This is a genomic window from Paenibacillus sp. FSL H8-0168, from assembly GCF_038592955.1.
GTDB lineage: Bacteria > Bacillota > Bacilli > Paenibacillales > Paenibacillaceae > Paenibacillus > Paenibacillus polymyxa_B.
On the sequence record NZ_CP151948.1, the window covers coordinates 4,147,207 to 4,204,877 of the forward strand.

General features: G+C 44.2%; 54 protein-coding genes and 1 pseudogene (2 of these 55 only partly in view). 25 read left to right on the forward strand and 30 right to left on the reverse strand.

All coding sequences use genetic code 11. From position 1 onward, the window contains the following. From MHI21_RS18295 to MHI21_RS18305, 3 genes are all read right to left on the reverse strand, one after another. Nucleotides 1-63: the 5' end (the start) of a TldD/PmbA family protein gene (locus MHI21_RS18295; RefSeq protein WP_342418685.1), read on the reverse strand. Its footprint begins 1,332 nt before the window's first position; 63 of the gene's 1,395 nt are visible here — the first part of the coding sequence; it begins with the start codon at nucleotides 61-63; the stop codon falls past the left edge of the window. Nucleotides 64-465: 402 nt separating this feature from the next. Beyond that, the gene (locus tag MHI21_RS18300) at nucleotides 466-771 is read right to left on the reverse strand and encodes a hypothetical protein (protein ID WP_238808089.1); all 306 of its coding nucleotides are present in this window, start codon (nucleotides 769-771) and stop codon (nucleotides 466-468) included. 432 nt (nucleotides 772-1,203) lie between these two features. Further along, the gene (locus MHI21_RS18305; RefSeq protein ID WP_165178619.1) at nucleotides 1,204-2,082 is read right to left on the reverse strand and encodes an AraC family transcriptional regulator; all 879 of its coding nucleotides are present in this window, start codon (nucleotides 2,080-2,082) and stop codon (nucleotides 1,204-1,206) included. Nucleotides 2,083-2,551: 469 nt separating this feature from the next. Here MHI21_RS18305 and MHI21_RS18310 point away from each other — a divergent pair, with 469 nt between their 5' ends. Both MHI21_RS18310 and MHI21_RS18315 read left to right on the forward strand, forming a co-directional pair. Next, entirely contained in the window at nucleotides 2,552-5,644 is a 3,093-nt protein-coding gene (locus MHI21_RS18310; protein ID WP_342418686.1) for a restriction endonuclease fold toxin, read from the forward strand. Between the two features lie 14 nt (nucleotides 5,645-5,658). Continuing rightward, nucleotides 5,659-6,063: an Imm7 family immunity protein gene (locus MHI21_RS18315; RefSeq protein ID WP_165178620.1), complete on the forward strand. Its 405-nt coding sequence runs from the start codon at nucleotides 5,659-5,661 to the stop codon at nucleotides 6,061-6,063. Nucleotides 6,064-6,383: 320 nt separating this feature from the next. Here MHI21_RS18315 and MHI21_RS18320 read toward each other — a convergent pair whose 3' ends face one another. Beyond that, entirely contained in the window at nucleotides 6,384-6,641 is a 258-nt protein-coding gene (locus MHI21_RS18320) for a copper amine oxidase N-terminal domain-containing protein (protein ID WP_341163465.1), read from the reverse strand. Between the two features lie 248 nt (nucleotides 6,642-6,889). On the opposite strand from MHI21_RS18320, the gene MHI21_RS18325 reads away from it, so the two are divergent. The 4 genes from MHI21_RS18325 to MHI21_RS18340 all read left to right on the forward strand — a co-directional run bounded on the left by MHI21_RS18325 (nucleotide 6,890) and on the right by MHI21_RS18340 (nucleotide 9,180). Beyond that, the gene (locus tag MHI21_RS18325) at nucleotides 6,890-7,411 is read left to right on the forward strand and encodes a hypothetical protein (protein ID WP_342418687.1); all 522 of its coding nucleotides are present in this window, start codon (nucleotides 6,890-6,892) and stop codon (nucleotides 7,409-7,411) included. A gap of 355 nt (nucleotides 7,412-7,766) precedes the next feature. After that, complete coding sequence (locus MHI21_RS18330) at nucleotides 7,767-8,012, forward strand: hypothetical protein (RefSeq protein ID WP_238808093.1); 246 nt, start codon at nucleotides 7,767-7,769, stop codon at nucleotides 8,010-8,012. Between the two features lie 11 nt (nucleotides 8,013-8,023). Beyond that, entirely contained in the window at nucleotides 8,024-8,542 is a 519-nt protein-coding gene (locus MHI21_RS18335) for a hypothetical protein (RefSeq protein WP_238808114.1), read from the forward strand. 278 nt (nucleotides 8,543-8,820) lie between these two features. Then, nucleotides 8,821-9,180: a putative zinc-binding protein gene (locus MHI21_RS18340; RefSeq protein ID WP_029515604.1), complete on the forward strand. Its 360-nt coding sequence runs from the start codon at nucleotides 8,821-8,823 to the stop codon at nucleotides 9,178-9,180. A gap of 232 nt (nucleotides 9,181-9,412) precedes the next feature. Here MHI21_RS18340 and MHI21_RS18345 read toward each other — a convergent pair whose 3' ends face one another. The 3 genes from MHI21_RS18345 to MHI21_RS18355 all read right to left on the reverse strand — a co-directional run bounded on the left by MHI21_RS18345 (nucleotide 9,413) and on the right by MHI21_RS18355 (nucleotide 11,687). After that, entirely contained in the window at nucleotides 9,413-9,937 is a 525-nt protein-coding gene (locus MHI21_RS18345) for a VOC family protein (RefSeq protein WP_342418688.1), read from the reverse strand. 51 nt (nucleotides 9,938-9,988) lie between these two features. After that, the gene (locus MHI21_RS18350) at nucleotides 9,989-10,615 is read right to left on the reverse strand and encodes a type 1 glutamine amidotransferase family protein (protein ID WP_342418689.1); all 627 of its coding nucleotides are present in this window, start codon (nucleotides 10,613-10,615) and stop codon (nucleotides 9,989-9,991) included. Nucleotides 10,616-10,724: 109 nt separating this feature from the next. After that, nucleotides 10,725-11,687, reverse strand: coding sequence for a YafY family protein (locus MHI21_RS18355; RefSeq protein WP_342418690.1), 963 nt, complete (start codon nucleotides 11,685-11,687; stop codon nucleotides 10,725-10,727). A 279-nt stretch (nucleotides 11,688-11,966) separates the two neighbouring features. Between MHI21_RS18355 and MHI21_RS18360 the strand changes: the two genes are divergently transcribed. The 11 genes from MHI21_RS18360 to MHI21_RS18410 all read left to right on the forward strand — a co-directional run bounded on the left by MHI21_RS18360 (nucleotide 11,967) and on the right by MHI21_RS18410 (nucleotide 22,189). Continuing rightward, on the forward strand, nucleotides 11,967-13,469 hold the full coding sequence (locus tag MHI21_RS18360) for a hypothetical protein (protein ID WP_342418691.1): 1,503 nt from the start codon (nucleotides 11,967-11,969) through the stop codon (nucleotides 13,467-13,469). Nucleotides 13,470-13,489: 20 nt separating this feature from the next. Next, nucleotides 13,490-14,593 carry a pentapeptide repeat-containing protein gene (locus MHI21_RS18365; RefSeq protein WP_342418692.1) on the forward strand — a complete coding sequence of 368 codons (1,104 nt, stop codon included), beginning with the start codon at nucleotides 13,490-13,492 and terminating at the stop codon, nucleotides 14,591-14,593. 12 nt (nucleotides 14,594-14,605) lie between these two features. Further along, nucleotides 14,606-15,118, forward strand: coding sequence for a hypothetical protein (locus MHI21_RS18370; protein WP_023989775.1), 513 nt, complete (start codon nucleotides 14,606-14,608; stop codon nucleotides 15,116-15,118). A 12-nt stretch (nucleotides 15,119-15,130) separates the two neighbouring features. Further along, on the forward strand, nucleotides 15,131-15,760 hold the full coding sequence (locus MHI21_RS18375) for a hypothetical protein (protein ID WP_165178626.1): 630 nt from the start codon (nucleotides 15,131-15,133) through the stop codon (nucleotides 15,758-15,760). A gap of 31 nt (nucleotides 15,761-15,791) precedes the next feature. Next, nucleotides 15,792-16,247 carry a DUF4280 domain-containing protein gene (locus tag MHI21_RS18380; RefSeq protein ID WP_023989777.1) on the forward strand — a complete coding sequence of 152 codons (456 nt, stop codon included), beginning with the start codon at nucleotides 15,792-15,794 and terminating at the stop codon, nucleotides 16,245-16,247. 24 nt (nucleotides 16,248-16,271) lie between these two features. After that, complete coding sequence (locus tag MHI21_RS18385) at nucleotides 16,272-19,229, forward strand: deaminase domain-containing protein (protein WP_342418693.1); 2,958 nt, start codon at nucleotides 16,272-16,274, stop codon at nucleotides 19,227-19,229. 23 nt (nucleotides 19,230-19,252) lie between these two features. Further along, complete coding sequence (locus tag MHI21_RS18390; protein ID WP_235308981.1) at nucleotides 19,253-19,942, forward strand: Imm3 family immunity protein; 690 nt, start codon at nucleotides 19,253-19,255, stop codon at nucleotides 19,940-19,942. 670 nt (nucleotides 19,943-20,612) lie between these two features. After that, nucleotides 20,613-20,915: a hypothetical protein gene (locus MHI21_RS18395; protein ID WP_342418694.1), complete on the forward strand. Its 303-nt coding sequence runs from the start codon at nucleotides 20,613-20,615 to the stop codon at nucleotides 20,913-20,915. A 51-nt stretch (nucleotides 20,916-20,966) separates the two neighbouring features. Beyond that, nucleotides 20,967-21,305 carry a hypothetical protein gene (locus MHI21_RS18400; RefSeq protein ID WP_342418695.1) on the forward strand — a complete coding sequence of 113 codons (339 nt, stop codon included), beginning with the start codon at nucleotides 20,967-20,969 and terminating at the stop codon, nucleotides 21,303-21,305. Nucleotides 21,306-21,624: 319 nt separating this feature from the next. Then, nucleotides 21,625-21,948, forward strand: coding sequence for a hypothetical protein (locus tag MHI21_RS18405; RefSeq protein WP_342418696.1), 324 nt, complete (start codon nucleotides 21,625-21,627; stop codon nucleotides 21,946-21,948). After that, nucleotides 21,944-22,189 carry a hypothetical protein gene (locus MHI21_RS18410; protein WP_342420225.1) on the forward strand — a complete coding sequence of 82 codons (246 nt, stop codon included), beginning with the start codon at nucleotides 21,944-21,946 and terminating at the stop codon, nucleotides 22,187-22,189. The genes MHI21_RS18405 and MHI21_RS18410 overlap by 5 nt, the downstream gene beginning before the upstream one ends. A gap of 539 nt (nucleotides 22,190-22,728) precedes the next feature. Here MHI21_RS18410 and MHI21_RS18415 read toward each other — a convergent pair. From MHI21_RS18415 to MHI21_RS18460, 10 genes are all read right to left on the reverse strand, one after another. Beyond that, nucleotides 22,729-23,610: a carbohydrate ABC transporter permease gene (locus tag MHI21_RS18415; protein WP_013311404.1), complete on the reverse strand. Its 882-nt coding sequence runs from the start codon at nucleotides 23,608-23,610 to the stop codon at nucleotides 22,729-22,731. Between the two features lie 55 nt (nucleotides 23,611-23,665). Continuing rightward, complete coding sequence (locus MHI21_RS18420) at nucleotides 23,666-24,547, reverse strand: sugar ABC transporter permease (RefSeq protein WP_039273005.1); 882 nt, start codon at nucleotides 24,545-24,547, stop codon at nucleotides 23,666-23,668. A 26-nt stretch (nucleotides 24,548-24,573) separates the two neighbouring features. Beyond that, entirely contained in the window at nucleotides 24,574-25,917 is a 1,344-nt protein-coding gene (locus MHI21_RS18425) for an extracellular solute-binding protein (protein WP_342418697.1), read from the reverse strand. 137 nt (nucleotides 25,918-26,054) lie between these two features. Then, nucleotides 26,055-26,855, reverse strand: a complete 801-nt coding sequence (locus MHI21_RS18430) for a response regulator (protein ID WP_342418698.1) — start codon at nucleotides 26,853-26,855, stop codon at nucleotides 26,055-26,057. Nucleotides 26,856-26,857: 2 nt separating this feature from the next. Continuing rightward, nucleotides 26,858-28,624 (reverse strand): sensor histidine kinase, encoded by a 1,767-nt coding sequence (locus MHI21_RS18435; protein WP_160789120.1) that lies wholly within the window; start codon nucleotides 28,622-28,624, stop codon nucleotides 26,858-26,860. 278 nt (nucleotides 28,625-28,902) lie between these two features. Continuing rightward, a complete protein-coding gene (locus MHI21_RS18440) occupies nucleotides 28,903-29,895 on the reverse strand; it encodes a Gfo/Idh/MocA family oxidoreductase (RefSeq protein ID WP_165178633.1) in 993 nt (330 codons plus the stop codon). Nucleotides 29,896-30,064: 169 nt separating this feature from the next. Next, complete coding sequence (locus tag MHI21_RS18445; protein WP_029515623.1) at nucleotides 30,065-30,508, reverse strand: HEAT repeat domain-containing protein; 444 nt, start codon at nucleotides 30,506-30,508, stop codon at nucleotides 30,065-30,067. A gap of 118 nt (nucleotides 30,509-30,626) precedes the next feature. Continuing rightward, nucleotides 30,627-30,968: a cupin domain-containing protein gene (locus MHI21_RS18450; protein ID WP_023989787.1), complete on the reverse strand. Its 342-nt coding sequence runs from the start codon at nucleotides 30,966-30,968 to the stop codon at nucleotides 30,627-30,629. Between the two features lie 90 nt (nucleotides 30,969-31,058). Beyond that, nucleotides 31,059-32,309 carry a PTS ascorbate transporter subunit IIC gene (locus tag MHI21_RS18455; protein WP_165178635.1) on the reverse strand — a complete coding sequence of 417 codons (1,251 nt, stop codon included), beginning with the start codon at nucleotides 32,307-32,309 and terminating at the stop codon, nucleotides 31,059-31,061. Nucleotides 32,310-32,629: 320 nt separating this feature from the next. Then, nucleotides 32,630-33,652, reverse strand: a complete 1,023-nt coding sequence (locus MHI21_RS18460) for a substrate-binding domain-containing protein (protein ID WP_341163453.1) — start codon at nucleotides 33,650-33,652, stop codon at nucleotides 32,630-32,632. 335 nt (nucleotides 33,653-33,987) lie between these two features. On the opposite strand from MHI21_RS18460, the gene MHI21_RS18465 reads away from it, so the two are divergent. Together MHI21_RS18465 and MHI21_RS18470 are read left to right on the forward strand one after the other, a co-directional pair. Continuing rightward, a complete protein-coding gene (locus MHI21_RS18465; protein ID WP_342418699.1) occupies nucleotides 33,988-35,181 on the forward strand; it encodes a glycoside hydrolase family 5 protein in 1,194 nt (397 codons plus the stop codon). Nucleotides 35,182-35,483: 302 nt separating this feature from the next. Then, the gene (locus MHI21_RS18470; protein ID WP_071642325.1) at nucleotides 35,484-36,119 is read left to right on the forward strand and encodes a LysE family translocator; all 636 of its coding nucleotides are present in this window, start codon (nucleotides 35,484-35,486) and stop codon (nucleotides 36,117-36,119) included. 431 nt (nucleotides 36,120-36,550) lie between these two features. Here MHI21_RS18470 and MHI21_RS18475 read toward each other — a convergent pair whose 3' ends face one another. Further along, the gene (locus MHI21_RS18475) at nucleotides 36,551-37,132 is read right to left on the reverse strand and encodes an NAD(P)H-dependent oxidoreductase (RefSeq protein WP_328800547.1); all 582 of its coding nucleotides are present in this window, start codon (nucleotides 37,130-37,132) and stop codon (nucleotides 36,551-36,553) included. Nucleotides 37,133-37,206: 74 nt separating this feature from the next. Next, nucleotides 37,207-37,791, reverse strand: coding sequence for a TetR/AcrR family transcriptional regulator (locus MHI21_RS18480; RefSeq protein WP_134902645.1), 585 nt, complete (start codon nucleotides 37,789-37,791; stop codon nucleotides 37,207-37,209). A gap of 193 nt (nucleotides 37,792-37,984) precedes the next feature. On the opposite strand from MHI21_RS18480, the pseudogene MHI21_RS18485 reads away from it, so the two are divergent. Continuing rightward, nucleotides 37,985-38,182: pseudogene (locus MHI21_RS18485) on the forward strand (hypothetical protein); the annotation flags it as partial. Nucleotides 38,183-38,232: 50 nt separating this feature from the next. On the opposite strand, the gene MHI21_RS18490 reads toward MHI21_RS18485, so the two are convergent. After that, nucleotides 38,233-38,883, reverse strand: coding sequence for a DUF4183 domain-containing protein (locus MHI21_RS18490; protein WP_342418700.1), 651 nt, complete (start codon nucleotides 38,881-38,883; stop codon nucleotides 38,233-38,235). Between the two features lie 446 nt (nucleotides 38,884-39,329). On the opposite strand from MHI21_RS18490, the gene MHI21_RS18495 reads away from it, so the two are divergent. Continuing rightward, nucleotides 39,330-39,743 (forward strand): DUF4183 domain-containing protein, encoded by a 414-nt coding sequence (locus tag MHI21_RS18495; protein WP_165178642.1) that lies wholly within the window; start codon nucleotides 39,330-39,332, stop codon nucleotides 39,741-39,743. 160 nt (nucleotides 39,744-39,903) lie between these two features. Here MHI21_RS18495 and MHI21_RS18500 read toward each other — a convergent pair whose 3' ends face one another. Next, entirely contained in the window at nucleotides 39,904-40,641 is a 738-nt protein-coding gene (locus MHI21_RS18500) for a cyclase family protein (protein ID WP_342418701.1), read from the reverse strand. Between the two features lie 362 nt (nucleotides 40,642-41,003). Between MHI21_RS18500 and MHI21_RS18505 the strand changes: the two genes are divergently transcribed. Then, nucleotides 41,004-42,287 carry a pectate lyase gene (locus MHI21_RS18505; protein WP_341163448.1) on the forward strand — a complete coding sequence of 428 codons (1,284 nt, stop codon included), beginning with the start codon at nucleotides 41,004-41,006 and terminating at the stop codon, nucleotides 42,285-42,287. 147 nt (nucleotides 42,288-42,434) lie between these two features. Here the strand turns inward: MHI21_RS18505 and MHI21_RS18510 are convergent, their stop codons facing one another. The 5 genes from MHI21_RS18510 to MHI21_RS18530 form a co-directional block, all read right to left on the reverse strand. Beyond that, on the reverse strand, nucleotides 42,435-43,502 hold the full coding sequence (locus MHI21_RS18510; protein ID WP_013311421.1) for an ABC transporter ATP-binding protein: 1,068 nt from the start codon (nucleotides 43,500-43,502) through the stop codon (nucleotides 42,435-42,437). 214 nt (nucleotides 43,503-43,716) lie between these two features. Next, entirely contained in the window at nucleotides 43,717-45,096 is a 1,380-nt protein-coding gene (locus MHI21_RS18515) for a HAMP domain-containing sensor histidine kinase (protein ID WP_341163447.1), read from the reverse strand. Nucleotides 45,097-45,098: 2 nt separating this feature from the next. Next, nucleotides 45,099-45,809: a response regulator transcription factor gene (locus MHI21_RS18520; RefSeq protein WP_103049395.1), complete on the reverse strand. Its 711-nt coding sequence runs from the start codon at nucleotides 45,807-45,809 to the stop codon at nucleotides 45,099-45,101. 168 nt (nucleotides 45,810-45,977) lie between these two features. Continuing rightward, entirely contained in the window at nucleotides 45,978-46,484 is a 507-nt protein-coding gene (locus MHI21_RS18525) for a hypothetical protein (RefSeq protein ID WP_165178647.1), read from the reverse strand. Nucleotides 46,485-46,643: 159 nt separating this feature from the next. After that, entirely contained in the window at nucleotides 46,644-52,886 is a 6,243-nt protein-coding gene (locus MHI21_RS18530; RefSeq protein WP_342418702.1) for a WIAG-tail domain, read from the reverse strand. A 189-nt stretch (nucleotides 52,887-53,075) separates the two neighbouring features. Here MHI21_RS18530 and fabV point away from each other — a divergent pair, with 189 nt between their 5' ends. Together fabV and MHI21_RS18540 are read left to right on the forward strand one after the other, a co-directional pair. Then, complete coding sequence (gene fabV, locus MHI21_RS18535; protein ID WP_322173655.1) at nucleotides 53,076-54,263, forward strand: enoyl-ACP reductase FabV; 1,188 nt, start codon at nucleotides 53,076-53,078, stop codon at nucleotides 54,261-54,263. Nucleotides 54,264-54,560: 297 nt separating this feature from the next. Next, entirely contained in the window at nucleotides 54,561-54,713 is a 153-nt protein-coding gene (locus MHI21_RS18540; RefSeq protein ID WP_013311427.1) for a DUF1540 domain-containing protein, read from the forward strand. A gap of 155 nt (nucleotides 54,714-54,868) precedes the next feature. Here MHI21_RS18540 and MHI21_RS18545 read toward each other — a convergent pair whose 3' ends face one another. Together MHI21_RS18545 and MHI21_RS18550 are read right to left on the reverse strand one after the other, a co-directional pair. Next, the gene (locus MHI21_RS18545; protein ID WP_165178650.1) at nucleotides 54,869-55,108 is read right to left on the reverse strand and encodes a hypothetical protein; all 240 of its coding nucleotides are present in this window, start codon (nucleotides 55,106-55,108) and stop codon (nucleotides 54,869-54,871) included. Nucleotides 55,109-55,201: 93 nt separating this feature from the next. Continuing rightward, nucleotides 55,202-55,573 carry a DUF4190 domain-containing protein gene (locus MHI21_RS18550; RefSeq protein ID WP_165178651.1) on the reverse strand — a complete coding sequence of 124 codons (372 nt, stop codon included), beginning with the start codon at nucleotides 55,571-55,573 and terminating at the stop codon, nucleotides 55,202-55,204. Nucleotides 55,574-55,796: 223 nt separating this feature from the next. Here MHI21_RS18550 and MHI21_RS18555 point away from each other — a divergent pair, with 223 nt between their 5' ends. After that, nucleotides 55,797-56,384 (forward strand): hypothetical protein, encoded by a 588-nt coding sequence (locus MHI21_RS18555; protein WP_342418703.1) that lies wholly within the window; start codon nucleotides 55,797-55,799, stop codon nucleotides 56,382-56,384. Between the two features lie 11 nt (nucleotides 56,385-56,395). On the opposite strand, the gene MHI21_RS18560 is transcribed toward MHI21_RS18555, so the two are convergent. Both MHI21_RS18560 and MHI21_RS18565 read right to left on the reverse strand, forming a co-directional pair. Next, entirely contained in the window at nucleotides 56,396-56,743 is a 348-nt protein-coding gene (locus MHI21_RS18560) for a hypothetical protein (RefSeq protein WP_341163444.1), read from the reverse strand. A gap of 179 nt (nucleotides 56,744-56,922) precedes the next feature. Continuing rightward, on the reverse strand, nucleotides 56,923-57,671 hold the 3' portion of the coding sequence (locus tag MHI21_RS18565) for a S8 family serine peptidase (RefSeq protein ID WP_342418704.1). The gene runs 4,783 nt beyond the window's last position; the window shows 749 of its 5,532 coding nt (coding positions 4,784-5,532); its start codon lies off the right edge, out of view; the stop codon is at nucleotides 56,923-56,925.

The window sequence follows — 57,671 nt, forward strand, 5'->3', positions numbered from 1 at the left end:
AAAATCCCCGCCCGTCTCCAGCGCGGCTTGCAGCATATCCTGAATCTGTGTTGGATGTATCATCACGTTCCTCCTCGTTTTTGCCATGTTTCTTATTGTACGGTTATTCGTTCAAGATAATATGCGGGTTCATATTTATTTCCCATAACTTTACTATACATGATGTTGGGAGTGGGTGTAACTATCTGGGTGGCAAGTGGTTTGGAGGAGGTGAAGATTTATGCGCGGGGATGGAGGGATTGAAATGAGAAAACCCGATTAGACCGTGAAGGGTCATGTCGGGTTATTGAGAAAATTGATTACTGGTTGGGTTGAGCAAGTACGTGCATATGAGGCCGCTACGTAGACGGATCATTCTTCCGGTCGCTGTTGCCCCCAGATTTTTTTGATTATAGTTTAACGGTAAAAATCCGGGTTCAAAGGCGAACACTCCGCTTCTTCAGAACGATTCCGTCCCCTCCGCTGCTAAGCTTGGGTTTGCTTTATTTTGTTCGCCAAAATACTTTTTTTCAAACGAACTTTAAACAATTCCCTGCGAAGGTCCAGTTCCATGATATGAAGATGGTCGGCCGCTTCTTTGACGGTTTCCATGTGAAGTACGCTTGCCTTTTGAGAAATAATAGCCAGCGCATCCCAAATGAGCTTTGTGCATGTTTTAAGTCTCTCTATGTGTTCGTCTTCTTGCTGCACCAAGTTCTCGTATTCTTCAGCAGTATTTTCAGATGAGTTTGTATGTTCCATGCTCTTTAGTATCTTAGGTTGGGTATCCAAGTTACCATCTCCTTTTTATTCAAAGTGTAGCAAAGGATGATAACGGATGTGGTACGTGGATACGTAGCAATGAGAGAATAATAGATAAGATTATTAGAACAATTTAGTATGCAAGATAAAATAAGACTCTTTGACATTCCAAGATAAGGATTATTTCAAACTTAGAAGCTATAAAAGTACAACTAAATGAATAAATATTATTTCAATACCTTAAACCTCGCACTGTTCTTCAGTCTGTCGCTACATTATATTTTCAATTACATAAGTATCATTTCTATTCAAAATCATTAGTCCCGTAAAATAAATTATTTGATCTTTCTCGCCAAATGGCTGTACCTTAAAAGAAATACCTTCTTCACAAAATAAGCTTCACTTATAATAATTGAAAAAAGAGCTGTCGAAACAGCTCATGATACTTCATAATCACACGCTTTATGTTACTTTTTTTGAAATGGGGATCCATATTTCACTTTTGAAAGTCGGTGAGGTTATATCTTTACTCTCATTCCATAGGATTTCCGGGCCTTCTATTTGTTCATAGTTTGAGGATGGGAACCATTCGGAATAAATACGTCCCCACACATCTTGTAGCGCATCAGGAAATGATCCGATTGCTTCGAATACTGCCCACGTTGAGGCAGCAACTTTAAGTTGTGTTAGGTTATCCGGACACTCCTTTGTTGTTGCAACGCCAATATAGTGATCAAGCTCCCCTTTTTCCTCCATTCTACCTTCAGAAAAGTTCGTGGACGCACTAAGCAACCCCATAGGCTCGACATTAGAAATTCTTTTAAGATTATTGATCGTTTCACCATCTAAACTTTCCCACATCGCAGCAATCTCTGGATTGACTCCGTTGAAAATAATGGGAACTCTTTTTTGGATACCAACGATGCAAAATGCCCCTTTTTCTTCAATTCGATAGTTCATTTCACTTCCCCCTTTAATTGATAACTGGAAGGTCATTCGTGGATAAGCTTTAAGTGAACGGCCATTAATTCTGGCTTCAGACGGCGTTAATCCATGTAAATTTTGAAAAGCTCTTGTAAAAGAATCTGGTGAATTGTACCCGTATTTAATCGCGATATCAATAACCTTTACATTGCTATCTTTAAGCTCAAATGCTGCAAGAGTGAGGCGTCTGCGGCGGATGTATTCTGATAACGTAACACCTGCAAGAAAAGAAAACATCTTTTTAAAATGAAATTCAGAGCAGTAAGCCAACCTTGCTACCTCTTTAAAGTCAATTTCGTTAGTCAGGTTTTCTTCAATATACTTGATTGCTTCATTCATGCTCTTAAGCAAATCCACTATATGACCTCCTTCATCAATAGAATAACAGTAGTTGAATGTATCCATCCGACAATTCCTGCACAATTATGTAGGGTCTCTTCTTCTTCATAAGTTTAGTACACAAACTTATATAACATAACTAATTAAGTGAGAATATCTTTAATAATCAATGCCCTTTCAATAAAAGATCCACCTCACCGTATTTATTGTAATTAATATATGTTCCATCAATAAAGATTTTCATTATTCGGTATAACCAATGGGTTATTCTGTAAACTAAATCTCTCTTTCAACCGATAAATACATATGCTGGGTTGTTACTTAAATATCACCTCTCGTTCCTTTATAACGTACAAACCTTGTAATACATATCTATCTTGACTGACAGATACACCCATCTGCTGGCTTCTATAATCAGAAGCAATTGCAAAATGACGTGCTTCACTTGGAAATACCCATCACATATAGAAAGGAGTTATGAACTCACTTGAGCGTATTATTAGATGGGATTGGATATGAAAGCCTACGCTTTTATGGTCCCTTTCAGCCACTACACATTGAACAACTTCAAATAACACGCGCCATTAACGATCATGCCTATTTACATATCAGTGGGTTACTCTCCGAAGAACAAGGAGCTGCATGCATCAGACAGGATATGGAGCAAGAGCCAATTGTGATTCGTCCGTTGAATGATCAGGGACAATCGCTGAGAAGATTATTCCATGGGATTGTTACGTGTATGTCCGTACACTGTGTGCGAGGCGTGTATACATTTGAACTGGAAGCAGCTTCCCATTCGTACCAGATGGATATTAAGCGTAAAAGGCGCTCCTATCAAGATATTCACCGCATCTATGATGATCTGGTCACAGCACTGGTTCGAAAATATAAGTACGGAGATGCCATTGATACGGTAAGCAATTATGCCAAACTAGAGACATTTGTTTTACAATATGATGAGACCGATTGGGCGTTTTTAAAACGCCTCGCTTCTCGCTTTGGTTCCGTACTTGTGCCAGAGGTAACCGCAGCCTCGCCCAAGGTTTTCTTCGGGATGCCAGAAGGCAAGCAGCATAAGGTAGAGCGGGATGTATTTTATCGAGTACGGAAAACGTTTCATGAGTTGGATGCGGAAAAGCCCGGAGAACGTGCTGGCTCGTATGTCACCTATATGATCGAAAGCCTGCAATTTTATGCACTAGGCGACCTCATCACGTTACCCATTGGACAAGGCAAAGAACTGGTAGTGGTTCGAGCCGTGACCACACTAACAGATGGCTTGCTGCGCACCCGTTACGATCTTCAAGCCGAACAGGATATCCGCTATGCTCGGTATGAAAACGATCAGGCCACCGGGATTTCGCTGACAGGAACGGTGCTGAAGGTACAACAGGATTTCGTACAGCTTCAACTGGACATCGACCCGAAGCAAGATCCTGCCAAAGCCTGCTGGTTTCCGGTAGCCACCCGTTATGTCGCCGAAGAACATAGTGGCTGGTACGATATGCCTGAAATCGGGGAACAGGTGGAATTGTATCTGCCTACCCACCGCGAACAAGATGCCTATGTAACGGATTCACTGCGACAACAACGCCACACCAATGGACAGCCGAATGTGAAGGTATGGCAACATGTACAAGGTAGCGGCGTAGAAATGTCTGAGCATGAGCTGACCCTATCCACCTCCGGTGAATTTTCCATTACACTGCATGAAAGTAGCGGCATTACCATCGACAGTCCGGAGAATGTGCAGATTCAGGGTGGTCATGTGAAGCTGGGTGCAGGCGAGGAACTATCACTCGAAGCTGGCACGGCGCTATACTTAAAAGGTGGAGCCAGCAGCATGGTACTGGATGGTGAGACGGATACCAAAGCTCCAGTGATTTATCAGGAAGGTACGGTGAAAGCTCCTGTTTTCGTGGCTGACCTCCCTCCTGTTCCAGAACCGCCATTGATGAGCATCAAAGCGTACGAGGCGGCGCAAGTTCCATCAGCAGCTAAGACATCATCAAGCAGCACTCCTACCGCCAAAGTAACAAGTCCGGCTGCACTTCAACAGGCCAACTCTTTGTTGGGTACGGTGTCCAAGCTATTAGGCTCCATTCCAGTGATGGGAAAAGTGGCTGGTGTTGTTGCGGGAGCTTTAGGTGGGCCTGCGACGGGTCTCATTCTGAAAGCAACCGCAATGATCCCCGTTCGGAGCAAAGGAACAAGTCACGCTGGAGGTAGTGCTCCTAAAGGTGGTTTGCATCCACTGAAGCATCTGGCTAGTTTAGCACTCCAAGGGCTAATAAGCCAATACGAGCATGAGCGGGCTAAGGAAGCCTACTATAGCAAGTGGATTTTAGGGAAAGTATTTACGAGTGCACGTCATATAGCGCATTCTGGTGGCCCATTAGAACTGGTTCAAAACCTGCTGAAAGAGTCAAATGCCATAGCTCAAGCGTATCAGCAAGTTCCTAAAAACATTCAGAAGAAATGGCTCCGAGATTATGAGGAAAAACAACGCCTTCAAGCAGCACAAACGCAGAAACATGAGAATCCAAAACTGGCATTATGGAGAGAAAGAAAAACTAGTGAATATACTTCATATTGGAATCAAACTAATTATTTTACAGCCAACTGGTGGCAGGATGAAAATAAGCTAAAACAAGCAGAGCAAGCACTGCGTACTGAAATTACAATGCAGCGCAAACTATCACTGTATGATATTAAAGATCCTAATAAATTGGCCGCCATCCAGCGTATCGTCAATGCAAAAAGAACACACGTATGGGATGAAGGAACTCTCAATGCCATTGAAGATGGTTTGGTAGCGATGGGTGTGGACTCTACAAATGCTATTGAGTTGGACAAAGAGAAAATGGATGCACTCATTACTCGATACAATCAAGGCTTTATTGGACAAAAATCTGGAGATTACATGGAAAGGACAGGCTTAAGCGATTTAGTCGAAGAAACGACTTATGGGATTGTAGCAGCCCGTATCGGTATGGGGAGTGCGGGAAGTTCTCCTGCTAGGTCCAGCCAGCCACCTATTGCAGAGAATCCGCCTGCAAAACCCAATCCAAAAGGTGGTCCAGGTGTAAACAGGCCCATTGATGAGTTCAATGATTCGGCGATTTATAATGGGGCAAATTCAAGTAGACCTAAGGAGTCACCTAAACTACCAAATTCGAGCAAGCCCGCTGAGGGAACGTCAAAAACCGGGACTTCTAATAATGGGCAATACTCAGGGAAATTGGTAAAGGTTCCTAAAGAGGATGAAGCAGCTGATATGTTGGCAGAAAAACTAGGTGGAGAATCCAGAGTTAAATTTAGTAATGACCCTAAGGGACGTGAGTTTGATACGGTAAGCGACCAGTACATTGCTCAAACCAAACCACCGTTGAACAGTTTAGATAAGCAATTTAGAAAACAAGCGAAGGCTACGATCGAAGCCGCAATTGAAACGAACAGAAAAGCATATTTTCACTTTGAAGGTAAGCCTGATGACAGAGTGCTAAGACAACTTAAAGAATATGCCGAAAGATATGGTGTAGAAATAATTATTGATACTAAGCCCCTAATACCATGAGAGGATGAGTAGAAATGTTTGAGTATCACGGGTGGGTAACCATCAGAGAAAGTTCCTCATTTGAAGATGATGATGAAAAATTATCGTTAATTATTCAAGATATACAAAACTTTTTGAATGAATTGGATTGGTCTTCTGGTGTTCTGGATTTAAGAGCTGTAAATGGAGATTATCAACTCTGGATAGCAGGTCTTAACAATCATAAACCTACTGCTAAACATAATCCAATAGAAGTATTAAAAAAGGTAGGGGAGTTTGCCCCAGGTTCATATGGAGTTTTATATATAAGGGATAGCGATGATATGAAGTTATTTAATGAATTTAGGGTTCATGCGTTAATTCGAGGTGAACTGACTGAACACACGGACCCCTTCTTGTCTCCATTCATACCTAAAGTAGAAGATGACTATGAGGATTGAAATGTTTTAAAACAGAACGACAGATTTCCCCCAGACAGTAAAACTAATCACTATAGCCAACAAACGCAACATAAAAAACGAAAAATTGATAAAATCTCAAAGGCTTATTCCAACTTGATCCAGTAGTAGGAATAAGCTTTTGTAATTTCGAATGATAAAAGCAAAAAACCGCTCAATGGGTGGGTTTCAGTATAGAAACGTGAGGAGTTTTCCCCTTTTCCAAACTTTTTTGCTATGCATTAATTACTATTACTCCTCAAGCCTTACGAACCAAGATTTGAAGAGTAATTGGTTTGTTACTCATTCCAAGCAATCAAGCATTATTTCTTAATGTCAACATGTAATATTCCATTGATCGTAGTTGTATTTACTATAACTCCCAGAACTTCCGAAACAAATCTAAGAGGAACCATAACCCGATTTGGATATTCCGGCATAAGCGGAGCATTCCGCATTATCTTTTCTTCACCGTTCACGTATGCAACTTTGCTACCCAAGGTTAATCGTATAATTGTACCATTCTTCGATTTAATTGTAACTTCTTGTGTAGGTCTGTTCCATGTGACAGACTCTCCCAAGTCCTCAGATATAATTTAATAGGGGCATATACGGTGTTTGTGGATTTCTCTCTAAGTGGATGTTAATGAGCTGTTATCTACAAAAACTTCAATATTATAACTAAATTTAGATCCCGCATGCGCGCTCTCAACTGAGACAGAAGAAACGAGAACAAAGATAACAGCTAAGGGCAAAATTATATGTTTAACATGGTTTATTACCTCTTCTCTATTTATCAACTAGCCCTCATTGAGGAGCTAAAACACCGATGCACCCTTATTCAATATTACTAACAGCGCTCAACATGCCTTATGTGGTGATAATGATACCTTATTTTCCGCCAACTATTCGGCATCCGAATTTCTATTACACCATTTCAGCAGGTACTGGACGGAAATTCACAAACGGCGATAAGTCTGTGTTCTATCATCCAGAAGCAGGGATGCATGAAGGGTCAGACATTGGATTATCAAGTGGTCAGACAGGCAAAGTCAAGGTAAGGGGATCTGATTATAAACCATTACCCGGCGGTAAGGCTACATTATTCAAAAATAAAAGGGGGTTGTTGTGTGTGGAGAAAATATCCATAGAAAAACTCATGGAGCTATACGTAAATACGATTGATAAGTGTGGAACATATCTGCTAAGCGAGGATGATATGGTAATTGGGTACAATACCTTTGAAGAGTTTGATACAGGGGTAATTTCATTTTTACACGCTGATATCTTACAAAAACTTAATCATGCAGGACTAATTAGTGATGAGATGGTGTATAAAGTTCTATTTTAAGAAACTTAGTTCTAGAATTACAGCAAGGCGATAATTGGAATGTTAATGCAGTTAGAAATTCACCTGATTGGAGGAATGTACTTGAACTAGCTGATGAAATCAAGGGTTGCTTGGGCGGCTGCTTAAAAAGCCCTACCCAGTACCGAATGATTCCATCATTCAACCAATAACACATACAACCCATGTAATATCCGTATAAAGATTTCTACATTTTGATTGTATACACATCAAATGCTTTAATTTCATAACCTAAATAATGCTTTTCAGTTATATTGAACAGGGTGACTAGAGGCCGATAATATTATTATGGAATGAATAAAGGTATACAAGTGGAGATGAAAAGAACGCAAGATTATTGGGAAGCAAAGACAAAGCAGGATTACTGCCAAAAGATTCTCTTAATGAGTATGCAGTGGGAAATTGCGCAGAAGTAGATGCAGTGAATCAAGCACTGAATCAAAAGGCTAATGTGAATGATATATATACTATTAAAACAACTCCACACGAATTTGGAGCAGCAAAAATAGCTTGCGAAAACTGCACATTTACTTTTAAAGGAAATAGTGCTGACGCACTAACCGGATGGTATAAAGGAGACTAACGATTTTGAACATGGAAAAATTTAGGCATATTTCAATGAGAGGTAGAGTTGCATATGGTATTAGCTGCTTTGAGAACGCTATTATAGCCTTGAAATATGACATTAATGATTGGAAGATCGTTTTGAATTATTTATGGGAATTTACTAATATACAATACTTGGATGATTGGAATGATATAGTCGTCGAATTAATTCCTGAGAATTTAACAGAATTCAAAACATACGAGGAGGAAGAGTTTGAGAAGCTGAGTAAAGATGAATTCATATATTTGTATAACTTATATCAAAATATTGATGGATCAGTCGATGCCTTAGTGCGAGGTATTTATGACCTTGGTATCAGTCATACGTACACTTTGATCGAAGGATACGGCGAAAGCAGTTTGAAATCTTTGGAGAGAGTTATAAAGCTCATGATAGATTACAATTTTCCATTGCCAAGTATCGACCCATTTCTAAAATTTTCTATAGAAGAAAATAGAGGATGGGGTGACAAGTTTGATGGTACAAAATTCTCTAAAATCCTTTAACATAAAGAATGATTAGTTTAAGTGTACCTAAACATTATAATTTTAAAAGCTTATTCCAACTTAAATCTATGAGTAGGGATAAGCTTTTTTCTAAAGATCTGGATGATTTATATACACACAGTTAGCCCTATAGCAGATTCTACAAAAATATTGTCGTGATCACAATCACGGTTTAGACTGTAAATTTAAGTTAAAATACAAACAATTTTAAATTTATTTCATCTAAAATCAAAGGCACTATGATGGATCACAAAGAAAAAACAAGGAAGTGTACAAAGATGAAAAGAACAGATTTACCTCTTGTCTATTCTTGTTCTGGATGTTCCTCCGCAGCACAAACCGCTAACATGATCGCTATACAAATGGATCGAGAAAAAGTCGCTGAAATGTCCTGCATTGCTGGTGTTGGTGGTGATGTCAAACCACTTGTCAGAACAGCAAAATCGGGACGTGACATTATTGCAATTGACGGCTGTCCCTTGTCCTGTTGCAAGAGTTGCTTAGCAAGGCATGAAGTTCAAGCCAAACACCATTTCCTGCTGTCTGACTTTGACGTACCCAAGATAATAGGAGAAGATCCTAACCCCGATCATTATAGGAATGCTTATACACAAATCTTAGAACAAATTGGACAATAATTCTTAATCAAAATGAAGGTGTGTATCGAAGGATGGCTTACCTTTTTTTTAATTCCTTCAAGGTATTGGAACATCATACAGTAAAAGTATATCTGGCTCTTATTATGTAACAATATCGTAAATTAGTTTTTACTGGTGGCTCCTAACACTTCTTTAAGGGCCACCAGAATTTCTATTACATCATTTCAGCAAACTGTCACTTTTAATAATTTCACCAAAAAAATGATTGCATTTATTCTCCACTAAAGCTTTTCGCCCATTCAGCAACCCTACGACTGCTTTCTTCTTCTGACAAATCCTCGATCCTGGTCATAATAGACCATCTCACTCCACAAGGATCCAATATACTTCCGAATCGATCACCTGAAACAAAGTTTGCAACTGGTTCCCTTACTTTCGCTCCTCTTGCTACCGCATTTTCAATGACCTGATCAACATTCATAACGTAAATTCCTAAAGAATAACACGCATTGTCTTCATCTGGCGGCAAGACCAATTTATATGCCGGATTCACTGCTCCCAGCTGCAAAAAACCATTTCCAAAATCTAATTCAGCATGAACAATTATTCTATTGCCATTCTCATCAGGATATTCAGTAATATCCTTAACCCTTGCATTGAAAACCGTTGTATAGAACTCTATTGCTTCCGAAGGATCCTTCACTGTAATAAAAGGGGTAATAGATGTAAAGCCGTTGGGTGTTCCCTTCTTTGTATATTTACCTGACACTCCCACATATTCTCTGCTTTCAGTCATTTATACTCCTCCTTTAAATGATCGTAACAGTTCTATTTTGTGCTTATACCTTTATTGGATTGAATTCATCAACTCATAGTAATATTTGGATGCGCGAGTCTTATTTAGACTATACCAGGCTTCTAATGTTTTAGAAGAAAACACACCCAGAGCTTTCAAGACGTGTACGGAAAATTCCAACGGAGCTGTTCCAGATGCAGTGATCAGTTTTCCATCCGTTACAGCAGACTCCACTTTGTAATAATTTTCGCCCGTGTAGGTGGGACAGGTCATTTTGAGATATTCCAGGTCATTGCTTGTATGCCAACGTGAATTCAGCAATCCTGCCTGGGCAAGTCCCATGGTAGCACCACAAATCGCTGCAACCCATATCCCTTCCTCTAAACACCTTTCAGCAATTTTTAAGATCGGTTGATGAATGGTTTCTGTCCATGTATTTCCACCGGGTAAAATCAATATATCCGTACTCTCAATGCTGCACTCATCCAGTTTAATATCAGGCAGGATTTTCAATCCGCCCATTGTAGTTACAGGAGTCTTTTCCATTCCCACGGTAACTATTTTGGATGGAAACAGCCCCTTTTTATAATATCTTCCCGAGTTCAGTTCGGCAGTTAAGTAACCGATCTCCCAGTCTGCCATGGTGTCAAACACATACAGATATACCGTACTATTCATTCACAGGTTCTCCTTATTTTATAATTTATCAAGTGATACCAGCCCTCGGTAATCCATGATTATCCTCATTATAAAAAAGCTTCACTGACATCCGCTGTCAGTGAAGCTTTTAACGTTGATAATATTCCATTAACTCCGACGCAACAGCAACAAGTTTTTTCTTCAAACTCTGTGGTTCGATGACTTGAATGGATTTCCCATAGGGTAGGAGTAAATAAGGGACATATGTATGAAGTGATTTTTCCTCAAGCAAAAAGATGGCTTGATTGGATGTCCGCTCTTTCAGATGATGCCCCAAAAACCAATGCAGACATAAGTCATCCAATGCCTCTGGCCTGCCTTCGATCATTAAAGAAATTAAACCGTCCTTGCCTACTAAATCAGGCAACAGATTTTGCATAAAAAATTCACGGGCCGAAAAAGCTTCGGAACGCTTAAATAGGATTGGAGTACGCTTGATTTGTAGAATCCGATCTGCCCGAAAGCTACGGATCTCATTTCTTAGGTGACAAAATGCAACAGTGTACCATTTGTTGTTCCAGTAAACCATTCCATAGGGGTCTATCACCCTATTCTTGGGTTGTTCTTCATGGCTTGTGCGATAATCCATTTCTACAGAGAATTCGTTGGCTACAGCTTGCTCCAATTCCGCCAATATCGGCTGAAGAGAAGGTTCTCCCATGCGGTTTATCACTTCAAATCCGGCTAAATGACGGCTAAGTATACTTTCCTGCTCTTGATTCGAATACATTTTCAATTTTGACGTCGCACTGCTTAACGCCTCACTCAAAGGGTATCCAGCCTCTTTTGCAAAAACAGCAGCATGAAGGAGTGCCTTTTTCTCCTCCATATCAAATAGTAAAGGTGCTCTAATAAAATTATTCAGCAAGCTATACCCGCCATTATGACCCGTGTCGGATATTATCGGCACTCCACTGGCACATAGTGCATCAATATACCGATAAACTGTCCTTATATTTATTTCTAACTTTTCGGATATTTGTTTTGCAGTCATTTTTACGCCCGAATTCAACATCCATAGAATGGCCAGCATATTATCGTTTTTTGGCATAACCTGAACCCTCCTCTCTCATTAAAGCACAACTTTTATAAATATCTTTGTATACTCCTTCTTACCACCTATTATATGCTTTTTTCCAGCTTATACTTCCCTCTCATATCTTCTAATTCCAGATTTACACATAGTAAATACCACATCTAATGGGCCATTCTGTAAACTAACTCTCTCTTTTAACCGATAAATACATATGCTGGATTTATCATTAACAACATATCTAGCTGAGAATCTCATAATAACATTTACCAAAAACAACTATAGAAGGAGACATCTATGGAAAACACCGTGACGTACGGTCATATCGAAATCATGCCTTATGAATTTGTCCGCCTTCATGAACTTAAAATCCTAAAAACAGTCAATGATCATGCCCGAATGATCTGTACAGGTATCATCTCGGAGAAAAAGCGCGAGCTATATGTGCGTGCTTCGGATGAGGAAACCCAGGTCAAAGCTTTTGTTACAGACAAAAATGGCAATCGACAGCCCCTTTTTCGAGGCATTGCCTTGGATGTAGAGGAAAAAGTCGTTCACGGGGTCCATTACCTAACCGTCGAAGCCATATCTCATACCTACGAGTTAGATATTAAGCGCCATCAGCGCTCTTTCCAGAATCCTAAGCTTACCTATACGGGTCTAATCGAAAGTATTGTATCGGACTATTCCAAAGCCGAAGCCATGGATGTTGTGTCCCATAAGAAGCCCATCGGCACCTTTATTATGCAATATGATGAGACCGATTGGCAGTTTCTGAAACGGATGGCCTCCCACTTCTACTCTCCGCTCATTCCTGCGGTGGGCTATGGGGTTCCCAAGTTTTATTTTGGCCTGCCTATGGGACTCAGCAAAGGAGAAATACAATCTACCAATTATAAAGTCACCAAACGGGTTGCGGATTTTCAAACCGCCTCAGAGAACCATATCCCCGGTGTGCGTGATGCGGATTTTATCCAGTATGAAGTTGAAACGGAAAAGTTGCTTGAGCCTGGCTATGAAGTAACCTTTCAAGGTCATAAGTTGATCGTAGCTGAGGTGCTAACGGAGATGAAAGACGGGGTGCTGACCCATACCGCCAAGCTGTCACCACGAAGCGGCTTACGTCCAATTAAAGACTACAATCGCTCCATTATCGGCGCTTCCATTCATGGCAAGGTACTGAGCGTTCGTCGGGACAAAGTACGCGCCCAGCTCGATATGGACGATCAGCAAGACCCGAACACGGATTACTGGTTTCCCTACTCTACCATTTATGCATCTGCGGATAACACGGGCTGGTATTGTATGCCTGAGGACGGGGATAGCATCCGTATCTATTTCCCCAGTTATAAGGAAGAAGAAGGATACGCGATCAGCTCAGTTAAAAGAGAACCGCAGCCTTCCACGGGAAAATCTTCTGCGACTTCTGGACATGCCACAGCTTCTACTTCGTCTGCCGGATCAAAATCTTCTTCAGCCTTGTCCGCAGCAGCTCCTGCGCCAGATCGAATGGCTGACCCTGCCATTAAGACGCTGCGAACCAAATACGGCAAAGAAATCATGCTCGCTCCGGATCAAATCGTTATTTCCGGGAATGGCATGTCTATTGTCATTAACGATAAAACAGGCATTGATATTGTAAGCGGAAAAAATGTGAGCATTAGTGCGGCTTCGGATATTGTTATGAGTTCCGGTAACATCCAGCTTTCCGCCGGAAAAATTGAGCTGTCTGGTAAAGGCAACACGATTACGCTGGATGACAAAACCACCTTCTCCGGCACGGAAATTAAGATGAACTAACGGAAGGTGAGAACTAGCAGATGGATAAACAAGCGGCGTTACACCATTTTAAAGAGCATCATTTTACACCTTTGCTGGACATTCAGTTGGACATGCTGGAAGCCAAGTTTCAGCGCTGCCAAGCTCAACTGATCTTCGACTTCAAAGAATCGTTCAGGGATTTGTGTATACACATTTTGAGCATGCAGCAACAAGGTCAAAAACAACCCATTGGATATATTCACTACTCGTTCTTGCGCACTCAGATGCTGGAGCAATCCTACCTGTATATGGTCGAGGCTTACTCTGCTGAATGGTACGAAGATGATTCCGATTGCAAGTTAACCTATGACGCATCATGGGCTTACGCAGCAATGAATACCATGTTGGAAACCTTGGAGCAGGAACGAAAAATATATATGGGGACGATCACTTCAGTGGACGTTGAACGACTGATGTTGGAATCCGCTCCTTTTTTTCACCAGTTTGTGAACTCCCTCCTGCGCTTAGGGATGGCAGAAGTGGTTCAAATGCCTGAGTATCTCGCCATTTATAAAGCTGATCGTTTAGCTATCCGAACGGGCGAGTACAAGGATATCAGCGAGAATCTATATGTCGAAGATCAGGAAGCACTTCTTGCAGATCATGTGAGAGAGCAATTGATACATTCCAGTGAAGAAGAACCCTATGTTTACGAAAACCTAAAGAGGCTCTCTCTTCCCCTCCTTCACCTAATGCAAAAGGATTTGCGCTATAACGATTTTAGCCACAGTGACTTACGGGAAAGCCAGTTTCACAGCTGCATATTGATCGGAAGCATCTGGCAACGAGCGAATCTGGAAGGAGGCAGCTTTGGGGGATGTCTACTGACCGATACGGATTTTAGATATAGCGATTTGAGAGGTGCTAACTTCAATAGTGCCAGCGGACAGCCGTATCGGGAACATGGAGTTCGGGTGCCGGGGCTATGTGGGCTTCATTTCGAACACGCCAACCTGGATGGGGCCGATTTTACAGATGTACATTCGTTTGAACATGCATATTTTGAGGGGGCTTCGATGCAAGGAACTCTTGTCCCACGAAAGTACCAACAGTATTGGAAATTAAGCGAAGCACAGCGTCAATCTATTGTGTGGACGGAATAAGGAGGAATGTGTATGCGCCATTATTATGTGCTGGTCGATGATCATCGTATTTCCCGAAACATTAAACCGATGAATTTAGACCTTTTTAAAACGCCATTTGTTGGCATGCCTCCGGCTCAGGTTTTAGATGTTCATGCGACAGAAGATGCCGAGTACACGGACTGGCTACCGTTTTCACCCTCACAACCGCTATTTTCCGATCCTATGAAACGGATTCTAGAACTATACAATACCCAAGCTCGTTTTAAGCAGTTGTATATCGTGAACCGGGAACCCAGCCGTCAGGAGCTATATTGGATTCCATCTGTTACCTCCGTGGATGGTATTTCGGAACAGACTGAATTTTATCCGCATGATCAAACCCTGAAACGCCTTGTGCTGGATAGTCAAAAGGTGAATGGACACCATTTTTTCAGACTCTCCAACGTGAGGGAACCTTATTTCATCATTAGCTTAGAGGCTGCTGAAAGTTTGCTGCGACGGAGTTTGAGTGGTTTTCGGCTACAAAAGCTAGAACTCTTATAAGGAGGTTCAACCTTGACGGAGCATTGGGATGAATTTTTTTTGAAACTGCATCATCAACAAACGTTGAAAGAGCAACTAAGTACAGCGGAAAACGATGAAAGCTGGATGATGATATCTATTGAAGCGGCGATGGAGGGAATTTTGAAAGGCTCACTAACCCTACCGAATGAACAGGAAATTCGATTTCAAACCCTTTCTGTCTTTGAAAATCAACACACCATTTCCCTGCCTGACTCTCTTATTCCAGAAGTTCGGGCTGGACAGACGGTAGATCCGTCGAAAAGCTTCGTTGTTCAGGACAAGCTGGGTGGAATCCTGTTAGGTCTGCACCAAAGCAGGCAAGAACTGAACCCCACGCAAATAGAAATCTATCAACAGCAGATGATTGAGCAAACGAGTCGCGCACAACCAAGTATGAAGCTCGTGGATGAAAAGGCTCTTTCTATTCATGATACCGTCATTGGTTGTTATGAAGCTATTTTTCTAGTTTCCCCCTCTCCCTATTATCAGATTGTCTTTGTGCGTTCCTGGCATGGCAAGGCTGTGATCGGAAGTTGCCAATTTAAGCTGGAGGATGCTCCCCTCTGGGTTCCCTTAACCTATGCCATGCTGCACACCGCAACATGGTCGGAGCTTTCTTGATTCTATACCTTTTATTCAAGGAGGTACTTGTATGTTTTTACCTTTACTTATTAAAGCTCTGGCTCAAGGTGCACTCAGCGGAGAACATTCTTATGTGGTGAGAGGAGCCAAGTTACAGTGCAGTCAAGGAACAGACCCTGGTGTGCTCAATATGATGTACAGCCACGGTGTTTTCATTAAAGATAAACCCGTTCTGAACGTGGACGATGCCATTTGTGGAGCCAATATTAGCAAAATCAATGCTTTTGGATTGTGTAAATTGAAGCAGGGTCTTCCCTGTGAACCGGAGATTGCGTTTGGGTCCAAGTGGACAGGCGGTAAGGAAGACGTATTGATTGAGGGGGCACCTGCCCTACTCAACAATTCTACCTTAATGTGTAGCTGTCAAGGTGTACAAGAGGCGATATCCTCCTTTTTTGGTGCAGACAGCACGGGATCGGGTGGTGGAGGCATTATCTCCATTACAGATGACGGACAAGATGGCTGATTTTAACAGGCAAGGAGATTAAGGATGAACATCGTAGCGAAAGACCGCTTTACCTATCAGCACTTACATGTTACCTGGCCCTATGGCAAGCTGCGTCTTCGTAATGTCCATATGAGTCACGAGCTCGGAGAACATGCTAGACTGGTGATCACGGGTAGTCTAGAAGCCGATCAAGCACACACAATCATTACCAAAGCAAGCAGCGACGACAAAGTCGAACTCTGGTATTCCGATGCCAAAGATCAAAAGCATCCCTTATTTATGGGACAACTGTACTGCGTAGATGTGGAGCACAGACATCAGGAGATTGTGGTAACTCTCGACGTCATTTCTCATAGTTTTAAACTAGATACGCAGCTCAAAAACCGCTCCTTTCAACACATCAATCAAAAGTATGCGGAGATTGTAGATGCGGTGCTGGCCGATTACAAAGGCTCGGATAAGATTGATGAAGCGTTTGAGAAAAAAGAAACAGGCCAATTCATCATGCAATATCAGGAGACAGATTGGATTTTTTTAAAACGGCTGGCTTCGCATGTGGGAGCCCTTCTCGTCCCTAATATCGTTTCACACCATGCTCAAATTTGGATCGGTATTCCGCAGGCCAGACAGCATATTCATTTGAAAGAGGTTCCTTTTACGCTTCAACGCAAGATTGCTCCCTATCTGGATCAAGAGGCGAATGGCTGGAGATCTGCCAGCATCGGAGATTACACCCGGTATACCTTTGAGTGGGATCAAATGCTGCAATTGGGAGATGAAGTCGAACGCAATCACGAAACCTACGTCATCACCAAACGTGAAGGACAGTTGATTCGCGGTTTGGTTACTTGGTCGTATGAATGCGCCCTGTTGGCGGGCTTGAAGGTCCCTAAAATATATAATCGAACGATCATTGGCGCCGCTATTGAGGGGAAAATATTAGAGGTCAGCCGGAATCAGGTTCGATTGCATCTGGATATAGACGATCAGCAGAATCCCAAGGATGCCCAATGGTTCCCCTATTCTGCTGAAGGTAATCAGGTTTGGTATCTGATGCCGGAAAAAGGTGCGCAGGTGAAGCTGTATTTTCCAAGTGCTGACGAAGACGATGCGATGGTCATACAATCGGTTCGAACGAAACCATCCAGCGTTGCTGTCCCTTCATCTCACGCAGCTCAAGGTGCCGTGATCGAATCGCCTGCAGTACGCCACCAGCGTAAAACAGCCGATCCCGGGGTCAAATCCTTTGCGAATCCGCAGGGAAAAGAAATTTCCTTAGGGAACTCCGAACTGTCGATGAGTGCTCAGGAAGGATCACTATACATCTCCATGAATACCCATAACGGTGTCAGCCTGAACAGCACCCAACGTGTACAAATTCAAGCCACAGGCAGTCTTAGTCTTTCGGCAGGTAGCATCCTGCTGCAAGGAACCAACGGCTTACACTTAAATACGACAACCGATACGTTGGATCTGGAGCAGGAAGTTAACAGCGTGAGTTCAGAAATCCAGCTTAAAGCTTCCCTCCATCAATACTACCCAGAACCGATTTTGTCTGACTTTGAGAAGCAAGTCGCTGAAAACGGAATCCAAAGTGTGCTCGGAGCACGCGTTAAGGAAAATGTAGGCGCCACGCTCAAGGGAGAATGGGATGCGGGTATAGAGTTTTTAAGCGGGGTATGGGACTCAGTTGTCGATATAGCGGATATGGGGACCATGGTAATGACTCCTTTCGTTATGCCGGGAAATTACACTGGTAAAGGTTTTCTGGAGCGCAATGAGACGCTCGAGGGTATTAAGGGCGGTGCGAAGTTTGGCTGGAACTATATTGCCGATTCATTCCAAGGGAAAAAAACAAAGAAAGATGTAGTTCACGACCTTGAAACCGTGTGGGACGGCATAAAAAGCATACCCGATCCGATTGAGCGAAAATTGAATAATTTCTTCCCTAATCCATTGACCGATACCAAACAGGAAAGTTACGATGCAGGATATGACAGTATCAAGGCCGTTGAACGTGGAGCCGACATTTATACAATTGTCAAAGGTGGAGCAAAATTAATTAGGAATCTAGGAAAGCTGGGCAAAGAAGAAGCCTCCTTATCTAAGGGGCTCAAGGAAGCTGAAGAAAAGAAAGCCAGTAAAGGAGGAACACCGGGGTTATTCGGAGATTCAGCAAAGGCCGACTCTGCTCTAGCCAAGGTTGGAGATGGAAAATTCAAAACGAATGCCATCCGTTTTCCAACCAATTTTGAATCCTTGGGGAGTTACTTGCAAAGTGTAGCTAGAAAGATGAACATCCGTATAACTAAAAGGTTACCCATTTTCGAAACTGCTGGAGGTCATTATCGGTTTCATGATCCTGGTCCTGATGTTCCGCATTCTAAAGGTTCCGGTGCAAAGATTTCGCCTGAGAGACAAAAACAGATTGATGCGTTAGAATCAGGAGAGTACACGGGGAAGAGCACTAAGGGACCGGAGAAAGAGCCTAATGTAAGCTACGGAAAAGTATATCCAACAAGAACAATTGATTTAAAAACAGAAGGTCATATTATCGATAGAGTAAGAGATTTAAGAACTAGACTCTCAAATAGATTAAAAAAAGATGGAAATTTTGCATACTCTGAAGTGGACATACCAGGAATAGATAAAAAAGAATTTTATGCACACAGTGGCTTAAATGGAGATAATAAAGCGAAAGACTATGCAGATTTCTCATTAAAGCCAACAAAAAAACCTAAATATGAGGCAACCAAAGCGCCGGATAAAAGTGGACGTGTATATAAAAGAGACATGGACACTGAGTATAAAATATTAAATGATCTAGCAGCAAGATTAGATAAACTAAAAGACTCTTCAAATGTTCGTGGGAAAATAAAAATGTTCACTGAAAAAGATACTTGTGGTAGTTGTAGTAGAATTATTAATCAATTCCATAAAGATTACCCTGGTATTAATATTGAAATAATCCACAACAATGATGATATGATTATCCCATAAAAATAGAAAGGTGATAGATTAACATGAAAAGAAACTATGAAGCTTTATTTGGTGCCTTTTATGAGAAATACTTTGATTTTAAAATTGAAAAAATGAGTGACGCTGAGGCCGTCGCAAGAACTTCTGGAGAATTTGAAGGTATTTTAAACAAAGGCGAAATGGAGAAAGCCGTAGTATACATTGCTGAAGGAAAGATTTATTTAACGCATTCGAAAATATTTTTTAAAGCAAAAGAAAGATTAGTAGAGGTTTTAAATTCTTTAAATCTAGAAAAGCTAAAATTAGAGATAACCTCAGATGAATATGAAGATTTATTAGAACGTAGGGATATGGTCTTAGATGAAATTGATAATAAGCAGATCGATTATGATCCATTTACGAGATGGTATTATCATGATATGGAAAAGGAAGTAAGACACTTCTTTAGTAGCATTATTACTGAGATTCAAGATAACCATGAAATTGTTGAGAAAATAATCGAACGATTTGAAAATGATTGTGATAACACCCTTAGTGAAAATATTATAATTAAAACTACATTAGCGGAATTATTAATTAGGAATAATATTAAGGTAGATGAAGATCTTCGTAACATAAAGAGTGAGCTAGAACAGTTTAATATTGAAGATATAGGACTACAATTATCAGAAGACGAGAAAATAGATTTAACTTTACGCATTAAAGAAATATTAAGTAAATTAAGTGGGATTTAGTATAAGTGACAGCGGCCAGTCGTCGGAAATAAACCGGAGACTGGCTTTTTTTATTTTATACGAGTTGGGTTATATTATGTAACATAGTCTCGAAGGTCTCAGACTTTAGCAACAATTCAATGGAGGTGTTAACAGCGGGTGTTCTCTTTTCGAACATATCTATGATCATCATTATAAATATTTTTAAGTTGTTAACAGTGAGCACCTACTTCGAAATAATTCTATTCTCTGTTTTAGCTTGTATACATGTTTAAATATCCATTTAAGTGTCCAATTCAATTTAAAATCTGACTTTCTATTTAATACAATCCCTCGATATCCTAATCTACATCCGTTATGCTGCTTCTTAGCGATCAAGGCAGAGCGTAAACATATCAAGCTAGAATAAAATAATTAGCTTGGCATCGTCAAGTTCCATCTAAAATGCACTTAGTAGTTAATAGTACAGCAGAATTTGAAGGCTATACAAGTCATCACTGCTCTACTTTCACTATTCAACTTAGAAGGAAAATAATATGGAATTTGCGCTGAAATGGTCAAATAATATATGGGACGGGTAAGGCTCAAACCCGAAAAGATATTAGGAATACTGTTCAAGAAACACTGAGTTCTCCAGTGAAGAAAATCCAAAGAAATTGTCCCTAATGCCAAAGTGAAATATAGAGGTTCTTTGGCTACTGGTCAGAAAGATCTACATAAAGGGAATCCGCCATTTGATCCAACTGACTTTGATATTGATGCTTTTATCGTTAGTGATAAGTTAGCTTCAAAATTCTCTTCTAGCTCTACTTTTTGGAGAGCTGGGACCGACCTAAGAGAAGATAGACAATTGCAGAAGGAAATTGATAAAACACTTAAAGAATTTTGGGATGGCTTAAGAAGAGAAGATAAAAAGGAAGAACGGACAAGTTCACTCTTCGCATATTTACGCAGGAAGAATACAGTCGTAGATATCAAAAAGGGGGTCAGATAATTGATTATGATTAGGAGAATGATTGATTATGAAGAAATCCCCTTATTTTAAATGCTTGTTACCAATATTCTCGGAAGAAAGCCTTATCGTGCACAGATTATTTCTGTTATTTGGGGTGTTCCTTTTATTGGATTAGAAGATCATATTTACGAAGAAGTGCCTACTGTATATACTGATAATTCTATTTTGGGACTTCAGATAGTTTTACAGGGAGCCGGAGGCGAATTGGGGTATACTTTAAAAATTCGTTCTCACACAGATAATGATGAGCCAGATGACGCAAGTGAGATAGAGCTAGATATAACAGGGTATGTCCCCTGCCTTTTTGAACGGACTGATCAAATAAAGATAAAGTGTGATGAATTAATAACAAGGATTACATTAGTATAATTGAGTAAAGAATTCACAGTGTCTCTGATAAAAATAAAGTGGGTTTACATCTAAAACTACAAGATCGTACACTACAACATATCAAACACTTTAAAAACTTGAGAACCATTTGATAAATTTTCAAAGGCTTATTCCAACTTGAACCGCGAGAAGGATGAGCTTTTTTTTACGCAAAACAATAACATGCACCCCTCAAGAAACAGGAAGAATGCATGCAGTTGGTAGATGAGAATGTTCATGGTAAAGTAAATCATACTGGTGGAAATAAAATATGGGGTAATGGCGATTAAACCTCTAATAAATTAAAGGGAGAATTAAAATGGGATATGAGCTAAAATGGTCTGATAATATAAATTTAGATGAAAGCAAATTGAGAGGTCTTGAGGAGCGATGGAATATCCGCTTTCCTAAAGAGTATGTAGAAATTGTGCTGAATCATGATGGATCGGTACCCTATATAATAGATCAAAATGGTGAAGAGATTACGGGCGTTGTAGAAGTACCTGGGAAATTAACATGGTCTATACAACTATTATCTCTAATAGAAAAAGAAGTTCTTGGAGAAGTAATTTCTCCAATTGAGCTGGCGTATGATACTTTGAGCGAGGCGTTACCAAAAAAATATATTTCCCTTTGCTATTAATGGATCTGGAGATAAATTTTTATTTGATTTTCGGAAAGATAAAAATGAACCCCAAATTTTGTTTCAAAACCATGAAGATTTAATTTTAGAAAGTGAAATAACCGAAGAGGAATTAGAAGAAAAATCACTTGAAGACTGGCAAGACGAAACATTAGATTTTGTATGTGAATCATTCACAGCTTTTCTTAAATTAATTTCTCCTAGAGACCAAAAGGATTACTCTTTAAAGCTACTGCCCTAAACATAACTATAAATAAATGAACTTAATTATATAGATTCGGGAGTGAATTATTTAGAGAAATCATTATTAAATACATATTAAATGCATTTACTCTTTTTTTAAGATGGGTCACTCTAAAATTTTGAAAGTCCATTCCAATTTGAATCATAAGAGGAATGGACTTTTTCAATTTAAAGAAGAAATAAAAAATAGCAGTCCCACCAATCTCCCTGCACCAAAACAATAACTTGCCATCCCCCTATCAGAGTTAACAACCACACCATAACGTCTGATGGATTCACGCAATTGGTCGGCATCATAAATATCAACATGTTTGCTCAACATTTACTTTCTGAAAAAGCTTAAACTTATAAATTCTCCACTTCTTTTTCCTTCAACTCAAACTAAACTCACACAAAAATGCACCCCCTAGTATTCACCGGACAAACCAAGAGGCTTGTTCCAACATTTACACTAGGGGATGCTCTTTAACTTCGGCAGGGAAATTTGTATCCCGATAGCTCTTTGCCCATACCGTTTATCAGTTATGCCTTGAATGTTTACCCCTTAACCGACCCGGCCGCAATCCCTTCCACAATCCGGTCACTCATGATGAGGAACACTAGCAAAATGGGCAAAATGCTGATCATCAACGTAGCTCCGATAGCTCCCCAGTCGGTCGTATATTGTCCGATAAAGTTCTGGACACCAACGGTCAGTGTTTTGTTTTCGTCCGAGCTGATGAACGTATTGACGAAAATAAACTCATTCCAGTTATAGATCATGTTAATAATAGATGTCGTTGCCATGACCGGGGTTGTCATGGGCAGCACGATTCGGAAGAACATCCGGTTGACGGAGCAGCCGTCCATAACGGCCGCTTCTTCCACTTCACGGGGCAAGGCGTAATAGAAGCCCAGCAAGATCATCATCGTTGTCGGCAGATTAAAAGCAACATACGACAGGATGATGGAGAGTGAAGTGTCTGTTAAATGCAGTTTGAGAAACATACTGAACAACGGAATCAAGGTGGAATGAACTGGAATCATTAGTCCGACCATAAAGAGTCCGAGGACCAGCTGGCTTCCTTTCCACCGCATACGCGTAATGGCAAAGGTTACAAAGCTGGCTAGCAGCACCGTCAGCGCCACGGATATGACCGTAATCCACACACTATTGAAGAAATACCGCCCGATATTGCCGCTGGTCCACACATTCATATAGTTCTCCCAATGCGGCTGGGACGGGAGTGCAAACGGCGGAAGGTTAAACACTTCCTGATTATTTTTAAGCGAGAACAGCATCAGCCACACCAGCGGTAAAAGCTGCGTCACCGCCAAGATGATTAAAATGATATACAAAGCGGCATAACCGACCCGAGTTAACATTTTGCCGCGGGTAGCGACTCCAAGCGGATAGTTGGCGGCTGCCTGGGTTTTCATATCCGTTCCTCCCTCTTCCTGTCCTTTGTTACCCTCATCTATTAGCAAGACTGCATTATGAATACTGGATGGTGTCACTAGTAGCCGTAACCTTGCGGATCAGCCACGTAGCGATTAGACAGATGAGCAGCAGGGCAAAGGCTGTAGCACTGCCGTATCCAAAATCAAAGCTGCGGAATGCCTGATGGTACATGTAAGAGGCCATCACTTCACTGGCTCCATTCGGTCCACCATCCGTCATGACGTAGATGAGGTCAAAATATTTGAGCGAACCGACAATGGACAATATGATCGTAACGTTAATCACCTCGCGCAGCAGGGGCAATTTGATACGAGTCGCAATCTGCCAGGCACTGGCCCCGTCGATCCGGGCAGCCTCCATTAGCGTTTCGGGAATGTTTTTCAGCCCGGCATAATAGATCAGGATATAAAAGCCTGCATATTGCCAAATAATCGGAATGAACAAAGCAAACAGCACCAAGGACGGATTAGCTAACCATTCAGGCGGATTGTGGACTCCGACCGACGCCAGTATGGAATTGAACACTCCGTTCGTTGGATGATACATTTTGAGCCACAGCTGTGCGATCGCTACAGATGACAACAGCATGGGAATCAGATAAATTTTCCGCAGCAGATTCGCTCCCTTGATTTTTCCTGACAAAATCATCGCAATGACCAGATAACCGATCAGACTGATGCCTGAAAACAAGGCCAACAGCAGCGAATGCCAGGCACTTTGCCAGAATGCACTGTCAGTGAGCAAATGTTGATAATTGTCCAGCCCCACAAAAGTCATAGAGCCGATTCCATTCCACTGATTCAGGCCGTAATAGCCGGTCAGAACGATGGGCACATATATTACGGCGAATAACAGCAGCAGAGAAGGCAATACATAGAGAGCAATGACAAGCTTATTGGACATGACCTTTTCCACGGTCGGACCTCCTTAGGTGGTCAATTTCAATTTCCTTTCTCGATGGCAGCCTTATGCTGCTCGGCAAATTGTTGCGGTGTCACCGCTTTACCAAACAACGCCTGAATCATATTCAAATGTACCTGCGCTGCATTCGGCTTCATCTGTACATCGGCGAACAATGTAATGCTGCTGGCTTGATTCAGTCCGTTCAGCAAATCGACATACAGCTTGGGCAATTTTTCTTTGGAGGTGTCCACTTTCGTCGCCGGAATTACGCCCGCCTGTGTGACCGATTGCTCTCCCCATTTGACTACGAAGTATTCAACGAACGCTTTGGCCTCTTCTTTTACCTTGGAATTTTCCGAAACGAACAAGCCTACTCCCGGACCTCCTACCCAACTGTTCTCGTTGCCCTTGCCGCCTGCAACCATCGGGAATTTAAAGAAGCCAATTTGATCTTTAAATGCTTGTGGGATTGCGGGATTGGTCGTAAAATTCGGCAATTCCCAAGTAGCCATCAAATACATCGCTGCCTTGTCGTTCATAAACTCGGATTTTCCCTCATCATTGGACAAGCCGTTAAATCCTTTGTTAAAGGCATTCATATCCACAAGCGTCTGGACTTCGGAGGCCGCCTGAATTAAACCAGGGTCATCGAACGATCCTGAACCGTCAATCGCTTTTTTCAGCATTTCGTTACCCGCTATACGCTCTGCCAGATACATGTACCAGAGTGAGCCGGTCCAGCGGTCTTTATTGCCCAATGCAATCGGTGCAACTCCATGATCCGTAAGTGTTTTCACAACCTGCTTAAACTCATCAAATGTCACAGGTACCTTCAAGTTGTATTTTTGGAATATGGCTTTGTTGTAATAAATAGGTGTAATATTCAATTCAATCGGAAGCGCATACGTTTTGCCATTCAGCGCATAAGCTTCGGTCGTTCCCGGTACAAATTTGTCCTTCAGCTTGGAACCATTCAACAGGTCATCCATCGGTGTAAATAATCCACCTTTAACGTAAGGCTCCATAAAGCCCGCTGCCCAGGTGATTCCGATATCCGGCAATTCATTGGAAGCTGACAGCACTTTGAGCTTGTTTTTATATTGTTCATTTTCCAGCACTTCTTGCTGAATGACGACATTCGGATGATCCTTTTGGTATTGATCTATAATCTGAGTCACAAGCTTGCTCTGCTGTGCCGAGCTTCCCTCTGGCCACAGGTGCATCATTTTGAGTGTAACCTTTCCTCCTTCTCCACTGGAACCACCTTGACCATCCTTACCAGCACCGCAACCGGATAGCACCAGCATGAATGACAGCAGCAGGGTCAACCCAGCAAACCATTTTTGATGTGAGCGCTTACGTAAACCATACTTGTTGGACATCGTTAGACCTCCGTTTGTTGTATTTATATTTTTTTGTAACCGTTATCATTTGTAAGTTTAGCACTCCATTCCTGCTTCCAACAGGGTACGCTCATTGGGTATAATTCCACTTTTATTGGGTTTGATCTGCCTATACGTCAGTCGATATTCTCCGGCCCTGTACGCATCTGCTGCCTGTAGCGGCTGGGACTTACCCCCTCGGTCGCTTTGAATACTTTAATAAAATATTTATCTGTTCGGTAGCCTGATCGCTCGCCGATTTGGGCAATCGTTAACTGAGTATGCAGCAGCAACTCCTTAGCCCGTTGGATCCGTAGCCGATGCAGATAATCGCTGAAGGACAAACCACTTTGCTCCTTGAATAAAACACTAAAATAGCTGGCATTCAGGTGTGAATGCGCGGCAGTCTGCGCCATCGTAATGGATTCGTGAAGATGCTCCGCCATATAGGTGAAGGCACGTCGTACCGGATCACTAAGAGTAGTTGCCTGGAGATCAAGCTCTAGCAGAACAGGGTCAGCCAGCTTGTCCAGCTTCTCGTACCGCTGCCGCTCCTCTTCCAGCCGAAGCGCTTCATTGACCGCATTCAGCAGCTCCTGCTTATCAATCGGTTTGAGCAAATAATTGACGGCTCCCAGACGAAGAGCCTGCTGGACATAATCAAACTCCGCATAACCCGAGATGACAATGATCGCTGGTCGTCGTGAATCCCGTTCCAGAGAGCGGATTAAATCCAGCCCACTGAATTCCGGCAACCGGACATCCGTAATCAACAGATGAACTGTCTCCGCTCGCAGTATATTTAACGCTTCCAAACCATTATCGAATGTTACAATCCGGTATTTCCCGGCGGCCCATTGCTCCAGTGTCTGGTGTATCCCCTGACGTGTTCGCTGTTCATCGTCTACAATGACAATGGTTTTGGATGAAACACTCATTCCTACCGCCCTCCATATTCATCAGGAATTTCAAAAGCGACCACTGTTCCTTCCTGCTCAGCACTATGTATCAGCACACCATCCGTTGAATAAGATGCGCTGTCATAATAAAGAGCAAGCCTGCGCTGCACATTCACTAGTCCCATACCGGTTCCCTTGCTCTGGCAGGCTGCTCCCCCCATCAACGCTGTACGCACAGCTGCAAGTTCTTCCAGTGTCATTCCAGGTCCGTTATCTATGACCGCGATCTTGGTCCAACCCGATCTGGTCGAAGGAGTGACACTAATTTCAACACGGCCGTTGCCGATGCGATTTTCGACACCATGCAAAATGGCATTCTCTAGAATAGGCTGGATCAGCAGTTTAGGAAGCGGAATTCTGGCTGCCTCCGAAGGCATATGAATTTGCCAGCTCAGACGTTCACCCAGACGCATCTCCATCAGTTCCAGATAACGACGGATTTGCGCCATTTCTTCCCCGAGTGTCACCCAAGAGTCATGGTGAGCAGGTTCGATAACATAACGAAACAGCCGCGACATGGACACCATCAGCCCGGCAAGCTCCTCCTCTCCCTTCTCCTGTAGCGACCAGTTGAAAGCATCCAGCGTATTAAAAAGAAAATGCGGATTGATCTGCGCCTGCAGAGCTTTAAGCTCGGTTTGGCTTTGTAAAACCTCCTTCTCGCAAATAACACGGATCAATTCATTAATATCGACAATCATTGTGTTGTACTCTGCATTTAATTCTCGCAGCTCGACCGCTGCTGCCGGTTCTGGATTCAGTGCCAATGCCCCTTCCCGTGAACGACGCATCGCCTGAATCAAGTGACCTATCGGTCTTGTAATCAACGTAGACAACATAAAGGACATGAACAGGAATAGCACGGCACCAAGAGACGCGGAAATGATAAGTGTAGTCCGTAAAACCGTAATTCCGTCTGTGACGACACTAACCGGAATCAGGATCAGCAGCGACCAGCCCGTCCGCTCCGACTGCTGAACTGCCTTCACATATTCCCGCTCCCCAATATGAACCGTCTGTGTCTTGCTATGCAGTACACCTGACAAATCCGTCTGGTTCATTGGTTCACCCGACAGCAGCTGGCCTTGTCGATCTACAAGCAGCATAGTTTCATCCGCTTCTTCATTGACCGCTGTCGCACCATTCAGCCCAAAATAACTTCGCTCCATACGGGTAATCAGGTACCCTCCGCGCGAGAACCAGCGATCCACCAGGCTCACCTGCCGAATTGCCAGCAGTGACCGGGAGTCTTCGGGATCAATGCCGATCCAGACCAGTCTTCCTTTCATCTGATTCGCTTCCCGGATGTCTGCCTGTCCAATACGTTCCTCCAGACTGCCCTCTCTAATCGGAAACAACATCTTTCCTTCGGCGGTATACAGCTCCAGTGAGCCGACACTCGGCATATATGCCTGATAGCTATGCATCACTTGCAGTAGTGATTGACGCTGTCCGAAATTCACCTTGACCCCGTTGCGCTCCTCCAGCAGAATATGCTGAACAGACGGGTGATTCGCGACCTGCTCCGTCAAGCTATCCATCTGGCCGATTAATGCATCCAGCCTACCGCTTGCTTGTACCGCAGTCTGACCAATATGCCGCTCGGCACTGTCTTTTAACAGGTGAGACACATTGAGATAAATGAACGCACCCGCCACACTCATCATAATGAGCATCACCAGTATAAATCCGATAAAAATCTGATTACGTAATGTGTTTAATGGCTGAAACCTTGACCTTGAACGCATAAGCCTTCTCCCCCTGAACCATCGCAGAAAAATGGGTGATGATAACGCTTTCCTTTTCCTATTCTATCGCATCGTTCGTCTTTGTTGGCATATTTTCAGCAGAGATTAATCAAAAGGGGCAGGAATGCTATGAAATAGAAAGGTCGTAGGGTAAACGAAAAAAATGACTCCCGACAAATGCAGGAGCCATCTACTGACCAGTTACACCGAAGCTTCTTTCAAATCACCCAAACTAAGGTACCGTCTAGGCTCCGAAACTTGTATATGAAATGGGTATCCTATTGGAGCGCAGCCAAAATGCGGTCGCACAGCTCCATCGTTTTCACGTTATCCCGTCCACTTGAATCAGGCGTCCGTCCTTCTTGGCAGCAGTTCATGAAATGTGCGATTTCACCAACAAAACCGCGCAAGTACAAATCACGGTATCCGCCCGACATCGCGGAGGCTGACGGTGTCAGAACCGTATCGTTTTCCGCAAGGGATTTCCAAGGAAGCTCTGTATGACTCTCCGACTTGTGAATGATCAGTGTATTCACCTCATCCGCGTTCGCAAAACCATGATCAAAGGTTACCGTGAACCCTTCGCTCTCGCGTGTCCATGCTGTCATACCTGCGAAGTATAGGCTACCTACTACACCATTTTCAAATTTCAGGGCAATCGTATGGGAAATACACTCGCCGTTATCGTTCGCAAATCCGGTAACCTGCACCACTTCTCCAAACAAATAACGTACCAGATCGACCATATGAACCGCCGCCAGCTTCATGAAATCTTCGCCAGTTTTGCAAAACAGGGTACTGTCCACGAGGAATTTCGCCTGAAACGAGCGTGCGGCTCCAAGTGAGCCACCCTCAATCAATTCTTTTAATTTTATGTATACAGGCGCGTAGCGCTTCATGAAACCGACCATCAGCACGACACCCGCTGCTTCTGCCGCATCTGCAATTTGGGCCGCTTCCTCGGCATTCCAGCCCAGTGGCTTGTCTACAAAAACATGTTTTCCAGCCTTAATGCAGTCTAGTACGAGCGAAGGATGATCTGCCGCTTGTGCAATCACGACAACTCCATCATAGTCTTCCTGCTCCAGCATAGCCTTGTAATTGTCATAAGGTGTGCCACTGCTTCCAAACCGCTGGAGTGCCGTCTTCGATCTGCTTAGATCTCTAGTCGCAATCGCCTGAATTTCAGCACCTGCCCCAATAACAGCAGGATATATATTCGTTGAAGCGTGAAAGCCAGCCCCGATAAAACACAGCTTCGCCTTGCTCATGTTAGTCCCTCCCATGTACACACTAAAATAATCCGATCCCATCGTACCATATTGCCGAAGTATATATATAAAAAAACCTTAACAAAGATAATTCCTTATCCTTGTTAAGGCTCTGTCTGCATCACCAGCAACAATCCTTAAAAATACATTCAATTACAGGGTTCAGACATTATCTTGTGGATAACGAAGCCCATTTTTGCTCCAGCCACTGATCAAATTCAGCACCCTTGTCGCCTTCGTAGATGTCATAAATATCGACTCTCATCTTGTGCAGCTTCTCGCGAAAATCGTTATAGGTATGGTCGGCTGGTAGGCTTTTTTTAATCCGCACCAGAATCTTCGTCAGACCCTTAACAAGTTCACCCTCTTTGCGCACAGGCGGCTGTACATTCTCGCCCCATTCCTGAAGTCTGCGGTAAGCGGCTTCCTGAACGGCATATACCGTATCATGATTCAAACGGTGTGTCAGCAAGTCAATCGTCTGCTGGTTCTTCCATGCACCCAGATCATTTACCGCGGCTAGGCGTGTTTTCCAATCGGAGGTTCGGTTTGCAGCTACTTTAAGCTGCTCATATACTTCTGCAAATTCTTGCTGAGTTTCGTTGTTCTCCAAAATCATCTCATCCTTTTCTAAAAATCACTATATTACTGTTCATCACGATTGCCGTTTGTTAAATATAACATACTTGCAGGTCTTCTTCTAAAAAAGATAAAAATGAAATGATCGGACGTTACAGGAAATCTGCACGTGCTGGTGTAAATGCATCTAGCAGAATACCGCCATCCTCCAGTGGGATACAGCCATGAAGAGTATCGGATGGAAAATGGATGCTGTCTCCTTCTTTGACGGTCTGCACTTCCTTGGTTTCGCCATTATCGATCATGAACTTAAAGCTTCCCTTTATTACATAAGTGACTTGTTCATGGACATGCTTATGCAACAGAATCTCCCCTGTTTGGGCTTTAGCAAACATCACTTTGACATACATAAGCTGGTCACTGTGGGCCAGCACTTTCCGGGTGGTATTACTGTCAACGATATCAATTTGAATATCTTGATCGTTAAAAAACATGGATAATTCCTCCTCTTTTTAAGCGCAAATGATTTTGACGCAAATGATTTAGATAAGTTATTTTGGAAAAATCTCATAAATCGATTTAGTTTAAAACCAGCGGAAAATAAGCCAAAGTACTCCTGAAAGGGTAGTAAAGTCGGGATCGGCGAATGTTACTCCTTCGGCACCCAAAAAGGAAAAGAGCGGCAAGGTGAGGGCCGGCAGCAGACAGAGCAAGAATCCATTAAGACAACTGGAAATAACAGCTCCTCTGAAACCACCGCTGGAATTGCCGAATATCGCGGCTGCACCACCAGCGAGGAAGCAGGCCATGATCCCCGGCACAATGACAGGCAATCCGATAAACGGGAAAAGAAAGACGCAGGCAACGCCTGTGAAGAAGCTGACCAAGAAGCCTACCAACGCGGAATTGGGTGATTTATCGAACAGTACCAGAACATCCACACCAGGGATTGCTCCAGGTGCGAACACTTGGGAGAAGCCTTTGAAAGCGGGTACAATTTCAGTTGTAAAAAGCTTAACACCTGCTTTTGCGATATACAAGCCGGCAGCAAAAATAGCTGACTGTTCGAGAATGAAGACGATATATTCTTTGCCATCCGATAATTTGCTGACATAATCAGAACCAGCAACCAGTCCAGATACCAGTAAAAGCACAAGCATCGTCAAGGTCGTTGCAACATTGGGGTCGCGCAAAAAACTGATGCGGTCATTAATTTTCACATTTTCGGTGTCATTTTCACGGTTGCCAAAAACTTTCCCTAAATAGGTACCCAGAATGTAAGAGGTCATGGAAGCATGAGCAATCGTATATTCATCCGATTTAATAATGTTTTTGCTGGCATTCCGGAGTAGGTAAGGAAACACCGCCATATAGCTCCCAATTACCAAAGAACCGACGATAATCGTAGTCAGCGAACTGAGACCCAGACCTTTCATAACGGCTGTAGCGGCAAAGCTCATGAACAAAATCAAGTGAAGAGACAAATAAATGTACTTGAACTTGGTCAGGCGTGCAAGCACGATGTTAAGGATCATGGAAAAGAGTAGAATGAGCGCAGCATCCGCCCCGATCTGATCAATGGTCAGTGCCATAATGGCTTCATTGCTTGGTACGACACCTTTAAGGTTGAACGCATAAGAAAAAATTTGGCTGAAGTTAGTGAGAACGCCACCTAAAATGCCGCCGCCGACCTTGATCATGGTGAAACCCATAAAAGAAAGGGTAGTTCCCGTAATGATCTCTGATACTTTCTTCCTCTGGAATATAAGGCCGAGTAATGTCACAATCGCGATAATGATGGATGGCTCCCTGATAATGCTCATAAACATTTTCATAGTGATCTCCGACTTTCTTTTATTTATTTTCCATTCTTACTAAATCGATTTAGTAATACTCGAAAAAAATTTCCCTCTCGGGAATGTAAAAAGAAGCAGAATCATTTTTTGTGAATTAAATCACAACTTACCCCATACATTATTCGTTAAGTTCCATTCCTCCCCTCTCTTCAATCACAATCATCACTAAAATCAGGACATACATAAATGAAAGGGTATTCATGACTCGAATCATAAGATCATTATAGCTCTTTATTTTCTTTTTACAATAGAATTTATAAAAACGTTTTCAAAAAGATGAAAAGGACTTATTCAATCATTCAGTTCAGTTTTTGGACAGATTCTCTGTGGTTAATGACCGGATTCATTCGGATGATTTCTGACAGCTCCTCAAGATCCTGTTCTTTTTGATCAATTTTCTCCAGCAGTAGCCTCGCACTTCTTTTCCCCATTTCAAAACTCGGCTGGGAAACGGTTGTGATCGGCGGATTATAAAAAGATGCAAAGGATACATCATCGATGCCAATCAAGGAAAAGTCATTAGGTATGGTCAGATGATTATTTTTTGCATAAATCAGCACCTGCTCCAAAATCATGTCATTCGTAGCAATAATTGCGGTGGGCGGATTCTCCATGTGGAATAGTTGTCCAATCAGATTAGGCATTTCATCCAACCTGCCGCTTTTGATATAGTTTTCATTCACTGATATGTCATGTTTGCCCAACGTATTTCGATAACCTGACAGCCGCTCACTTCGTGTGGTGATCGCTTTTTTGCCTAAGGGGAACGTGATAATCCCAATGTTGTTATGACCATGCTCAATGAGTGCTTCAACCGCAAGCTCGCTGGCCTTTTCATTATTCAACAGCACTGTGTCTACGCTGATTTCATCGATTTTTCGGTCCACAAACACGAAAGGATAGCCATTTTTGACAAGGGAAACATATAATTTCTTGTTCTCTTCCGTCGGGAAAATGATAAGTCCATCCACTTGCCGAGCAATCATCGACTGGACATACTTTTTCTCTTTGAGCGAATCATCATCGGTATTGCAGACAATGACCTGGACATTTTCCAGTTGGCATTCATCTTCAATGGCACGCACGACTTCTGTTGTAAATCTCGATAAAATGGTTGAAGAAATAACCCCCACAATGAAGGTCTTCTTCTGCTTGAGACTACGTGCCACCTCATTAGGTATATAACTGAGATCCTCAATCGCTTGCTCGATCTTCTTCTTGGTGTTTTCACTCATATAGTTGTACCTCTTTTGCAGAAACTGCGAAACTGTACTCTTCGACACCCCGGCACGTTCTGCAACTTCCTTCATCGTTGTCACCATAATTACCCTCCTTTCTTTTTCTGCATGTCAGGCGTATTAATTTTCAAATATAATTCTGCAACCTGTATGTAAAGTGAATTTCACTTTATTATATACCTTCTTTTACAGCAGGAAAATATAATAAATGAGGAGTTAGAGCGTGCCCTCAGCCCCTAAACAACCGCTCCCACAAAAGCTGGACACTTAGCTTAACCATCCGTTGCTACGAATCTATTGAATTCGAACGAAATCTTAGAAATATACGAATTTTATGAACTTGTTTGATGGAAGATTTGAACATAAAATGAAATTGTAATCGGTTACAAAAACATTCATATAAAGGAGGAAGCAAAAACATGAAGAAAAAAGGACTGAAAAAAACATTTTTCGTCATTGCCTCCCTCGTAATGGGCTTCACACTGTATGGCTATACTCCCGCTTCAGCAGATGCAGCCAGTGTGAAAGGATATTATCACACCCAAGGAAACAAGATTGTAGACGAATCCGGGAAAGAAGCGGCATTTAACGGCCTGAACTGGTTCGGTCTGGAAACCCCTAATTATACCTTGCATGGACTGTGGAGCCGTTCAATGGACGACATGCTAGATCAAGTGAAGAAAGAAGGCTACAATCTGATTCGTCTGCCTTACAGCAATCAGTTGTTCGATTCCAGTTCTCGTCCAGACAGTATTGATTATCACAAAAACCCTGATCTGGTCGGATTAACTCCGATTCAAATTATGGACAAGCTGATCGAAAAAGCTGGACAACGCGGTATTCAGATTATCCTTGACCGTCACCGTCCAAGCTCAGGTGGGCAATCCGAGCTGTGGTACACATCCCAGTACCCTGAGTCTCGCTGGATTAGTGACTGGAAAATGTTGGCTGAACGTTATAAAAACAACCCAACCGTCATTGGTGCGGATTTGCACAACGAGCCACACGGTCAAGCAAGCTGGGGTACAGGCAATGCCTCCACAGACTGGCGTCTGGCGGCACAACGTGCAGGGAATGCGATTCTGTCCGTGAATCCGAATTGGCTGATTCTCGTAGAAGGTGTAGACCACAATGTACAAGGCAACAATAGCCAATACTGGTGGGGTGGCAACCTGACAGGTGTAGCCAACTATCCTGTCGTTCTGGACGTACCGAACCGTGTCGTATATTCTCCACATGATTACGGCCCTGGTGTGTCTTCGCAGCCATGGTTCAACGATCCGGCCTTCCCGTCCAACTTGCCAGCGATCTGGGATCAAACCTGGGGCTACATCAGCAAGCAAAACATAGCTCCGGTGCTGGTCGGTGAATTCGGCGGTCGTAATGTTGATTTGTCTACTACTGAGGGGAAATGGCAAAATGCACTCGTAGACTATATTGGTGCCAACAACCTGTACTTTACGTACTGGTCCCTGAATCCGAATAGCGGCGACACAGGCGGTCTGCTACTGGATGATTGGGTTACCTGGAATCGTCCGAAGCAAGATATGCTGAGTCGAATTATGAAGCCTGTTATTTTCGTAGCGGAACAAGTGAAAGCAACCGCCGAATAAGCCTGTCGCCTGCTCCGCGGGTGTATGACAACGGCCCATCCTTTGGGCATTTGACACAGGACAGACTGCCCATGTTTTTTGCTGATTATCGTGAATGAGTAACTACGTAGTATCCTCATTATAAAAGCCGCTTTTTCCCCCTTCAGGATCAGGTCATGCCAGACCTATAGAGGGGTGAAAAGCGGTTTTTTTAGGTAAACTTACATATACGTATAACAGATATTGAAGATTGACAATGAGCTATTTACTAAATTATCATTACCTTTTAATGTATTTCATAATGAATAGGTGGTGTTCACAAAATGTTTGGAATCGTAAATTATGAAGTATTTTTGCTTACTGGAATCCTCCTAAATCTAATTCCTGGTGCAGACACCATGTATATAATTGGGAAAAGCATTGCACAGGGGAGAAAAGCCGGTGTGTATTCTGTTTTCGGTATCATTAGTGGTTCTTTGATCCATACGTTGTTAGTTGCTTTTGGTTTATCAATTATACTTACAAAGTCAATTATCGTGTTCAACATGATTAAAATAATTGGAGTTATTTATTTAGTTTATCTAGGGGTTAGAATGCTATTAGATAAAACAAATGCAAGTTTTAGAGCATCTGAATCCAATAAACAACACAGCAACAGAAAAACATATCTACAAGGGATGTTGACCAGTCTTACGAATCCCAAGGTTTCTTTGTTTTTCATTGCCTTTCTTCCACAATTTATTGATACAAAGGCTTCTGGGCCCATTCCATTTATCATTTTAGGACTTACATTTTCGTTCACTGGATTGTTATGGTGCTTGTTTATTGCCTATTTTTCCTCTTACATTACCCATAAAATAAAAGTCAACCAAAGGCTTAGCAGCTATTTAAACAAAATAACCGGGATAATCTTCATCGGATTAGGATTAAATCTTCTTCGAACAAAGGCTCCTCAATAGACCTGAATAATTGTTCTCAAATGTTCCACTAACAGGAACGTTTTTGGATTCATCATATGACCGCCTATAGCTAAATGGTGGTCATATTTTTTTCAAGAATCAAAACAGTACAATAACAGCTAAGCTTTCCTCTTCTTCTTGACGCCTTCTTTCCAGTTTTACACATTGTAAATTTCCCATCGAATGGGAACCCAGCACAGTCTGTTTTTTATCCCCATGCATTATTGGGGCCCTGCCGGTCTAGCGATCGGATTTATTTTAATCGTTGCATCGATATTTATATAACGTTGATTGCAAAACATGAGCTATTCCAAAGACCACAATGCGGGCCAGTTGCTCCCATTGTGGTCTTTTTCCTTTTGGCAGGTCAATTATGATCGGTTACCGTCATGGTTTACCTGTAGGCCAATGGATTTGGGGCAGGTGAAAACCTAGCTCATGCTTCGTCCCAACTGCTCCACCTTGCTCAGCCAATCGTTGCGCTGCTGATCCGATAATTTATTCATGAGATCAATCGCAGTAGAATGCACTGGTTTGACACCACATAGATGCAGCGTGGAATCCTTCATCATTCGATGCCCAGGCTGTCCCTGGAAAAATCGGTAGTACCAGTGTGGACCGTCCATCGTTGTAATGAGGCGGGCCGTTCTTCCTTTTAGAAGCTTGTCAGGCAGGGGTTTTCCTTTTTGATACTTAAACGCAAACCCCGGCATAAAGGTACGGTCAATGAATCCTTTCATTAATGCAGGCAAGCTGCCCCACCAGATCGGAAAGACAAAAACGAGATGTTCTGCCCATTTAATCGACTCCTGTGCTTGGATCAAATCAGGTTCCAGCGGCAATTTATTACGATATCCACCTAATAGATTTGGATTAAAATCAAGCTCGGATAGCTGCAACAAACGAACCTCTGCCCCTCCAGCCTTCGCTCCTTTTACATAGGATTGAGCCAACGCTTCTCCATAACTGCCAGCGACCGGATTCCCTTGAATCACCAATATTTTTTTAGACATATAAACCACTTCCTACCTTCATATTATGATTTTAGTTAGAAAACACTAACTTTATATTTAAAAAGAAAAGGTCACTACTGACCTTTACTTAATAAAGCAGTTAAACGTTGTTTGACCTCTGTTGCAAATGGAACCAACTGCTGTGGAAGTTCACCTTCCAGGCTGGACACGGACAAGCGTGTAATAGCTCCAATGATGAGCACACCGGATAGCTGAGCATCCTGCTTCGGCAGTTCACCTTGTTGAATCCCCTGTTCGATGAATTCAGTCAACGCCTCCAGCGGCTGACGCACATTCTGGCTCTGACTTGCTTCAACATACAGCTCATGGTGCTGTGATAGTAGAAGCAATCCATACTGGTCCTCATCATGCATATCCAGCACTTCATCCACCAGTTGATGGAAACGACTCACGAAGCTCCCACTCTGCTTGCGATAGAAGTCAATTAATGTGGTGTAGCTATTACAATACTGCCCGAATACTTCCAAGGCCATCGCATCTTTACTCTTAAAATGCTTATAAATCGCGGCATCCGTCACACCAGCAGCCTCTCCAATTTCTTTGACCGAAATCCCGTCAATTCCTTTGGTTGCAAATAAGCACATCGCTGCCTGCAGAATATCTTTCTTTTTGCTGTCTATATGTGTTTTCTTATTCATAAGATTATAGTAAGTGATAACTAACTAAAATGCAAATTATATTTATGCAGGCTCATTCCTTCTTTAATACCTTCATTTAAAATCTATTGTAATTAACCAAAAATACCATTTTTCATAAGTGGATGTTCTTAAATACGTTTAAATGATACGTGTATCACCACATTTTATTCATATAAAATAGATATGTAACCGAATAAAACGGGCACTAGGACAGGTGGGGCTCATTATGCTTGAGGTGCATGCAGTCACCCAGCAGGGAAAAGACTCAGGCAGTCTCGGTATATGGAGCGACGAGCACATTTCCCCGCTGCAAAAAGTCGTGCAAGCCATCCATGACCAAGGCTCCAAAGATAGTCTACAGCTTTGGCATGTCGGACGCAAAGGCTCGTTGCCCCAAGAAACAGCTATATCTGCCTCTGGGTTGCCTCACCGCGAACAGTATCATCCACTGGATCGCACACTAAACCGAACAATTTCCACAATAATAGGTGTGCCGGAGAGAATTGCCTCTCCTTCGTTAAGGCGAATCGTCAGCGATGCAGGTGTCAGGCTGTACAATATGCTTTCTTGTATCATTCCATTAATGTATAGATTGGCGTAACTGTTGCTTCCGACATTAAAACGCTGAAAGACCTCCTGTACACCATCTACAGAAAATTGATCTGCCATAATCGTGATTGAAGATTCAATTGTAGCAGGCGCAAAATAAAAATACCGCTCAGCCGTAGGAACAATTTCAATATTTGAAATGTCAGTTGCCGGGCCGGTTGGGCCTGTTATACCTTGGGCTCCAGTAGGGCCCGCTATACCCTGTGCTCCAGTAGGGCCGGGTGCACCTGTTGCACCTGAAATACCTTGAACTCCAGCCGGACCTGGCACTCCTGGCGCTCCCCGTGTTCCTGCTGAACCCTGTATTCCTGGTATTCCTTGGACTCCCGGTGCTCCCGCAGTTCCCGGTATGCCTTGCGCTCCTGCTAAACCTGGAATGCCTTGTACTCCTGTCAAACCAGTTTCACCCTGTAACCCTGTCAAACCGGGAATGCCTTGTGCTCCTGCCGAACCCGGAACACCTCGCTTTCCAGTCTGGCCCATTCTTTTCCTCCGCATGACAGGAATATTTCTACACCGCCGTTGCATGATTAGCTTTGGAAGCTTTTTGGCATGGAAGCCCGTTTTTGTTCTACCTTTGAATGGATAACTTGTTTTACACTTTTTACGTTTGTTGATCTTGCAATGTACAGTTCTCTTTCCTTGCCTTCTTAGTGATGAATCGCGTCTCCTCATACCAGCCGTATACACCTCCTTCTCACATGCTTATTTATGTATTGTATGCATATCCCCCTTTAGGGTTTTAGGCATTTGTAGCATGCCGATCCCAAGTATCCGCTTCCATTTATATTTGTAGCAAAATAGGGCTTCTCCATTTACCCTATTATTAATAGAAAGGTTAATATGCCGTTTCCAAATAGGTTAAAAAATCATTTATTGATTAAGAGCCAGCAAAATGGTTCATACCACAAAGAAAGGAGATAAGAACCATGCCAATCATAAAACCTGTATATACAGCAGTAGCTACTGCTCCCGTAGCAACTGGTGGTGCCGTAACCACGACTGTAACCCCAGCCGTGACTCGTTTTTTTGCAACCATTACAGCCGGGATGATCGGCGCAACAACAACAACTGTTCCTGCCGCAAGCTTTGTTGATGACGCAGATGCTCCAGTTGTTGCTCTGCCGACATTAGCGGCTACGGATTCTTCTAATTTTTATATTAACGGAGTTATTCAGCAAAGCTCCTTATTCACCCTAACCACAGCAAGTTTGGTCATTGCCTCCGTAGATATTACACCAGGTGTCCCAGTTGTTATAGAAATATCCGACTTTAGCGGCACGACCTCTTCTATCACAACTCAGCCTACCATCTCTGCGCCTACGGTCACTATTATCACTTAAGACGTTTCATTATTTTGATTCAAGATGGACTGAACGGTCATTCACGCTGTACATTACCCCATATAAGCTAGAAAAGACCGATTCAGATGTCGATATCTGAATCGGTCTTTTAGTTCAAGATGATTATATAATCGTTTTTAAATGACTGGGTACTGTATGGTTAAGGTAAAATAGCAAAGGAGCGCACCGGAAATCCAGGGGAATCCTGAACGCTCGGAACAATATTATATATGACCGCGCCCGTCGGGGGTAGCTTGTCCAAATTCGTCAGCACCTCAACTTGATACCGATCCTGCTCCAATATGTAATATTCCCCTACCAGCTTGCCAGCATTGCGATAAGCTACAGAGGAATCAGTATCTAGTGTTTCATGTCCAATGGCAGCTACATTCCGTTCTTCTACCAAAAAGCGTAGCGCTTCCAGCGACCAGCCCGGACAGTGTGCATCTCCAGCGTCATCCTTGTTTGAGAAGGCATCTGAATCAGGCCAACGTTTGCTCCAGTCACTGCGAAAAGCGACAAAGGACTGATCAGCAATGCGTCCATGCTCTTTCTCAAAGTCCAAAATATCCGCAACCGTAAGTTCATAGTCAGAATTGGCTGCAACGGCTGCTGAACGGTCAATGACAACTAGCGGCAATACCAGCTCCTTCAACGAAAGCTCATGCAAGTAACGTTTGCCCTTCACAAAATGAACGGGTGCGTCTATATGAGTCCCATACTGACCGGGAAAGCAGTATTGTTTTACAAAAAAGCCATTGTCGTGGGTAAACAGGGTATCCACCTGAACATTATCGAATACTGGAAAATGAGGGATTTCAGGATAAAAAGCGTGGGACAAATCTACCCATTCTTTTTGCTTCAACAACTTCAAAATATCTGCTAAATGCTCTGCCATGATGCCCATTCCTCCTCAGCTTTATTACAAGCCATTTTACCTGAGGATTCTTCAAAAATCTATAAATCGAAATGAAATCGTTAACATTCTGAGAAAAACACATAAACAATTCCATATATTCATATATACATTTCCTATTCCGTGTGATTGTTAACGTTTTCATTATTACATATACGTCTTGATTGGAAAAAGAAGGGGTCTATTGAATTATATAAAAAATTCGACAAAAATTTTAGTATGTAACTTTTATTATATTAACAAATACTGGAACACAAAGTATGATAGAAAATGTAGAAACCACAGGAGCACCCGGGACTCCCTTCGTTCATCTACTCCATTAATCCACTATACGGAGGTATATTATGAAAAAGAGATTTTCACTCGGAATCGCAGCGGCTCTACTGTTCACTACTCTGGCTCCTATAGGTGCACCTGCTCATGCAGCCAGCGATATTGGCAAGGAGACGCTCGGCAGCAAAAACGGATGGGCAGCCTTTTCTACAGGCACAACAGGTGGAGCTGCGGCGACTACCTCCAATATTTTCACCGTAACGAATCGCAAACAACTTGTTGATGCTTTGGGCAAAAACAGCAATAGTACGCCTAAAATCATTTATGTCAAAGGCACGATCAACGCCAACGTCGATGACAATAATAAACCGTTAGGATTGAACGACTACAAGGACTCTAAATATGAGTTTGACGCCTACCTCAAAGCGTATGACCCGTCCACATGGGGTAAAAAGGCCCCGTCTGGCACATTGGAAAAGGCACGTGAGGCTTCACAAAAAAATCAGGCCAGTCGTGTCGTCATTGAAATTCCGTCCAATACTACGATTGTCGGTCTAGGAAGCGACGCGGTCATTAATGGCGCAAACTTCCAACTGAAAAAAGGGACAGACAACGTTATTATCCGTAATATCGAATTCCAGGATGCCTACGATTATTTTCCTCAGTGGGACCCAACGGACGGCAGCACAGGCAATTGGAATTCGGAATATGACAGTATTACAGTTAACGGGGCCACACATGTGTGGGTAGACCACAATACCTTCAATGATGGATCTCACCCCGATAGCCAAAATGGCACCTTTTACGGCCAAGAATACCAGCATCATGATGGACTTCTCGATGTGATTAACCAAGGCGATCTTGTTACGGTTTCTTACAATCATTTTTACGATCATGATAAATCATCGATTATTGGCAACAGTGACAGCAAAACAGCAGACGAAGGGGCTTTACGTGTAACCTTGCATCACAACTATTATGAAAACACGGTACAACGCACACCACGTGTACGGTATGGACAAGTCCATCTGTACAACAATTACTATACAGGTGATGTAAAGCGCTCCGAATATCCTTCACTGTATATATGGGGCGCAGGTAAATCCTCCAAAATCTTCGCCGAAAACAATGTCATTGACGTTGCCGGTTTATCTGCAGCTAAAATCGTGACTGTCTTTGGAGGAACTGCCCTGTCAGATACGGGCACAATCCTGAATGGACAAGCTGTTAACGCAGGCTCCAGCGTGGGTCTTAGCTCCTCTGTAGGCTGGAAACCATCGCTGAACGATAAGATTTCCCCATCCGCTAGCGTGAAGGCAGAAGTCACTTCCCAAGCCGGTTCCGGTAAGCTGTAAGCACCGCCCGCTAACACAAATAACTACAGGCTCCTACAACCTGCGATTTTACACCAAAAAGGCTGTTTCCTCCGTAGAATGGATTCCACACGGAGAGAACAGCCCTTTTTTATTTCTCATTGGTTTAGTTATAAATTACGTTGCGCATTAACTGCCGTATTGTTCTACCAAAACCGGCTTTTCAAATGCGTTATCCAACTTGCGAAGTTTAGCCTTTACCGCTTCTGGTGGCTCAACCGCAGGCGCATCTGGATGCAGCAACCATGATTTCACAAAGTGCGTATCGGATAATTGAAAGAGTGGAGGCTCTTTCTCAAAGTCAATTTTCATAGCATAAGAACTGCGGGCTGCAAAAGCATCCCCTACAGGTGGGTGAAGCAGATCCGGAGGGGTTCCCGGAATAGCTGCCAGCTTCTGACCATGGCTGTCCAAACTTGGCATAGAAGCGAGAAGGCCCCATGTATATGGATGTTTCGGGTTGTAGAAAATTTCATTAACCGTACCTGTTTCCACGATTTGTCCTGCGTACATAACGGCAACACGGTCCGCCATCTTCGCCACAACACCGAGGTCATGCGTAATAAAGATGATGGAAGTATCGATCTTTTTCTGAAGATCCTTCATCAGCTCCAAAATTTGAGCTTGAATCGTTACGTCCAACGCAGTCGTCGGCTCATCGGCAATCAGAAGTTTCGGATTAGCAGCCAATGCCATCGCAATGACGACACGTTGACGCATACCGCCACTAAATTCATGCGGATATTGGTTAAAACGCTGTTCAGGATGTGGAATACCTACCAGATTCAGCAACTCAATACCCCGCTTGCGAGCAGCATCCTTGGATATTTTTTCATGCTTGAAAAGCACTTCCGTGATCTGCTTGCCGACTTTCATCGTCGGGTTAAGCGAAGTCATTGGGTCCTGAGAAATCAGGCCAATTTCCTTACCACGAATTTTTTGCATCTGCTTTTCTGTTTTATTAATCAGCTCTTGTCCGTCAAACATAATTTGACCCTTTTGATAGATGCCCGGAGGGGTCGGAATCAACTTCATAACAGCTTGTGAGGTTACGCTTTTGCCTGAGCCGGATTCGCCCACAATCGCCAGCGTCTCTCCTTTATTGACATGAAAGTTTACGCCACGAATGGCCTGCACTAGTCCCTGACGGGTCTTGAAAGATATCGTTAAGTCCTTCACTTCCAAAAGGCGGTTCATCTCATCACTCTTTCATTTATTATTCATCACTATTATTGACCACTATCTAAAAAAACGACGTCCAGGAGTCAAGGTATATACGATTAATTTTACTCAGTTTACTACCTACCAGTCAAGCTATATCTAAAATATCATCAAAAACCTGTCATTACATGTTATATAAATGGGATGTTTGTCCAAAAAAACAATCATTTTTAACCATTTCTGTACTCATTTATAACATGCGCTGGATATAGCTGAAGCGCGCTCCACCCAATGGCGAACGGGTGCAGAGTAGTTCTCCGTTCAATCGGGTAGCAATTTGACGACAAATAGCCAATCCAAGACCTGTGACACCATTCGAGCCTGCATAGAATCTTCCGAATACCTCTGCTGCCTCTTGTTCGGTCAGCCCTTCCCCATCATCATCCACATGCATAACCCATACAACCTCCGATGTTGTCCCTGTCTCCAAATGAATGACAACCTCCGTAGAGGTGTGCCGAACTGCATTTTGCAACAAATTCAACATCATACGGAACAATTGCTCGGCCGGAACGGCCACATGCAGGCCCTCTCCCTCCACTCGAAGCGAGATAGAACGTTCAGCAGCCACCGGCATCAATAGATGAACAGCATCCTCCGCCATGCTTCTAAGATCAACGAGAGAGACAGGCCATTCCTCATTCAGCGCTTCCAGCCTTGATAGCTGCAGCAGCTTTTCCACCATGTCAATTAACCGCTGGGACTGCACTTTGATGATACTCAGCCCCTCGTCCTGGGATACCACTTGATCCTGAATGGCATATACATAGCCTTGAATGGACATTAACGGTGTCCTTAGCTCGTGAGATACATTTTGTAGAAATTCAATTTGACCCTGGTGGTGCTGCTGAATACGGGCGGACATGGAATGAAAGGTACCGATCAGCTCGCCAATCTCACTTTTATCCGCCTGCGGAAAATCACTATCCTGTGGCTGATTCGGTTCGTAGTTGCCTACCGCCTCTTTCAATCGTTTGAGTGGACGCACTAGACGTGAGACAACCATCAGACCAATGACGAGAATCACCAAAAACCCCGCGATGATAGACAGTAATGTGGTTCTCATTAACGGTACATACAGTGCTCTCAAGGAAGATAAGGGTGAGTATACAAAAATACGAAAAGGTTGTCCGGGCAATTCTTCATTCGTAAACAGTACCTTTTTACCTTGAAGCACAGCTACCCCTTCATGTGTAGCGGTCAGATCCTGGGGAGACGGATGAACCGATGCAAAAAATCCCTGGCGGATCAAAAGCAAACGCTCAATCTTTTTGCCTTCCATTCCAGAGACGCTTGAGTCGATGATACGGTTATCCGTGCTTAAAATAAAGTAATCGGCAGATAAAAGCACGCCCTTGATAACATAGTTGAATTCAGCATTATCCAGTCGATCAAATCCTCCGTCGCTCATAATATGGACGGCTTTGCGCGCCTGCTCATGAAGCTTGGATTTAGCCTGATTCACCAGAATGTCGTCGATAAGCCTGATGAATAAAACGACCGTAATACAGACGGTAATAAGCATGGCGATGGACAGGGAAAGCAGTATTTTAGCTCTCATCGTACGCATGGTTACAACTCCTGAACCGTTGCTTTATAGCCGAAACCCCATACGGTGTTAATGACGAGCGTAGAGTGATATTCAGCTAACTTTTTACGAATCCGTTTGACCAGATCATCCACGACTCTCACATCACCTATAAAATCATAGCTCCACACCTGCTGAATCAGATGTTCTCTGCCAAAAGGTCTCTCCAGATGATTCGCAAGAAACAGCAGCAGGTCGAATTCACGTGAGGTCAAATTCAACTCTTGTCCGTCCACTGTGACTTTACGAAAGTCAGCAAAAATACACAGATTGCCCGCATGGCATATATCTGCGCTTTCTGCCGCTTGCCTATCGTCCGATGCAGACATTCCGGCCTTGCTCAGCCTCAGCATCGCTTTGACCCTTCCTACCAACTCTCTTGGATTAAAGGGCTTGGTCAAAAAATCGCTGCATCCCAGCTCCAGTCCGTGAATACGGTCGTTTTCTTCTCCACGGGCAGAGATCATAATGATCGGCATTTCTGTAAAATCACGAAGCTGAGTCAGTAGAGAAAGCCCATCAATGCCAGGCATCATAATATCAAGAACGAGACAATCCGGACGGTTCGTACGGATATGCTCTACCAGTGTTTTACCACTGGAAAAGGAAGTGACCTCGTAGGATTCTTTTTTCAAATATTCAGATATTAATTGCAGAATGAACACATCGTCATCCACTACTACTATTTTTGTCATGGCCTTAACCCCTTGCCGTTGTTCTGGATGCTTCCATCCTCTCTTTAAGCTTAACAGAAGCCCAGCAGAATAGACAAAAGACGGGTATACCGTTCCCGGTCCCGTCTTTCTTATCATGAATCGCTGCTGTATATGCCAGGCGAGCTGAAAACTAATTACACATCAATCTTATTTCTTGGTTGTTACTACTTTAGCAGCTGTTTTTGGCGCTGTTTTCACTGTTTTTGCTGGGACGACTTTCTTAACTGGAGCTTTGTGGGTCACTTTTTTAGCTACGGCATGATGTGCACGAGTTTTATGAGTTGTTGCTTTGTGTTTAACAACATTATGTTTTTTTGCATGATGTTTAACTGTACGGTGCTGCACTTTCACTGCTTTTGTTTTGTGGCTTGCCACTTTTTTCGCAACGGATTTTTTGGCAGGGGCTTTCTTCGCTTTGGTTGTTGTTTTATGAGCTGTTGCAACTTTTTTAACGGGTGCTTTCACCACAGGTGTTTTCGTCACAGGTTCTTTCACCGGTGTTTTGGTAGCCGGAGTCGTAACCGCAGGAGCTTTGATCGCTGGTGCAGTGCTCGCTGGAGTCGTTGTTGCTGTAGCAGCGAATGCACTGCTTGCTCCTCCCAGTACACTTACTACGGTCAATACAGCTGCTGCATTTTTAGTCCATTTTTTCATGATTGAATCACCTCTCCTTTAAAGTATCTTTAGCTTATCAGGAGAATTCGGGATAATTGTGGAGCAAATGTGTGAAAAGTATATGAAATAGCGTACAGACTCATGTATTTAGAAATTACATGAGTCTGTACGCTATGAGTTCTACAATAACCATCTTCACTAGCCAATGGCGATCCAGGAAATAATACCATAGTTATGCGAGGTTTCGTTCCACTTGGTTACGACGATCACTGCTCCATTCGGCGTCTGAGATTTCAGCGTCGCATGAAAGAGAGGGTGGTTCGTCATCGCTACCAACGTGTAGTCTGGGTTTACAAAAGGCTCCCCGAATACAATGGTCACTTCCGTCTCTCCTTCACTACCTTTCAAAAGAAACGGGGCTCTGCCAAACTGCTGCAATGCGGGCTGATTCGCACAAGTACGGACCGGAGTGATGCTCAAATGCTCCGGCTTCACTGCGTTCAGCTCCAACTCACGTGAGCCTACAGAGCCTTCCACCAGATGATGACCCTCAATGCTCTGCTCTGCCACATGATGGCTTTGTACCGCAGCAGCCTGCAGATGCTCTGGACCCACAGCTTCCGGGCTCAGCACCTCGCTGTCGACGGCCTGAGCTTGCAGATGGCTGCGAGATATACTGTTTGCCTGAAGTCTGTCGCCACTGACACCTTCCTCTGGCAAAAGTCCGGAGAGATGAATATCTGTGGACAGCTGAGCCAGTGTCACCGAGCCCGGCTTTAGGTGATGCGAATCAATAACTTCCTCTCCAATGTGGTGGCTTTCAATAGCTTCCTCAGCCACATGGCGGGACTGTATCGTTCCATCTGCAAGCTTGCTGGACGTCACCGCACCTTCCTGTATAGCATCCTCAGCTACCGCCTGCCAGCCTACATGCTGTGGCTGAATTGCCCCTGCTTGCAGATGTTCCGACTGGATTGAATCCAGCGCGATATGCCTGGACTGCACCACGCCCTCTGCCAGTGCTGACCCTTGGATCGCCCCATCGGCCAAATGCTGAGCGTGTACGGCATGCTCCGTCAAATGCACGGAGTTTACGCTGGCTTCTGCCAGATTCGAAGCACGCACCGCCCGAAGCGCAAGCTTCTCAGCGTTCACGCTGCCTGCCTGAAGCGCGTGAACCGATACACTCCCGGGTGCAATATGCCGGGTCATCACTGCCGAAGCCTCCAAATGGGCAGAGGTGACAGATTCAGGAGCCAGATGGCTCGACTGGACGGCCTCTTCTGCCAAATGATTGGCTTGCACCGCTTCGTCCGTAATATGCCACGGCTGGACCGAATGAGGAGATATTTTGGCAGCAGTCACGCCATCATCCGCCAGTTTATCGGACGTAACGGACTCATTCTGCAAAGCATCGGTCGATATCGCCTGTGAGGCGATATGCACACCCTGAATGGCTCCAAGGTGCAGGTGGTGCGGCTGGATGGACTCCGGTGCGATGTGCACAGATTTCACCGCCCCATCTGCCAGCGCTCTGTCCTGTACTGCGCCAGGTGCCAAGTGCCGGGGGTGTACGGCATGCTCAGACAACTGTGAAGGGCCGACGCTTCCTTCCGCGAGATTCGTCGCTTGCACCGAGCGTGCCGCCAGCTTTTCCGAGGTGACGCTTTCTGCTTGAAGCGCACGACCTGACACACTGTCCTGGGCCAGATGTCTCGCAAATACCGAGGAAGCCTGTAAATGATCAGAGGTGACGGATTCAGGTGCCAGATGGCTCGACTGGATGGACTCTTCTGCCAAGTGATTGGCTTGCACCGCTTCGTCTGTAATGTGCCATGGCTGGACTGAGTGGGCAGACAGCTTGGCGGCAGTCACGCCCTCATCCGCCAATTTGTCGGACGTAACGGATTCATTCTGCAAAGCATCGGTCGATATGGCCTGTGAGGCGATATGCACACCCTGAATGGTTCCAAGATGCAGATGGTGCGGCTGAATGGACTCCGGTGCGATATGCACGGACTTCACCGCCCCCTCTGCCAGCGCTCTGTCCTGTACTGCGCCCGTTGCCAAGTGCCGGGGGTGTACGGCATGCTCAGACAACTGTGAAGGGCCGACGCTTCCTTCCGCGAGATTCGTCGCTTGCACCGAGCGTGCCGCCAGCTTTTCCGAGGTGACGCTTTCTGCTTGAAGCGCACGACCTGACACACTGTCCTGGGCCAGATGTCTCGCAAACACCGAGGAAGCCTGTAAATGATCAGAGGTGACGGATTCCGGGGCCAAATGGTTTGACTGGATAGACTCTTCTGCCAAATGATTGGCTTGCACCGCCTCGTCTGTAATGTGCCACGGCTGGACCGAGTGGGCTGACAGCTTGGCGGCAGTCACGCCCTCATCCGCCAATTTGTCGGACGTAACGGATTCATCCTGTAAAGCATCGTTCGATATGGCCTGTGAGGCGATATGCACACCCTGAATGGTTCCCGTTTGCAGATGGTGCGGCTGAATGGACTCCGGTGCAATATGCACGGACTTTACTACCCCTTCTGCCAGCGCTCTGTCCTGTACTGCGCCGGGTGCCAAATGCCGGGGATGTATCGCCTGCGCAGACAGATGTGAAGGGCCGACGCTGCCTTCCGCGAGATTTAACGCTCGCACCGAGTGTGCCGCCAGTTTTTCCGAGGTGACGCTTTCTGCTTGAAGCGCACTACTGGATACGCTATCCGAGGCCAGATGGCTCGCAAGCACCGTCGAAGCCTGCAAATGGGCAGATCTGACGGATTCCCGGGCCAAATGGTTGGACTGGACAGCCTCTTCTGCCAAATGATTGGCTTGCACCGCTTCGTCTGTAATGTGCCACGACTGGACCGAGTGGGCTGACAGCTTGGCGGCAGTCACGCCCTCATCCACCAGCTTGTCGGACGTAACGGACTCATCCTGCAAAGCATCGGTCGATATCGCCTGTGAGACGATATGCACACCCTGAATGGTTCCCGTTTGCAGATGATGCGACTGGATGGACTCCGGTGCGATGTGCACGGATTTCACTGCCCCTTCTGCTAGCGCTCTGTCCTGTACTGCGCCCGTTGCCAAGTGCCGGGTGTGTATCGCTTGCGTGGACAGATGTGGAGGGCCGACACTGCCTTCTGCGAGATTCGTCGCTTGCACCGAGTGTGCCGCCAGCTTTTCCGAGGTGATGCTTTCTGCTTGAAGCGCACTACTAGATACGCTATCTGGAGCCAGATGGCTCGCAAGCACCGCTGAAGCCTGCAAATGGGCAGAGGTGACAGATTCCCGGGCCAGATGATTGGACTGGACGGCTTCTTCTGCCAGATGTTTGGCTTGCACCGCTTCGTCTGTAATGTGCCACGGCTGGACCGAGTGGGCTGACAGCTTGGCGGCAGTCACACCCTCATCCACCAGTTTATCGGATGTAACGGACTCATCCTGCAAAGCATCGGTCGATATGGACTGTGACGCGATGTGCTCTCCCTGAATGGTTCCAATTTGCAGATGATGTGGCTGAATGGATTCCGGTGCGATGTGCACGGACTTCACTGCCCCCTCTGCCAGTGCTCTATCCTGTACTGCTCCAGCTGCCAGATGCCGAGTGTGCACCGACTGCGCAGAAAGATGTGAAGGGCCGATGCTGCCTTCCGCGAGGTTCATTCCTTGTACCGAGCGCGCTGCCAGCTTTTCCGAGGTGACGCTTTCCGCTTGAAGCGCACGACCGGACACACTATCCGGGGCCAAATGTCTCGTGAGCACCGAGGAAGCCTGTAGATGCACCGAGGTGACCGCTCCTGCAGCCAGATGTGCCGAATCCACGGCCGCCACAGCCAAATGGTTGCTTTGTACAGCTTCGTCCATAATATGTCCGGACTGCACGGCATGGGCAGAAAGTTTGGTGGGAGTTACGCTTCCCTCCGACAGTTTGGCAGAGGTGACCGATTCATCCTGTAAGGCCGGAGTCGCTATAGCCTGCAATGCGATATGCTCTCCCTGAATGACCCCGCTTTGCAAGTGCTCCGATTGGATGGATTCGGGCGCAAGATGTACAGACTTTACAGCGTTCTGGGCTAATTCCGTCTCCTGCACTGCTCCTGCAGCCAAATGCTGAGTGTGTACGGCTTGCGCAGCCAAATGTCCGGGACCCACGCTGTTTTCTGCCAGATTGGAAGCCTGCACAGCACGGGCCGCTAGCTTCTCAGAGGTGACACTTTCTGACTGAAGTGCATGACCGGATACACTGTCGGGGGCGAGGTGTTTGGTTTGGACCGATGCAGATTGCAAATGATTAGAGGTGACAGATTCCGGAGCGAGATGATTCGCCTCCACCGCTTCAACAGCCAGATGGTTACTCTGCACCGCTTTATCCGTAATATGCCACGGCTGCACGGAACGAGCAGACAGCTTAGAGGAAGTGACACTACCCTCAGCTAACTTAGGAGCCGTAATCGCCAAATCATTGATTTTATCCGTGGCCACACTTTCCGGCGATAGTTTCAGTGAAGTAACGGCATGATCCTGCAAATGATGGGAGTACACCGCTCCGCTGGCCAAATGCGCGGTTTGAACAGCGCCTTCCCCTAGTATGTCTGCGGTAACGGACTGTTCTTGCAAAGCCGAGGTTCCAACACTGTCTTCCCCAAGATGTTTGCTCAGCACAGAACTCTGGGCCAGATGGGTCGAGTCGACGGATTGAGCCTGCAATGCCTTTCCACCCACACTGTTGTCGGCAAGGTGGTTTTCACGAATTCCCCCCGTTGCAATGTGTGCGTGTGTAATGGCTTGAGGGGCAATCTTATTTCCAGTTACCGCTCCTGTGGCAATTTTAGGTTCTGTCACTGCTTCGTCAGCAATTTTGTCAGACTTAATCGCGCTCGAAGCAATGTGATTTTCCTTGACAGCCTGATTCGCCACATGGTGTTCCAACACTGCCCCCTTCCCTAATTTTTCGCTCGTCACAGCCCCGGAATGCAAATGTTGCTCCGTAACCGCCTCCGATGCAATATGATCTTTCCGAATAATTTCGGATTGAAGATGCACGGAAGAGACTGCCTCCGGAGAGATCTGAGGCCCTTGTATGGCTGCTGTTGCAATATGTCTGGTAAGTACTGCCTCATCGGCAATTTTGTGTGGGAGAATGCTCTGATCCGATATTTTGGATGAAGTGACGGATTGATCAACAATTTGCAATGAGCCTACAGACTGATCTGCCAGTTTATTGGACTGAATACTCCGATCCGCGATATGCCGGGCTGTTACTTGGCCTGTTCCAAGCTGTTCTTCCCCGATGGAGCCAGGACTCAGATGCTTTCTTTCAATCGCTCCAGCCTGAATGTGCGCACTGGTCACTGCCTCAGACTCCAGATGACGTCCACTGACAACACCTTCCTCCAATTGTTCCTTGCCCACAATTCCATTGGATAGCTGCTTGCGATTAATCGAACCGGGGGCCAGATGCCTTGCATGAACGGCATGCTCGGTCAGGTGTGAACTCTCAATGCTGCCTGCTTGGATTTTAGCTCCATCCACAGCACCATCCCGCAGTTTGGAAGTGGTCACAGATTGATCGCCCAGCTTGGAGCTATCAACAGCTTCATTAGCCAAATTGTTCGATTGAATCGTACCACTGCGAATTTTATCCGAGGTGACCGACTGATCTTGAAGCATATCTGAAGACACGATCCATTGCTTGAAGTGACGGCTCTCAATGGAGCCATTCGCAATATGATCGCCGCTGATAATCTTATCAGCCAGCTTCTCAGGAGTGATGCTGCCATCTCGAAGTTTTTCACCACCGATGGAGCGATCCTGCAATTTACTGCCTGACACCGATGCGTCCGACAGATGTTCCACCGTAATGGAGTCTGCGGCAATCTTCGAAGAAGTCACAGCACCGTCGGCTATCTTAATCGTTTGAACGGCATAATCCGCCAGAGATTCCGTGTGGATGCTCTCTTGTTTCAGCTTGCTGAAATCTATGGAAGCGGGAGCGATCTTCTCACCCGTCACAGCGAAATCGCTCAAATCGTCTGTATAGATGAAAGCGTTGTTTACATGAGGAGCCTTCTTATTGCTCAAAATTTCCTCCACATCAATTGGATCAGGTTCTGGTTCTGGTTCTGGTTCTGGTTCTGGTTCTGGTTCTGGTTCTAGCTCTTGGGGTTCCTCCATCGACACTTGAGTCTCCTCTGCATCCGCACCTTCAACCTCTGTCTCATGCGAAACCTCGATTTCAGGTTCGACAACAGTCTGTAGCTCCGGCTCCTCTTTGGTTGGGGGAGGCGGAGAAGCAACTTGATGAAGTCTTGCTTCTGTCTCCCTCTCCGCAGGCTGTGGCTTCACGCGCTGTATCATACTTAATTCATTCATATCCGGGTCAATTACACTATAGAGCGGCTTTTTGTTTCTTATGGTTTTACGGCTCTTATTCTTCAAGCAGCTCTCTCCCTTCTCGTATTTATCGTTACAGCATCATATGCAGGCCCTTAGGCACTTGCCACCCCGTGCAAGGATACACTTTTGGGTAAAAAGGATACTTACTGAAATCCACGTTTGAAAAAAAATAGTTAAAAGTTAAAATAGTAAGGGTGAAGATCGCTACAAGAAGAGAGGAATTACAATAACATGATTATCAAACCAAGAACACGTGGCTTTATCTGCACCACTGCTCATCCGGTGGGCTGTGCCCAACATGTTCAGGAGCAAATTGACTATGTACAGGCTCGTCCTGCTATCCAGGGACCGCGTAATGTACTTGTGATCGGGGCATCTGCCGGATATGGGTTGGCTTCTCGCATTACTGCTGCCTTCGGTGCGCGTGCCAATACAATTGGTGTATATCGCCCTAGTAATGCTACTGCCACACGTACAGCATCGGCAGGCTGGTACAATTCTGCTGCATTTGAAAAAGCTGCTCAGGAAGCTGGGCTTAAATCCTTAAGCGTGACAGGCGATGCCTTCTCGGATGAGGTCAAAGCCAAAACGGTGGAAGCCATTCGCGAAGAACTGGGACAAGTCGATCTGGTGGTTTACAGTGTCGCTTCAGGTCGTCGTACAAATCCTCGCACAGGCGAAACGTTTAATTCCGTGCTCAAACCTATTGGTAAGCCTTACACAAACAAGACCGTTAACTTCCACACCGGGGAAGTCAGCAGCGTGACGCTTGAACCCGCAACAGAAGAAGAAGTACAAGCAACGGTAGAGGTTATGGGTGGTGAGGACTGGAAATTGTGGATTGACGCCTTGCGTGAAGGCGGTGTATTGGCTGATACTGCAACAACCTTCTCCTTTTCGTATATTGGTTCAGATATTACGCAAGCCATCTACAGAGAAGGCAGTATCGGAAGTGCAAAGGATCATTTGGAGGAGACAGCACATCAGCTGAACGATCAGCTGAAAGTTACAGGCGGACGCGCCTTCGTCGCAGTCACCAAAGGACTCGTTACCCAATCTAGCTCTGCTATCCCTGTCGTTCCTCTGTATATTTCTGCTTTATATAAGGTAATGAAGGAAAAAGGGCTGCATGAAGGGTGCGTAGAACAGAGCTACCGCCTGTTTGCTGAGCGTCTGTATGCACCAGAAACTCCTGTAGATGAAGAAGGACGTATTCGCATTGATGATTGGGAACTGCGCGAAGACGTGCAGGCAGAGGTTGAGAAGATATGGGAGGCACTGACGACCAACAATATCTACGAATTGTCAGATCTTGAAGGATATCGTCACGAATTTTTCCAACTGTTCGGCTTTGAGTTCGAGGGCGTAGACTATGATGCTGACATCGATCCCATCGTAAATATTCCTAACGTGCGCTAAGTCTTTTCATATCGTCATTATGTCAGAAAAACAAAAAAAGCTGTTCTCCAGCAGAGAAACATTTCGTTCTGCATGGAGGACAGCTTTTGTTTTTTAATTAAAAGGGACACTTGTGTCCGCTTCGAACTGCAAAATGTAGCAAACATTGCAATTTTAAATTTCATTTGATATTGTACAAGTAGGCATAGCAAAATCCCTCTTCCTAACAAGAGGGAAACACAGTTGGACAAGTCCTACCTTGACTGACCGTGATACTATTTGCTCAGCCCATCACAACCATATAAGGAGGTGTACAACATGGCAAAAGACGTTCTGTGTGAAGTCAATTCATGTACGTACTGGGCCCAAGAAAATAAATGTAGCGCTAGCTCCATTTATATCGTAAGCAACAGACCTGAAGACACTCACAAATCCGAAGAAACAGACTGCAAAACCTTCGAAGCCAAGTAAATCTTTGATTTCAAGCCTAAGCTTTATAATGAAGGAGCCCATGCCCGGGTTCCTTCTTTCTTATGATATTCTAACAAGAATGATAATTATTATCAAGTCCTTTTTCGGTACAGAAAAAATGCTATTCGCTTGTATACAATCATTTCTCTGCTACTTTATAAAGCCACGCCGAAAAGGACCCTGCTGTTCTCTCTAAAAACAAAAAAAGAAGCGTCGCTCTGAACGATTCGCTTCTTGTGCTTGACCTTTTGTAATTGTTCTTGCTTGGTCGGCTTCATTCGTATGTGCTGTGAAATCTCGCCATAATGGCCATTCGTTTTGCGGCTCTGTGCCGCACAATAGATTCCAGCGCGTTTTGCCTTGCTCAGCGCTTTTTGTGTTTGAGTACGTGCCATACGGCTTCACTCTCCTTCATTGGACTCCTTTTATCATAACATCCAATAGTCAAATCGTGAATGGTTTGTCTGACTCAAGCATTCTTCAATTCATTAAATGTCTGAAAAAATATCCGGATCGCCACTGGAGGCTGCCACAACAAAAACAATGACCAAGAAAATGATGATCAGTGTATAAATCAGTGTACCGATAATACTACATACCAGTCCAGCAATGGCCATACCTCTGCCTTGTTCGCCATGACGGTTAATTTCCTTCAGGGAAAGACTGGACAAAATAATACCCACAATTCCGATAATCAACCCGATATAGGGAATGACCACAGATAAAATCCCGAGCACCATCGAGGCAACAGCTTTACTATTCGTAGGTGGAACTACTGGGGGCGGGTTAAATGGGGCGTTATAATCGTTCGTCTCCTGAAAAGGATCGGAAGATCGAGGCTCCTTGTACAAATCACTCATCCGTTAAATTCAACTCCAATAAGTAAAATAGCAATTATATAAGTTCTAGGGTACCACAATCTTACAAATCAGGACAGTACTTATTTCAATTTTTTAAATTAGAACGTTAAAAAGAAGAAACATAGCGATATTAGCACTTTTTGAGGTAACCGGGCATACAGTATTTTACCTGTTACAGATCAATTGCGCTCCATGAGAGCATCCTGCCAAGGAGGTCGGAGCTATGTTATATCGTGCAACATCCCGCAGAAAGGGCTCGCCTCACAAACGATTAAATGCAGATACACTTAGGAAAATATCCGCTGCCATGCTGCCCTTTTACAAAGCTATTGCAACCCGACGTGCTTTTGCCGTCCAATGGTCACGAGCTGTCGTTCAGGGCAATTTGGATCGGATGAAATCCCTTCTCTGCTCAGTAGCGCCATTTGCCGCCAAACAAGGCTTAGGCACGAATGGCATTGGCTACTTTATTTCCTTTTTAGCTCAGCCATCGATGCTCTATTATACGAATGGAACGACGATTCCACCCGGGACTGTGCAGTTTACGTTTGAGCCGAGAGTTCATCGCGCCATCGCAAAAGCCGTTTTTCCACTGTATCGCGAATTGGCACGCAATCCATGTTTTGCTTCTGCCTTAGCCAAAGCAATCAACAGACAAGACCAGCGTGCAGTTCATGTCATGATCCGTAGTTTGATTCCATCCTCTGCGCTGAAATCCGTACAAATTGAGGATGATGGCTTTGCCTTGCTTTTTAAGTATCCCTTTAGCAAGTATCCGTATCGCAATCTGCTCTTTCGGGAGTTCACTTAAAAAGGTCGCTACTAGCGTTCTTGCTTGAGTTTTCCAATGAGCTCTTTTCCCAGTTGTATAGCCATATCTGTCAGCACTCTGATTTCGTCCTTGGTTGCATGATCCAAATGTGCTCCGCAGCAAATGGCAAAATTGCCCGCAAACTCTTTTCGCAAGCGAACTGCAATTTCTTCGGTAATATAAAATTCCTTATGGTTTTGTAATTGCACAGTTTGAATCGGCTCGAGCCTGGCCCCTGCTGTAATCGTTCCCAAATGAGGCTGATCACCGCCTGAAATGAGTACAATGATATCTTCCCCCATAAAATAGGCATCCAGCACAAGACGGATACGTCCGTTTTCTTTTTGCAAATGAATCATATAATCCTCTCCTGCTAAAAATATTTTTGTGAAACAATTCACTTTATGAGCATTATTCATTGTATCGCTTCCTGAACGGCTCGACAATTAAAAATGACCCACAGAAGCCTCTATAAACCGTGGCTTTCTGTGGGCCTTCATTGCTATTCTAAAAGAAGCCTTCCCTTTCCTACTGGCTGTTAACGGATCGTGATCGTATGCACAGTCTTACCACTTGCGCCGTCATTATCCGTCACCGTTAGCTCTACGGTATACGTTCCAGCTGTGGTGAATTTATGCTTCACCTTGGAACCGACTGCCGTATCGCCATCGCCAAAATTCCAGCTGTAGCTGACGATTTCACCATCTACATCACGGGAAGCTTTGGCGTTAAATTGTACATTTTTGTTCTTCTTAGCTGATTCATTAGCCTGAATAATGGCTACTGGCTTTTCATTGGATGTAGGTGGATTCGGATCAGGGTTCTGTCCTCCACCATTGGTTACATACAATTTTCCCGGCGCCTCCGTCTCCACTTCATTTCCCGCTGCATCCCTTACCCGGATCACGATGACTCCGCCTTCCAGGTTCAGAGAAGATGAAGTGAAATAAGTACCTTCATAGTGGCCTGACGAAGTTTCATTTAATGGAATATCGTTGCGGCCCAAAGTGGACAGGTTGAAAGGCAGCTCCACATGGAAGGACGCCTCCAAACCGGATGCACTGTCAAAGGATACTCGTACCGGCTGCCCTGGAGTAATACGCACATCCTCAGCAGGGCTGATGTTTTCAAGCTTCGGCAGAGCTGTATCGACATACACCGAGCGCGTAACACTTGTTTCGTTTTCGGCAAGATCCTTGGCCGTCACCGTAATTTGATTTTCACCTTCGTTGATAAGCAACCGCTTGTTAAAGCTGCCGTCACTTCCAAATTCAGCGGGCTCACCAT

Excerpts from the sequence above, each read along its gene's own strand:
- MHI21_RS18540 (WP_013311427.1), top strand. The coding sequence starts at position 54,561 with ATGGCAAAAGACGTTCTGTGTGAAGTCAATTCATGTACGTACTGGGCC.
- MHI21_RS18405 (WP_342418696.1), top strand. The coding sequence starts at position 21,625 with ATGGGATATGAGCTAAAATGGTCTGATAATATAAATTTAGATGAAAGC.
- MHI21_RS18505 (WP_341163448.1), top strand. The coding sequence starts at position 41,004 with ATGAAAAAGAGATTTTCACTCGGAATCGCAGCGGCTCTACTGTTCACT.
- MHI21_RS18340 (WP_029515604.1), top strand. The coding sequence starts at position 8,821 with ATGAAAAGAACAGATTTACCTCTTGTCTATTCTTGTTCTGGATGTTCC.
- MHI21_RS18525 (WP_165178647.1), bottom strand. The coding sequence starts at position 46,484 with ATGAAAAAATGGACTAAAAATGCAGCAGCTGTATTGACCGTAGTAAGT.
- MHI21_RS18430 (WP_342418698.1), bottom strand. The coding sequence starts at position 26,855 with ATGAGTGTTTCATCCAAAACCATTGTCATTGTAGACGATGAACAGCGA.
- MHI21_RS18450 (WP_023989787.1), bottom strand. The coding sequence starts at position 30,968 with ATGTTTTTTAACGATCAAGATATTCAAATTGATATCGTTGACAGTAAT.
- MHI21_RS18460 (WP_341163453.1), bottom strand. The coding sequence starts at position 33,652 with ATGGTGACAACGATGAAGGAAGTTGCAGAACGTGCCGGGGTGTCGAAG.
- MHI21_RS18545 (WP_165178650.1), bottom strand. The coding sequence starts at position 55,108 with ATGGCACGTACTCAAACACAAAAAGCGCTGAGCAAGGCAAAACGCGCT.
- MHI21_RS18345 (WP_342418688.1), bottom strand. The coding sequence starts at position 9,937 with ATGACTGAAAGCAGAGAATATGTGGGAGTGTCAGGTAAATATACAAAG.
- MHI21_RS18385 (WP_342418693.1), top strand. The coding sequence starts at position 16,272 with ATGAACATCGTAGCGAAAGACCGCTTTACCTATCAGCACTTACATGTT.
- MHI21_RS18380 (WP_023989777.1), top strand. The coding sequence starts at position 15,792 with ATGTTTTTACCTTTACTTATTAAAGCTCTGGCTCAAGGTGCACTCAGC.
- MHI21_RS18355 (WP_342418690.1), bottom strand. The coding sequence starts at position 11,687 with ATGCCAAAAAACGATAATATGCTGGCCATTCTATGGATGTTGAATTCG.
- MHI21_RS18475 (WP_328800547.1), bottom strand. The coding sequence starts at position 37,132 with ATGTCTAAAAAAATATTGGTGATTCAAGGGAATCCGGTCGCTGGCAGT.
- MHI21_RS18370 (WP_023989775.1), top strand. The coding sequence starts at position 14,606 with ATGCGCCATTATTATGTGCTGGTCGATGATCATCGTATTTCCCGAAAC.
- MHI21_RS18560 (WP_341163444.1), bottom strand. The coding sequence starts at position 56,743 with ATGATTCATTTGCAAAAAGAAAACGGACGTATCCGTCTTGTGCTGGAT.
- MHI21_RS18520 (WP_103049395.1), bottom strand. The coding sequence starts at position 45,809 with ATGACAAAAATAGTAGTAGTGGATGACGATGTGTTCATTCTGCAATTA.
- MHI21_RS18335 (WP_238808114.1), top strand. The coding sequence starts at position 8,024 with ATGGAAAAATTTAGGCATATTTCAATGAGAGGTAGAGTTGCATATGGT.
- MHI21_RS18440 (WP_165178633.1), bottom strand. The coding sequence starts at position 29,895 with ATGAGCAAGGCGAAGCTGTGTTTTATCGGGGCTGGCTTTCACGCTTCA.
- MHI21_RS18510 (WP_013311421.1), bottom strand. The coding sequence starts at position 43,502 with ATGAACCGCCTTTTGGAAGTGAAGGACTTAACGATATCTTTCAAGACC.
- MHI21_RS18400 (WP_342418695.1), top strand. The coding sequence starts at position 20,967 with ATGCTTGTTACCAATATTCTCGGAAGAAAGCCTTATCGTGCACAGATT.
- MHI21_RS18425 (WP_342418697.1), bottom strand. The coding sequence starts at position 25,917 with ATGTCCAACAAGTATGGTTTACGTAAGCGCTCACATCAAAAATGGTTT.
- MHI21_RS18555 (WP_342418703.1), top strand. The coding sequence starts at position 55,797 with ATGTTATATCGTGCAACATCCCGCAGAAAGGGCTCGCCTCACAAACGA.
- MHI21_RS18360 (WP_342418691.1), top strand. The coding sequence starts at position 11,967 with ATGGAAAACACCGTGACGTACGGTCATATCGAAATCATGCCTTATGAA.
- MHI21_RS18435 (WP_160789120.1), bottom strand. The coding sequence starts at position 28,624 with ATGCGTTCAAGGTCAAGGTTTCAGCCATTAAACACATTACGTAATCAG.
- MHI21_RS18495 (WP_165178642.1), top strand. The coding sequence starts at position 39,330 with ATGCCAATCATAAAACCTGTATATACAGCAGTAGCTACTGCTCCCGTA.
- MHI21_RS18350 (WP_342418689.1), bottom strand. The coding sequence starts at position 10,615 with ATGAATAGTACGGTATATCTGTATGTGTTTGACACCATGGCAGACTGG.
- MHI21_RS18515 (WP_341163447.1), bottom strand. The coding sequence starts at position 45,096 with ATGCGTACGATGAGAGCTAAAATACTGCTTTCCCTGTCCATCGCCATG.
- MHI21_RS18315 (WP_165178620.1), top strand. The coding sequence starts at position 5,659 with ATGTTTGAGTATCACGGGTGGGTAACCATCAGAGAAAGTTCCTCATTT.
- MHI21_RS18500 (WP_342418701.1), bottom strand. The coding sequence starts at position 40,641 with ATGGCAGAGCATTTAGCAGATATTTTGAAGTTGTTGAAGCAAAAAGAA.
- MHI21_RS18455 (WP_165178635.1), bottom strand. The coding sequence starts at position 32,309 with ATGAAAATGTTTATGAGCATTATCAGGGAGCCATCCATCATTATCGCG.
- MHI21_RS18390 (WP_235308981.1), top strand. The coding sequence starts at position 19,253 with ATGAAAAGAAACTATGAAGCTTTATTTGGTGCCTTTTATGAGAAATAC.
- MHI21_RS18415 (WP_013311404.1), bottom strand. The coding sequence starts at position 23,610 with ATGAAAACCCAGGCAGCCGCCAACTATCCGCTTGGAGTCGCTACCCGC.
- MHI21_RS18550 (WP_165178651.1), bottom strand. The coding sequence starts at position 55,573 with ATGAGTGATTTGTACAAGGAGCCTCGATCTTCCGATCCTTTTCAGGAG.
- MHI21_RS18325 (WP_342418687.1), top strand. The coding sequence starts at position 6,890 with ATGCACCCTTATTCAATATTACTAACAGCGCTCAACATGCCTTATGTG.
- MHI21_RS18465 (WP_342418699.1), top strand. The coding sequence starts at position 33,988 with ATGAAGAAAAAAGGACTGAAAAAAACATTTTTCGTCATTGCCTCCCTC.
- MHI21_RS18470 (WP_071642325.1), top strand. The coding sequence starts at position 35,484 with ATGTTTGGAATCGTAAATTATGAAGTATTTTTGCTTACTGGAATCCTC.
- MHI21_RS18490 (WP_342418700.1), bottom strand. The coding sequence starts at position 38,883 with ATGGGCCAGACTGGAAAGCGAGGTGTTCCGGGTTCGGCAGGAGCACAA.
- fabV (WP_322173655.1), top strand. The coding sequence starts at position 53,076 with ATGATTATCAAACCAAGAACACGTGGCTTTATCTGCACCACTGCTCAT.
- MHI21_RS18480 (WP_134902645.1), bottom strand. The coding sequence starts at position 37,791 with ATGAATAAGAAAACACATATAGACAGCAAAAAGAAAGATATTCTGCAG.
- MHI21_RS18365 (WP_342418692.1), top strand. The coding sequence starts at position 13,490 with ATGGATAAACAAGCGGCGTTACACCATTTTAAAGAGCATCATTTTACA.